The organism is Palleronia abyssalis (genome assembly GCF_900302445.1).
In the GTDB taxonomy this organism is placed as follows: domain Bacteria; phylum Pseudomonadota; class Alphaproteobacteria; order Rhodobacterales; family Rhodobacteraceae; genus Palleronia; species Palleronia abyssalis.
The window spans coordinates 1-55,690 of sequence record NZ_ONZF01000001.1; the positions used below are offsets into that span (position 1 = coordinate 1).

A 55,690-nucleotide genomic window follows, 5' to 3' on the forward strand; every position below is an offset into this window, starting at 1 on the left:
GCACGTCGACCTGCCGAAGCTTCGCGACGATCTCTTCCGGCTTGTGTCTCTTCTGGGGCATTCTTGCATCCTCCAACTGGCCCGTAAGCCATACTTCAGGGAGGACCACTTTTCAGGGGGCAGACCACTTGAGCGAGGCTCAAATCCTCTTTTGACACCACATCCGTGTCTCGGTGCGCCGTGATCCACATGTTCAGCGTCGACATCCCGACACCAAGGTCCGCAGCCACCTGCTTGCACGTAAGTCCGCTGGTCAAGGCGATCCGCACCGCATCCCGGCGGAATTCATCACTCCGTTTCAGTCCCATAGTTCATCTCCTTTGCTGCATAAAATGCTATCAAAGGAGCGGCATCAAACCGCGACAGCTCCAACTGAACACCTAACGGCAATGATGGTGTGCATTATTTGGTGAACAGGAGGATCAACCAATATCGAGCCAGTTCGTATGCACCCAACCTCTGCTGAGGTCAGATGGTATACTACACTGCCCTGACCCCCAATTCGGGATCATCCCATATACGATCCCGACCCAGGGCCATTGCTCTGCGAAAATCCTGACATTGTCTCCGTTGTATATCTCATCAAGCTTCTTGAATCCGGTGCCTGGACCGGATCTCACTGACAAGAACCCGTCTCCGTTGGGCTCGAGCCCCAACACCCGAGAATCTCCACATTGTCCGTGTAATTCGAAAGGAACATCAAGTGTTTGCGCGAATCCCGGCGTGGAAACGCTTAGAGCTAAAGACAGGAAGATGCTTATCCGTAGGGTTTTCATTCACTGTGCTCGGTCATTGTCCGGAGATGGACGAGAAACATCTGGTTCTGCGGGTTGTGATACGAACTACTTTCAACCTAAAATCATATATTTCCGCAACGTCAAGTTATATCGGCTTTCGAACTAAGTAGAGACAGCAGTCATCTCGGGATCACCCGAATGCTATACGTTGAACTCCAGCTATTTTCGGACCGCTGTTTGCGTCGCAGTAGACGAAGGCCTCTTGGTCGACGAAAGCTCGCCATCGTAGGATAACGAGTCAATTTTTGCTTCCCCATCAACGCCGAACGTAGGAACTGTCAATCGGCACCTAATGTTGACCCCCTTTCGGCGTCCAAAAATGACCCGCTTTCGCAGGTCGCACAGATAGCTGGCCCGATCCGTGCGTCCGTCCAGGACAGACGTTCGGCGACACTCGCTCACGGCAGAGCCGTGCCGGCGAGGTCTTCGAGATTGGTATCGCGCATTGCCATATAGAACGCACCGTCCTTGCCCTGGACACCGTGGCCTGCGAAGAAGAGAACGGCATGATCCGAGGCACCGAGCCCGTAGGCGAGGTCGTCGATGGCGGACAGGACATCGTCGGGTTCTGTCCGGCGACCGCCCACGAAGCGCGGCTTCTCGAAGGCGGGAACGGTCGCGGGCAGGTCTATGATGGCCCCGATCAGTCGGTCGACATCCGCCTTGGCGAAGTTGCCATCCGGAAGGATGGGTTGGGCATAGAGATCCACGCCCACCGCCAGCGCGCGGCGGACGCACCCGGGTGCAGCCGGGCCAAGATATGCCTCGACCGGCAGGCTGGCCAGTCCCTCCGCGCTCGCGGCAACGATCGAGGCGTGACGCGTCTTTGACAGCCACCGCACACGAACTTCTCCGCCTACCGGAGATGTCTCGAGCGCAGAGACATCTTTGGTTACCCATCCTATAGACGCAGAGCTTGCTGGCGCCACGCGACGGTTTGACCTCGGTAACCGCAACGGTTCCATCGTCCTCCAGAGAGAGCGCGCCGGAGATGTCCGGGGGAACGGCGAGCTCACCCGCCTCGGGGACGGCTTCACCGGACAGAACCTTCGTGGCCAGGCCGGGCATATAGAGAAGCGGCTCGAACCGATCGAGGCTGAACTGGCCGTCGAGACCAGGGAACCGCAGGTCGATCAGACCCGCTGCCTCGGCTGTCGTGCAAAAGCGGAAATCGTCAGTCCAGACCGCGATCTCGTCCTCCACGATCCGACCGTGCAGCACCCTCTCGCCATCCTCGATCCGGTGCACGTGGAAGCCGCCGTCCAAATTGATCTGGCCAATATGGCCGCACTCGGAAGTGAACAGAAGATCCTCCAGAAGACCACCAGACGGTAGATCCTCGCGCACCCAAAGAAATTCGCCACCATCGAAATCTCGAATAAATACAATACTGCCGGCTGGCACCCAATGCAGCAGAATGTCGCCCTCAAACCGAGGCAAGAACGGCGGATCATAAAACTGCATCAGGTAATTATTCGCAAATCTCCAATGACTATCCGCAACTGCGTCTTACGAGACTACGACCGATCTTTTACCGCGAAAGTCAACCATCGCGAGAATGCTGTAGCTGCGAAGAATCCCCATAGTCGCGCCTGCCGATGGATAGGTGACAATGGATTCATCAAGAGCCAATTGGCGCGATGGGTCAATGTGCAAACGGTCCCGACTGTATTTCGGTCGTTACCGTTGCACGAAGGGATCTGCTTCGCTAACCTGGTGTCATTCAACGGACAGGGGGTTACTGAATGCTGCGTTCTGTCGTGTTCGCTGCTCTGGGGCTCGCTTGCGCTGGGGTTGTCTATGCGGCTTCCTTGGGTTCGGCGATGGCTTGCGAGACAGTTCGCCTACCGAATGACGGATCTCCCACGGTGATAGAGCTGCCGATGACCATCGGGGAGCAGAATGCGTTGGGTTGCATCATCATGCCGGATTATGCCGGTGCTGATGTCGACATCAGGATCACCTCCCCCCAGATCAGATCTTCGAGGCTACAGACGATAGAGACGATGGAAGGACAGAGCACGCTTTCTCTCAAGAGCCTGTCTGTAACCCGGACCAACCGGATCTCCAACCTGAAGCGTCGAGACAAGATCGTCGTGCAAGGCGAACCGGGTGGACCGGTTGTCATGTCCGTCGTTCTGGCTCTTTCATCCAAGGACGTTCCGGAGGAGCCTCGCGTTCGACATCTCGACCCTTCCGGACGCCCTGATATCGAAGATCTCTGGATGGAGAGTGTCTCGCTTTCCGGAACGCCTTGCGCTGAGGCGCTGGCGACACCGGATTGCGTAGCGCGCTATATTGAGCAGCGCGACCTCGAATCCTCGGATCCCGCCTGGGATAGCATCGTCAACGAAGGTGAGAAGATCACGAAACGCGTGATGGAGACTCTGATTGCAAATATGCTGTCCGAGGGGGCGCCAGCGTTCAAGCTGGAAAAGTGCAGCAACCGCGCGCCCGCGATGCGTAAGGAAGGTTCAGGTGGAATCGTAGAATGCCTGTATTGTCCGGTAAATTCCCACTGCTACTCAAGCGACTTGAGAATTTTGACTGCGTATCAGGCGGTGACGAGGATATTTTCCTTACAAAGCCATGGGATCAGCAGTCTCTACTTTTGCAGTAAATCTCTCGCCGGCGACTGCGATCGCGCCATCGCCGAGCACAGAGAGCGCCGGGACTCCTATCTGGAGTTCGAGGGGCACACCAAGAAGGCATTCGTGGAAACGTTTCTGGAGGATGAGGGTGATCTGATCGACCGGGCGCATGCTCGGTACGAGGCATCGTTTTCCAGGATTCTCATTTCTTTAGAACTGGGTGGGGAGATGATGCAACCTTTGGTCGAAAAGCAGTTGAATGGAACTCTTTCCGACCAGGAACGCTTGGTTTGGGAAGACGAATTGTCGTATCGTCAGAATATCTCCAACACCAGCTACTGTAACACTTCGGTGCAACCCGATAGAATTCAGATGGTGTTCTCCTGCTATGCCTCCTACGAAGGTATTATCGAAAGAAACCAGGGCGGCTTTGATCTCCCGAACTGACAGGCAGTTCGTCTGGGACGCGCCGATGGAAAACGTTGCCAGGCTTTTCTGCGATCGCACGGCTCCGTTCCTATCTGCAAGTGCAGGAGAATAGAGACATGCAAAGGGCGTCGTTGCGCAATTCAGTCCTGAGGCGTGACTGCCCCTTCCCACACTGAACGTTAGGACACGCGGATGACCCGCTTATCCACCAGACAAAGCAACCCATCTTCCGGATTAAAAGGTGCGCCCGGAATGGGCGACACGTTCTGGCAGTAGCCCTGCTTTCCGCATTACCGCCGTCATTGCTTCGCTGAAGATAAAGTGCCCTGTCCGAATTATCCCGATGTTGAGATCGCGTAGTCGAGACTTGAAGTTTTCCGCCATCAAAGAGCCTATGCTTTGGCCCCGACGGAACGGGACAGATCTATCGCGACTTGGCGGAGAAATCCATTCAAGTGTTCTTTGGTGAGCATCCCCTCGGCCGGTGCTTGATCACGACGACCGCGCATCGGACAAACAGGCCGGACGCCTCCGTCACGATCGTCCAAAATCCCTCGCGGCTGATCCAGTCCTGAAGCAAGTTCGATATCTCGTGATCTGATCCCCGCAAACTGGACCGTTTGAAGCTGGAGTTTTCCGCTATGATTTCCCGGCTGGGAGAGGAGCGGAATCACATGAAGGCATCGAAGTTTTCGGACGCGCAGAAGGCGCGGCGACGAGGGCTCGAACGCGATTCTTAAAGTCGCCTGGAACGACGCGTCTGAGTGTGTCGAGATCGAACCGGCGACTTTTTTTGAACTCCATGTCGAATTCCACTGCCTTAGCGAAGTGAACCAGGACTTCGGTGCGCTTTGAGGCGCCCGGCTACAGCACTGTCTCCGTTGGGATGACGTCATCGCGGTCCGGAAGCTAACGCCACGTGGTGCCGAATATCCTGCGACCCTTCCCGTTCGCGGTGCTTGGTTGGTAAGAAACGCAGTCAACTGGGTGCGCCCCAAACCAGCATCCCGGACCCAAGGAAATGAATACCTGCCCGTTCGATTTAGACGTTTGGCCAGAGAACGCCTACGGCCCTCGCATAGACGCGGAGCTGTGCAAGGTAGGGGCGCGCGGCCTCCAGCGGGCTTTCGGGTGCGGGGGACTTGAAGTCGATCAAGGCGGCGCGGGTGCCGTCCGCGCTGCGTGCCAGAAGGTCCGCCGTACCGCGGATGCGGGGGCCGCCCGGAAGCGCCGCGTCGAAGGGCAGCTCTGGATGAAGTTCCGTCAAGCCCCGCTCGGCCAGTCGCTCGCGCAGGGTGGCGGCCTGCTGGGCAATGGCGGTGAGAGTTTCCTCGGAAAGTCCGGTCGCGGGGCCAACGCGATCGGCGTGGTCCGGACGTCGAAGCAGCACCCGCATGGCAAGGTGGAGTGCGGTGCCGCGCGCGCCGGCGTCATCGAAGGCGTCTCCGGCGAGACGCCCGCCAAGGCGATGGGTTTCGAGCGACCAGAGCGCCTCTTCGACGCCGCCATCTGAGGGACGCAGGAAAAGCGGCCCGCCGCGGGGTCCGGGATCTTCGCGCCGACCGGGGCGGGTGCGGGGTTCGGGCGGAGAGGCTTCGCGGGGCGCGTCGAAGGCCTCGGGCAAGATTTCGCCATGGGGAGTGATGCGCGCAGGATGGGAGGTCTTACCGACTGTAATGGCGTCTACGCCGAGCGTCAGTCCGCCTTCGTTCATCAGCAGGTTCGAGACGGTGTCGGCCTCTGGCTTGCAGAAATCGGGCCATTCGAGGACCAGCAGATCCCGAGCGCGGGTCAGGGCAACGTAGGCGAGGCAGCGTTCGGTCACGGCGGCAGGCTCGCGGCGGTCGGCGACGAAGTGGGTCTTGACCTCGGCGCTGGCGACGCTGGGGTGATAGCGGATCGTGGCGCGATCCAGCAGCGTCGCCGGCTCGTCCCAGCCGTCGAACTCGATGCGGAGGGTATTCGGGCGCTCCTCGACGGTCCAGTCGAGACCTGTCAAGCAGACTACCGGCCATTCGAGACCTTTGGCCGCGTGCCATGTCGCGATTTTCACTCCGTGCGCGGCAGAGCCATCGGGACCCGGACGGGCGTCGTCCCCAGCCTCGGCGCGAATTGCGAGCCAAGCGAGAAAGGAGCGGATGTCCCAGCCGAACACGCCCGAGGCGGCGCGGGTAAGGGGTCGGCCGCCTCGAAGGCGATGGCCTCGGCGTCAAGACGGGCGAGGTCGGCGTGGGCGCGAGCGGGGTCGTCCAGACCGGCGGCCCACTCGTCCAGTCCCGCGCCAGTCCGTAGCGCGGCGAGCATCCGGGAGGCGGTCCGGCCGGGGGTCTGCGTGTGGAGCGCGATCAGCGGGGCGAGGGTTTCGTGATCCGCCAGCACTTCATCGAGCGCGGCGGTCAGCATGTCCTCCAGCGGCAAGGCGGCGGGGCCGTGAGTCAGGTAGAGCGCAGCGGCGAAGCTGTCGGCGGGATCGGCGACTATCGCGAGGGCCGCACGGGCGACGGTGACGGCCTCGGATGTGAACCAGCCGTTCTCATCGAAGGCCACGGGAATGCCGAGCTGCCTCAGGCAATCGGCGTGGTCCTCGCCTTGTCGTGCGTGCGGCATAGGACGGCGACGTCGGAGGGGCGCAGGGGTCGGGTGGTGTCGGTGCGGCGATCCACGATCTCGCGGTTCTCGGCGAGAAGGGCATGGATGCGCTCGGCGACGTGGTGGCAGCCCTTGGCGAGCGGCTCACCCTTCCTCGTCGCCTTCTTGTTCGACACCCGCAGCACGTCGATGAAGACGCCCGTCCCGGCATCTCGATGCGCCGCAAGGGGGGCGTAATCTCCGAAGAGCCCTCCGCCCAGGTCGTTTATATAACCCATGATGCTGGGAACCGACCGGCGGTTAGTGTCCAGCGTGAGGGCCGTTTCGGGGCGCTTGGCGGCAAGAGCGGCCGCGAGGCGGGCGTCCGCCCCCTGAAAGCCCACGATCGCCTGCTTGGCGTCACCGACCAGCACCTTCGTCCTGGCTTCGGACAGCCTCAGACCGACACAATGGCCAGTTTCCCTTTCGGCCAACCGAGCGCTACTGCTTCCGCTACCTCTCGCAGGAGCAGCAGGAGATCGCCAACGCCGACGGCAACGTCGGCCTCTGACAAGACTGACCCCGGCCGATGAGAGCCCCGCCCGAAACGGCGGGGCTTTGTCGTTTGAAAGCGATCGAACCCGTAGCCACCGATTATAATTCTGCGCCGGGACGGCCTAGCCGGCGCATTCGGTGGGGCAAAAACACGGCATACTATGCCGACTTCAACCTTGGCCGGAAGAGCGGGAACTCCGCTGCGCCGGCTCTTAAAACCCAATAATATCAGCAATTTACTGGCGGAGAGACAGGGAGACTACGCCGAATTACCTAAGCGACTGATATTAAAAAGAAATATCGCCGAATGTTGTACAGCGGGCTACGTTGACCAAAATGGACAACACCATGAAGGGGGCGCAGACGCAAGCCGGGTCACTTGAATAGGATGAGTTTCATCTATGGCCGCTTTGCGTACAAAAAGTGAACCGACGCTCTCGACATTGCTGTGTGGACATGCGGAGGTGTCGGTATGAACGAGCCCAGTATGAACAAACCGACTAGTCCCGAACGAGCCATCGACGCAGATGAACGAGAGTTCGGCGCAGCCCTCAACAGCTTCCTGTCGCCGTCGCGGCCCTTGCAGTCTGAGGAGTTCTTGCGCGGCAGGGCTCACCAACTCAAGGGGATCGAGCGGGCCATGTACGCGTCTGGGCGTCATGTCCTGATCCATGGACTTCGCGGAGTGGGGAAGTCGTCACTGGCGCAGACCGCTGCCTACAAGCTCGCTAGGGGCACAGACCCGATTGTAGTTGCGTGTGATCGCACCAGTTCGTTCCAGACGATTATCCGGGAGATATTCGAAGAGGCCGTCGGGGCGTCACCGATGCTCGCAGAGAAAGTTAGGGGAGGGGGCTTCTCGCTCAATCTTCCATGGCTCGGCTTGAACGGGAAGGCGGAGGTAAAGGAACGTCCGGTCGAAACACCCCTGTCAGTGAACGACGCAGTTCGACTTCTGCAATTCTTGGCCGCGCAACTAGGGGAGGTGCCGGTTTTCGTTGTTGACGAGTTCGATCAACTGACCTCCGAGCAGGCTCAGATAGATTTCACGAACCTCGTGAAGCAGATTGCGGATAAGCACATATCTGCACACTTCATATTTTGCGGGATAGGCGAAAGCGTCGAGGCGATCATGGCGGCGCATGGAAGTGCGGACCGCTATTTTCATGCTGTCGAATTGACCCAGCTTCCTTGGGAAGCGCGTGATGAAATAATTACGCACTCCGCGACTAGCTTGGGTATTGAGATTGATCGGGACACAGCAATCCGTATCGCCATGATTAGCGATGGCTTTCCTCATTACATCCATTTCATTGCTGAAAAGCTATTCTGGCGGGTGTGGGAGGCGAAGAATGGAGGCCGGGTTACGCCCGACCTCTTCGGGTTGGCAATGGACGATGCTGCGTCAGCGATGGATATGAAGCTGCGGGGTCCATACGAGAAAGCAACGCAGAAGTACGGTGACGACTACGCAGCTATTTTGTGGGCATCCGCTGACGGGCATCAACTAAAGCGGAGGAGTGCTGACATCTTTGTTTCCTATCAGAGAATTATGGAAGGCTTAGGGCAGCAGCGCCTTGACAGGACTAAATTCAACACCCGGATCAATGCGCTTAAGACATCTGCCCACGCAAGCATCCTGACAGGGACGCGGTCAGGTTGGTACGAGTTCAGCGAGAAGATGATACGCGGGTATGTGAGGCTTATGGCTGAACGTCACGGGGTGGTGTTAAAATCCGATCATCCAGTCGCCAAGCATCCTCTCGCCGATTTCTAGCGTGGATCGCCAACATCAAACCGTATCATCCGTGGGCGGACGGTAGCGCCGCTAGACGAGGAGGATGCACATGCTGCCTACACTGATCGCAGCGACAGCTTACTCGATGCTTGTGCTGGTCACGAACGCCCAAGGGACATCGGTCATGCAGCCGCAAGGCAGCGTGGATAGCTTGAGCGCTTTGGCCAGAGAAGATTGTGAACAAGTTCGGGCAACCTTTGATCTTCAAGAGCAGGAATGGCAACAGGCCAACCCCAACAGCGGTGTTGCTCACTCGTTCTTCTGCCTGCCAACAGAACAAGTCAGGGCTTTGATTTCCGCCGTCCGCGAATAGGGCCGATGGCAGGTCCACGGAGAGGCTCTGAAAGCGCCGAGGAGGGGCGCCTGCGCTGGCCGCACCTTACACACCCGAAGTTGGCATAGAATGGCCTGTGCCACTGTCTGTGGCGCTCTGCGGGGGGGCGGGGTAGGTAGGCCACCGGGACAGCGCCATGAGATGGCCGAGCGAGGCGGGTCTTGCGCCAGCGTGGGCCTGTGCCACTCGACATCCACAATACAGGCGCAGAGGCTTTGCGACATCCTCACATGCCAGATTTTGTATACGTATCAGCGGGATACACTAAGGGCCCACCATTCCATACAGAAACCTGTATGGGGGAACCTCTCTAGGGCGACTACAGGCTGAAAATATCAGTGCGTATTGACCCGAATTTCCGTTCCTTGCGTCTCATTCTGTGGGGGGTAAGGGGGGAACATCTGGGATACGGCTGAAGCCCATACATATGTTGAAGTAACTCTTGTTGAGAACGTATGACCATCCTCCCTCCTGGTTCTCCCCGAAGGGGGAAACCTCCTCATACGCTAGAACCTATGAGAGAACATATGAACCAATCATATGTCAGCTCTTGTGTATCAGATGTTGGCTGAGGTCTGCCACCTGATGAGGAGACCCATTGAGATAGACGAGGAGGGCAGGGGGCATATGAGGCAGCCTGTGATATAGCGCCCGATCACCTAAACTCACTCAACAGACGGAGACCCGCAGCAATCCCTTGGGATCAGCTATGCCGGAGTCTGGTCAGCGTGAGCGCCCTTCTATGCCGATCCCCTGGCCTGATCCCGGATGTTCTTGGGTCAGATTTACGAGGCCCTTACCTTTAACGGACCGCTGGCGAAATCCCCCCATTGGCCCTCGCAGCGTGGTTGGGGCAGGGAAATCGGGCCCCCCATCTTCCTAGCCGGTCAGCTTCCTGCGACGCGGAGGGATCGTGCAGGAAACACGTACAGCGACCAACGAGCCGTATCAGTACCTCAGACCCGCAGGCAGACCGCAGTACCTCAACGGATGTGTGGGCAGGCTGCACTTGCAGCGAACGTTCAGTGTAAAAGTGGCACAGTGCAGGGAGCGAGATGGTCTGAGAGATCAGAATTGAGCCACGGCATTTCCGTTCGATGACAAGGCGAAGGTGCGCACAATCAACATGATGGGCCAACGTCTGCGTGGGCGCATGTTGTTGTGGGGCGGCATCCCGGAAAGTCGGAAGGCATCCATTCTTTTTTGTCTCAATAGAGCAAGGTCTTGTGGGACGCTGGCGGGTCTAGCTGGATGTGTCTCACATAAATCGTCTTGACCTTTGGGACGAGCAGTCTCAGTATATCTAAGATGTTAGTGATACGATCTCGGGAGACAGTGATGGACATTGGGTACGCAAGAACCTCGACGGTGGAGCAACGGGCCAGCATCAACGCTCAGCTCCGGGAGCTAGAGGCGCAGGGCTGTTCCAAGGTGTTCCATGAGCAGGTGTCGTCGGTGGACGTTGCCGCCCGTGAGCAGCTTGCACAGGCCCTCGATTTCATTCGGGAGGGGGACACCCTAGTCGTGACCAAGCTCGACCGTCTCGCGCGGTCTGTGGCGCACCTGATGACAATCCTAGATCAACTTACGGCCAAGGGCGCGGCGCTGCGTATCCTCGACCTCAACATGGATACCTCGACACCCACGGGTAAGATGATCCTCACCGTCCTGGGCGGGGTCGCTGAGTTCGAGCGCAACATCATGCTAGAGCGTCAGCGGGAGGGGATCGCCAAGGCGAAGGCTGACGGGCGATACACAGGGCGAAAGCCTACTGCCCGTGCCAAGGCTAATGACGTGCTGAGGATGAAGGCGGACGGGGTCAGCCCGACCAAGATAGCTGAGGAGCTGGGCATTGGGCGAGCATCCGTCTATCGCATCCTCAAGGCAGAGGCGTGAGAGCCCCACTGAGCGGCTTCATGGCTGCGTCGATCCATCGGGCAGGGGCGGTCTCTGTGGGGCGAGGCGTTAGAAGGCGGTCAGGTATCCTTCTTCGCCAAGTTGCGTCCAGATGCGCTCCTGTGTTTCAGTCAACTGGTTGCGGAGGAGACCATGGGCATAGTGCCAGCTTGCATCGCGCGGTTTCGCCCATCCGCCAATCTCGCGAATGTCCCCATCTGGAACACGGGCATGGCCTGCAACAGTTCGCCAAGTGTGACGCAGCGAATGTAGGGCAAGGCGGTCGTCCGTATGTGCGCCCAAGACCTCGCGACGGTAACGTGTGAACCACTGAGAAGCCGCATATACTTTGCCCACGGATTTTCGGATGGGCCAATCAGGGAAAAGCCGGTCTTGCCCAGCGCATTTCGTGATCCTGTCCGCTAGCATTTGTTGAGCGCCTTGCGGAATCGGGATAAAGCGGGCGGCGTTCTGGGTCTTTCCTTTCAAGATGGTGATGCCCGACGCATCCGGCTCGACAGCGTTCAAGGGAAAGCTCGCCAGTTCATCGGCTCGACAGCCAGTGACCAGCGCCAGTCGCAGTAGGTCGCCCTCACGACTACCAAGCGGCACTCCTTTAAGCAGGGTCTCGACTTCGAGCGCGGTGTAATGCTCGCGGGACTGTGCGCGGTCGCGGGATTTGCGGGGCACGGCACTGGTGAACGACCACGGATCACCGTAGCGGTCCCGGCTGATCTTCCTTTCGCGAGCCCATGACCAAAGCTGTCGCAACAGCGTGATATTCTTCTCGACGGTCTTGAAGGCCATGCCATGTGGCGAGCGGTTCGACGTGAGCGAAGGCAGATACTCGTTTCGGAAGGCTGCGGCGCGAGTAGAGGTGACATCTTCCAGGCAAGCTATTTCCTCAGTGTCCCCAAGGAAGTTCCGCAAGTGTCGGACCGCTGTCCGTAGATTGTTGACGGTCGTCTGCGAGAGCGGTTTGTAGCCTCGCCGGTTGTCGGGGGACCGCTCCTGCACATACTGTTCTAGTGCCTTGTCGAGCGGAAAGCCTTTGCCCAGCGCCACCTGATTGTATCGCCGTAGCTTGGAAACGGGGACGCCGCGTTGTGCCCCTCGCTGCACTCGTTCGTCCAAGGCCCACATCAGCCCGTCAGGATCATCCGTGGATGCGAGTTGCTGCCGGATGGCCTGAGCCTCTTCAACACCAAAGTTGGCCTCGTCGGTCTGTGCGAAAGTCAACTTCCTGATCTCGCCAAGGATCACGTCGCGTTGTCTTCTGGCGTCGGGGAGGCGGCGGGTGCTTAGGCCCTTGCGTATTTCCTTGCCGAAGGGCTTTCCCGTCCACGGGTTCGGCTTGCCCACGAGTTCTGTAGGCGTGACCATTCGGAAGACCCAGCCGGTTCCGGGGCCGCGTGGTTGAATGATATATTGCATGTCTTCAGCGCCGTTTGTGTGGTCCATCATGGACAACGTCTCGCTGGACAACATGGCATATTTCCGTGTGACATCAGTCACTTGGGAAGACTGGCGGAGAGACAGGGATTCGAACCCTGGGAGGGCTTGCACCCTCAACGGTTTTCGAGACCGCCCCGTTCGACCACTCCGGCACCTCTCCGCGGGGGTCAGGCGTGCCGTTTAGACACAGCGTCGGAGATGCGCAAGGGGGCTTTCGACGAAATCTGACGCTTGGATGCTCGCTAGGTCGACACTACATTCTGCGGATATCCCGGTTTCGGAGAATTGCGAATGCCTCGCTTTTTCACGGCCATGGTGGCTGCCGTATGTTTTGCCGCCCCGGCGCAGGCTCAACAGGAGGATGCTGCCGACTTGATCGAAGTCCTGCGGCTGCTGGACATCGTGGAAATTATGCGCGCGGAAGGGGCGGATGCGGCCGAGGAACTGGCCGAAGACCTGTTCCCTGGCGGCGGTCGGCTCGGCTGGGCGGCAGAGGTTGCACGAATCTATGATGTCACCCGGATGAAGGCCGAGGTCGAGGAATCGTTCCAAGAGACGATCCCGGTGGACGCCATTCCTGGGCTGATTTCGTTCTTCACCGATCAGGTCGGCCAGGATTTCGTGCGGCTTGAGATCGAGGCCCGCGAGGCGCTGGCCGATCCTGACGTCGAGGCCGCGGCCGAAGACGCTGCGCAGGACGCGCCTGAGGACCTACAAGCCAGGATCGATCGATTCATCGAGGTCAACGATTTGGTAGAGCAGAACGTTTCAGGCACGCTCAATTCGAACTACGCCTTCTTTCGCGGATTGGCTGATGGCGGCGGACCGCTGTCCAACCTGACGGAGGACCAGATTATCGCCGATGTCTACGCGTCCGAGCCGGAGGTCCGCGATAGTACGATCACTTGGCTGAACGCGTACCTGACACTGGCCTACACCCCTATGACGGATGACGATCTCGACTCCTATATCGCGCTCAGCGAAAGCGAGGCCGGGCAGGATCTGAACCGGGCGATCTTCGCGGCCTTCGACACGCTTTACAACGATCTGTCTTACGAGCTGGGGCGCAGTGCCGCGATGTTCATGCAAGGCCAGGATCTGTAGGGGCAATCCGCGCAGGGAATGCTTGACACCGGGCGCACTTGTACAGATACACCGCGCACCCGGGCGGGCTCCGCGCCGGGTATTGATGCAATGACGCCCGAACGGGCGCGCCGTCCGAGGCGGGCAAGGCCCGAAACACCCGAGACCGGGGGCCACAGGACGCGGTGACAGAAGGAAGACGCCATGTTTGCGGTCCTCAAGACCGGCGGCAAGCAGTATCGGGTTCAGCAGGGCGATGTCCTGCGGGTCGAGAAGCTGGCAGCCGATGCTGGTGAGAAAATCCAGTTCAACGACATCCTCATGGTCGGCTCGACCATCGGCACGCCCCGCGTCGACGGCGCCGGCGTCCAGGCCGAGGTGATCGAGCAGATCAAGGGTGACAAGGTCATCCACTTCGTCAAGCGCCGCCGGAAGCACGGTTCGAAGCGCACGAAGGGCCACCGCCAGCAGCTGACCCTGCTGCGTATCACCGACATCCTTGAATCCGGCGCGGCCTCGTCGGGCGTCAAGGAAGCGATCGGTGCGGGCATTGCCGGCTGGACCGGCGTGAAGTCCGACAAGGGCGATTACGTACAGAACCGTGCTGGCCAGGCCGAAATGAAGAAGCGCGTCGTCGAGGGTGAGGCGTCCGAGAAGGTCGCCGCCAAGACCGATGCGGCCGAGGGTGGTGCGACGGCGAAGCCGGGCAACCTGTTGACCGAACCGCGCGGCGAGGCTGACGACCTGACGCAGCTGAACGGTGTGGGTCCGGCGATGCAGAAGAAGATGAACGCCGCCGGCGTCTATCACTTCGACCAGATCGCCGCTTGGACCGAAGCCGAGATCGACTATATGGCGGACCAGCTCGGCGCGGGCACGAAGCTCGCCGGGTGGGCCGACGAAGCCAAGAGCAAGTAAGAGGAGCCCCGAAAGATGGCACATAAAAAGGCAGGCGGTTCCAGCCGCAACGGTCGCGACTCTGCTGGCCGCCGGCTTGGCGTCAAGAAGTTCGGCGGCGAAGCCGTGATCCCCGGCAACATCCTGATCCGCCAGCGCGGCACCAAGTGGTGGCCGGGTGAGGGCGTCGGTCTGGGCCGCGATCACACGATCTTCGCCACCGAAGAGGGCAAGGTCACGTTCCACAAGGGCCTTAAGGGCCGGACCTTCGTATCCGTCCTTCCCGAAGCGGAAGCTGCCGAGTAACGCCGGACGCCCGCGACCAAGAATGCAGGGGGGACCGGTCTAGAGCCGGTCCCCTTTTTGCCGTTGAAAGGCAGCCGATGGACCATGATCCCCGCCATCCGACCCGGGTGCGATCCGTCTCGCGCCGCGATATTGCCCTGATGCAAACGACCAGGCTGACCTTGCGTCCGCTGCGCCCGTCGGATGCCGATGCCATCGTTGCCGGTGTGGGCAACTACGACGTGTCGAAGTGGCTGGCCGTGGTTCCGTTCCCCTATACGCATGAGGATGCGCGGCAGTTCCTATCGTCCTCCGCGGCAGAACGCAGGCTGACCTGGGCGATTTGCGATGCCGACGCTTTTCAGGGGATCGTCAGTATCGCCGGGGAATTCGGGTATTGGCTGACCCGCGATGCATGGGGCCGCGGATACGCGACCGAGGCGGGGACGGCGGCGATTGATGCGGCCTTCGCGGACCCGACACGGACTGAATTGCGGGCCAGTTTCATGCTGGGAAACGACCGGTCGGAGCAGGTCCTTCGCAAGCTGGGGTTCCGCCAGACCGGCGTGTCCGAGCGAAGTTTTCGCGCGTACGGTCAGACCGCGCCGGCCGCCAATCTTGAAATCACGCGCGTGGACTGGCGCCGGAGTCGCGGCTTGAGCCCGCGTCGATGGTGGTCTATCGCGCAAGGGTCAGACATGTCGGAGCCGGCGCGATGAAATTCCTCGACCTCGCCAAGATCGAGATCCGTTCAGGCAGCGGGGGGGGCGGTTCGGTCTCGTTCCGGCGCGAGAAGTTCATGGAGTATGGCGGGCCGGACGGCGGTGACGGCGGCCGTGGCGGTGACGTCGTGGTCGAGGTCGTCGATGGGCTGAACACCCTGATCGACTTTCGGTATCAGCAGCACTTCTTCGCCAAGAACGGCCAGCACGGGATGGGCAGCCAGCGCACGGGCGCCAGCGGCGCGGACATCGTCCTGCGCGTTCCGGTCGGGACCGAGATCCTGGACGAGGATCAGGAAACCGTCATCGCCGACATGACTGAACTGGGGCAGCGGGTCGTTCTGGCCGAAGGCGGGAATGGCGGCTGGGGGAACCTGCGGTTCAAGTCCTCGACCAATCAGGCGCCGCGCCGGGCCAATCCCGGCCAGCCCGGCGTCGAACGCACGCTATGGCTGCGGCTGAAACTGATTGCCGATGCGGGGCTGCTGGGGCTGCCGAATGCCGGCAAGTCCACGTTCCTCGCCGCGACGTCGAACGCAAGACCGAAGATCGCGGATTACCCGTTCACCACGTTGCATCCCAATCTGGGCGTCGTAGCGGTCGACGGGGCCGAATTCCTGATCGCCGACATTCCCGGTCTGATCGAAGGCGCGCATGAAGGGCGCGGCATTGGGGACCGCTTTCTGGGCCATGTCGAACGTTCGGCCGTTCTGCTGCACCTTGTCGACGCCACTTCTGAAGATGTCGCGGCGGACTGGCGAACCATCATCACCGAGCTTGAGGCCTATGGCGGCGCGCTGGCCGACAAGCCGCGCGTGACGGTCCTGAACAAGATCGACGCCCTGGACGAGGAAGAGCGCGCGGACCGGAAAGAGGCGCTGACCGACGTCGCCGGACCGGTGCTGGAAATGTCCGGCGTCAGCGGCGAGGGCGTGACCGACGTCCTGAGGGCCCTGCGCGCCGAGATTTCCGAGGATCGCGTCCGTCGCGCCCCCGCGAAAGAGCAGGGGCAATGGCAGCCCTGAGCCCGTCCAAGGCCAAGCGCCTGGTGGTCAAGATCGGGTCGGCCCTTCTGGTCGACCGCCGGACGGGCGACCTGCGCGCAGATTGGCTTTTGGGCCTGGCCGAGGACGTAGCCCGCCTAAAGGCCGGGGGTACGGATGTCGTCCTGGTCTCATCCGGCTCGATCGCTCTCGGGCGAGGGCGGTTAGGGCTGGGGCAAGGTGTCCTGCCGCTCGAACAAGCGCAGGCCGCTGCGGCCGCCGGCCAAATCAGCCTGGCGCGCGCCTACGAGGAAGCCCTGTCGCCCCATGGGCTGACCGCCGCGCAGGTTCTGCTGACGCTTTCGGATACGGCTGATCGACGCCGGTATCTGAACGCACGCGCGACGATGGCCACGCTTTTGGCTCTGGGGGCGATCCCGATTGTCAACGAAAATGATACAGTCGCGACAGATGAAATCCGGTTCGGCGATAACGACCGGCTTGCGGCGCAGATTGCCGTGACGGTCGGGGCGGACCAGTTGGTGCTTCTGTCCGATGTGGACGGGCTTTACACGGCCAATCCCCAGATCGATCCGTCAGCCCGGCATTTACCGGTGATCGAGCAGGTCACGCCCGAGATCGAGGCCATGGGGGGCGATGCCGCCTCGTTCCTGTCGAAGGGCGGGATGCGCACCAAGGTCATGGCGGCTCGCACCGCGACGGGCGCGGGCTGCGCGCTGTGCATCGCTTCGGGAACGGAGCGCAACCCTCTGACGGCGCTGGATAATGGCGCACGGGCATCCTGGTTCTTGGCGCAGACCGACCCGAAGGCCGCGCGCAAGGCTTGGATCGCGGCGATGAAACCGCAAGGCCGGGTGACCTTGGATGCCGGGGCGGAACAGGCCCTCGGCGTTGGCAAATCGCTGCTACCTGCGGGAGTTACGCACGTTTCGGGGGCATTCGGGCGCGGCGACCCGGTGGCAATCGCGGCGACCGACGGTCGCCTTCTGGGTCAGGGACTGACGCGGTACACGGCCCAGGAAGCCGGCCGGATTGCGGGGAAGCGCACTGAAGACATCTCCGCGATCTTGGGGTATCCCGCCCGCTCTGTCCTGATCCATCGCGACGACATGGCATTGTGACGCTGGCATCGATATCGCCCGATGGTGTAGGCAGGACCGAGGACAGCGATGAGGGTCGCGATGAAGGACGAGATCGACATTCCCGCAATGATGGCTGACATGGGCCGTCGCGCCCGGGCTGCTGCTGCAATCCTTGCCACGGCGGATCCGGAACAGAAGGCCCAGGCCTTGCGATCTGCTGCCGATCATCTGATGGCGCGCGCCGGGGATGTCATAGCCGCGAACGACCGCGACATGGCCACGGCCGAGGAGAAAGGTTTGTCGGCGGCAATGCTCGATCGCCTGAAGCTGGATTCCGCGCGCATATCGGGCATCGCCGACTCATTGCGCGCCATTGCGGCACAGGATGACCCGGTCGGCGAACTCATCGACGCCTGGGATCAGCCGTCCGGCATCCATATCACAAGGGTGCGGACGCCCCTGGGCGTCATCGGTGTCATCTATGAAAGCCGTCCCAATGTCACGGCGGATGCAGGCGCCCTGTGTCTGAAATCCGGGAATGCGGTGATCCTGCGCGGCGGGTCAGAGAGCTTTCATTCCTCGGCGGCCATTCACGCCTGTCTGACCGAGGGCCTGCGAGACGCCGGTTTGCCCGAGGACGCCGTCCAACGCGTCCCCACGCGGGATAGGGCTGCGGTTTCGGAAATGCTGACGATGACCGAGTCCATCGACGTGATCGTGCCGCGTGGGGGTAAGGGGCTGGTCGGTCTGGTGCAGCGTGAAGCGCGTGTTCCGGTCTTCGCCCATCTCGAGGGGATCGTGCATATCTATATCGACGCGGGGGCCGACCCCGAGGTGGCCCTGCGCGTGGTGATCAACGCCAAGACCCGTCGGACCGGGATCTGCGGGGCCGCTGAATGCCTGCTGATCCACGATGACGTCGTCGACACGATTGGCCAGGGCGTGATCCGGGCCCTTCTCGACCGAGGGGTAGAGGTCCGCGCCGATGCCCGCCTGCAGTCGATCGAGGGCACGGTTCCGGCACAGGACGAGGATTGGGGCACAGAATACCTGGACAGCATCATCGCCGCACGAACAGTCCCCGATTTGGACGCCGCGGTGGATCATATTCGACGGTTCGGGTCGGACCATACCGATTGCATCGTCACGGCCGACCCCGCGGCCGCCGACCGGTTCGTCGCCACGGTCGACAGTGCGATCGTGACGGTGAATGCTTCGACCCAGTTCGCCGATGGCGGCGAGTTCGGGATGGGTGCCGAGATCGGTATCGCAACGGGACGACTGCACGCGCGGGGCCCGGTGGGTGCACGTCAATTGACGTCTTTCAAGTATGTGGTGCGGGGCGACGGGGCCGTACGTCGCTAGGTCAGGCGGTGATCTTGAGTCCATCTTCCGTGGTCTCGACATCGATCTTGCGATCGACATCATCCGCGGCGTGCCGGGCGAGCGCGAAATGCACGTCCGATGCCGCCGGGATCGGAGCGTCCCAGTCCGAGAGCTGCCGCAGTAGGTCCTGATCCGCGCGCAACCTGTCGCTGACGAGGTTCATGACAATGGCAGGGCCGGGCGTCACGACGACAGAACCGCCGAAGGGCATCAGCGTCTCGGCGCATAGAAGTAGAAGAAGGGAAAGGCGCGCTTCGCTCCGGTCCATGTCCGACGGCGTCAGCCATTCGATGGCGATCCGTCCCTGCGACATGCGATCCACAATTCCCTCGATCTCTCCCCATGCAGTACGTTGCCCGGCTTCGGCCGCACCGAAGGCAAGGCGGAACAGGCGGATGCGCGCATTCGCGGCCTCGACCGAGTCGTGGATCAACGCTAGCTCAGGCGTATCGGCCTGTCCGGTCATGCCGAGCAACTCGAGTCCGTTGTTGATGGCGCCGATCGGACTGATCAGGTCATGGCAGATACGAGAGCCCAGCAGGCCGTTGAATTCCGATGGAATCATGGTCATCCCCTTAAAATACAGGAATCGTCGCAGATGTCTGATATGAATGCTTTGCTAGAACCCGGCATGATCGTGCGCCATCCCGATCGGCCGGACTGGGGCGACGGACAGGTGCAGTCGAATATCGGCGGAACCATCACGGTGATGTTCCGTGAGGTTGGGAAAATTGTCATCGATGGTTCCCGCATCGAACTCATCCCGGTCTTTTGATTTCGGAAGCAATAGCGGCGCAAAAGTTAACAAAAGGTAAACGATGCTGCCGCGTGCACGTGTTGTCCTGATGGCGCAGTCGGACTAGACACCCCCTCAGGATCCAAGCCGGACAAAGATTTCGATGCCCGACCCGCAATTCGATCTTCGGTTCGCTGAAGGGCCTGACGATCTCGCCGATGCACAACGGCTCCGTTATCGCGTCTTCATCGATGAACTGGGGGGCTCCGGCCCGGATGTGGACCATGTGCAGGAACGTGAATCCGACGATTTCGACAGGGTTTGCCGCCACCTGATCCTGCGCGACATGGCTCGTCCGGAGGCGGATCGGGTCATCGGCGTCTATCGCCTGTTGGATGAGGATGGCGCCGCCGAGCTGGGACGGTTCTATTCCGAGGGGGAATACGATCTCAGGCCCCTCTACCGCTCGAAACGAAAGCTATTGGAGCTTGGCCGGTCGTGCTTGCACCGGGACTATCGCGGGGGGCCTGCGATGTATCACCTGTGGACGGGTCTGGCCGAGCATATCGATCGGGTCGGGGTCGAGGTGCTGTTCGGCGTCGCCTCGTTTCATGGCACCGATGTCAAGGCGCTCGCCGCGCCACTGTCGATCTTGCATCACCGCCACCTTGCCCCGGACAATCTGCGCGTTACCGCAAAGCCACCGGGCGCCGTCAGGATGGACCAGCTGGCCGAGGACGCGTATGATCGGCGCGAGGCCATGCGTGCGGTGCCAGCGTTGATCAAGGCGTATCTGCGTCTTGGCGGGACCGTGGGGGCAGGGGCCTGGATCGACACGGCCTTCAACACCACCGATGTCTGCATGGTTATGGATACGCGCAATCTGAGCGCGCGCGCCCGGGCCATCTATACCCGGGCGCGCGGATGACCTGGACGTCGGACATCCCCCCCCAAGTGCCGCGGATCGGGTTTGTCGGGTATGCGCTTGCCTTGGTTCGGGGCAGTTTGTTGGCACTGTGGCTGATCGGGATGCTGGGCCTGCATCTTCTGGTGCGTGGGGTCGAGCGTCCCGTCTTCGGGCTTCACCGGCCCTGGTCGCCGTGGATCACCGTCGCGGTCTGTCGGGGCGCCCTGCAGATCATGGGCCTTCGGCGTCATGCGTCCGGCCCCCGGATGAAGGGCGACGGGGCCATGGTCGCCAACCACGCAAGCTGGCTCGACATTTTTGTGCTGAATGCCGGAGAGCCGCTCTATTTCGTCTCGAAGTCCGAGGTGGCTGGATGGCCGGGGATCGGGCTGTTGGCGCGCGTGACTGGCACGGTCTTCATCCGGCGCGACCGTCGTGAGGCGACCGCGCAACAGCGTCTTTTGGAGGCTCGCCTTCGCGCACGTCACCGGCTGGTGTTCTTCCCCGAAGGCACGTCGACCGACGGGCGCCGCGTGCTACCCTTCAAGACGACCTTGTTCGGGGCGTTCTATTCGGACGAGTTGCGCGACAGGATGCAGGTTCAGCCCATCACGGTCATATACCATCCGCCCGCTGGAGCGGAGCCGCGGTTCTATGGCTGGTGGGGCGACATGGAGTTCGGGGCGAACCTTGTGAAGATTCTGGCCACGTGGCATCACGGCCGGGTCGAGGTGGTCTATCACGACCCCCTTGTCGTTCGGGACTTTCCGGACCGGAAATCCTTGGCCAAAGCCTGCGAAGGCGCGGTCAGGACCCGGCATGGCCAAGGGGTGTCAGTCGCCTGATTGCGACGGAATTTCACGCAAGATCGCGCGCAATCTCTCCAACGGGTCTGGGGCGATCCAGAGCTCTTCCCCGAGGGCGATGAAATCGGTCGATGCCGCCAGACGTACCGCCGCCGCCTCGTCCAACCCGCCCTCGGCCACCACGGGGACCTCGATCATCTCGGACCACCACTGAAACAGATCGTCCTGTGCCTGCGTATCCCCTAGGTCGGGGCCGCCGACAGGGCCGAATGCGACGTAATCCGCGCCCATCTCGCCCGCGGTGATGCCGTCATGCCGCGAGGCGCCGCAAAACGCGCCCACAATCGCATCGGACCCCAGATCCGCGCGGGCTTTCTTGACCTGGCGCGCGCCGTCCGAAAGATGCACGCCGTCCAGCCCGGCCCGTTCGGCCAATTTCCAGTGATCCGACACGACCAGCGCAACGTCCCGCGGTTCGGTGACTACGCGCAGCGCATCGCAGGCGCGGATCAGCGTATCCTCGTCGCGGGTCGCCAATTGAAGCCGGACGCAGGCAACAGCTTCGGCATCCAGGATGCGCGACAGGACAGAAGCGAACGCCGCGTCGATCTGGGGCGGCGAGATGAGGTACAGCTGGGGCAGCGCGTCGGTCATGGCAGTCTTTCTGTGTGTTCGCGCGGGTTCTAGCCGCTGCGACACGCTTTGACCATCACCGCGCGGGCGGCTACAGGGCTGACCATGACCAAAAGCCCAGCGATCATCCTTGTCCGCCCGCAAATGGGCGAAAATATCGGCGCCGCCGCCCGCGCCATGCTGAATTTCGGCCTGACCGACATGCGCGTGGTTGCGCCGCGCGATGGGTGGCCGAACCCGAAGGCCGTGGCGATGGCGTCCGGTGCGGGGCGCGTGCTGGATGAGGCCCGCGTGGCCGAAAGTGTCGCCGAAGCGGCCGATCAGTGCGACTTCCTGTTCGCCACGACGGCACGCGCACGAGACATGAAGAAGGACGCCTACAACCCTGAAGAAGCTATGAAAATGGCCAGGAAAATGGGCGGTCAGGGGCGCCGGGTCGGCATCCTGTTCGGTCCCGAACGCACGGGGCTGGAGAATGACGATGTCGCCCGGGCCCAAGCGGTCGTCACCGTTCCGGTAAACCCCGAGTTTCCATCGCTGAACCTTGCGCAATGCGTCCTTCTGATGGGCTACGAATGGAGCCGCGGGCTTGCCGATGCGGCACCCCCGCCCGAGACCGCGCCAGACCATGCCACGGTGATCGAGGTCGAACGTCTGGCGGACCACTGGGAAGAACGGCTGGAAACGTCGGGCTTCTTCTTCCCGCCCGAGAAGGCCCCGCATATGAAACGTCAGTTCCGAAATTTCTGGTCCCGGATGCCTGTGTCTCGTTCCGATGTGCAGCTTCTCCACGGCGCGCTGCGGCAACTGGTCCGGCGACCCGGCGGCTGACTTGGAATCCGTCCCGAGGGGGCATAACTTGCCGCCGAAGAACGCAAGGGGATCTTAGATGGCCGAAAAACGCTCCATTTTCGAGGAGGTCGGCTCGGACACGGCGGCGCGTGGTGCGACCAAAGGCGGGATGATCGACGCCCGGCCCAAAGGCGCGCGTAAGGCCGTCCGGGCGTGGTTGATCGTGCTGTTCGCCCTCGTGGTTGCGATGATTGCCGTTGGCGGGCTGACCCGTCTGACCGACAGCGGGTTGTCGATCACCGAATGGCGCCCCGTGACCGGCTCGATCCCGCCCATGGGCGCAGCCGATTGGCAGGCGGAGTTCGAGAAATACCAAGGGATTCCCGAATTCCAGATTCAGAACCGCGACATGACCATGGCCGAGTTCAAGGAGATCTACTGGTGGGAATGGGGCCACCGTCAATTGGGCCGGGTCATCGGGCTCGTCTGGGCCCTGGGCTTCGTCGGGTTCCTTGTGGCCCGAAAGATCCCGCCCGGCTGGACAGGCCGCCTTTTGGGACTGGGTGTGCTGGGTGGGCTTCAAGGTGCCATCGGGTGGTGGATGGTGTCTTCGGGCCTGGGGAACGACATGCTGGACGTCGCGTCCTATCGCCTTGCGACCCATCTGGGACTGGCCTTCGTGATCCTTGGCCTCATCACGTGGTTCGCCCTGCAACTTTCGCGCCCCGAGGCGGCTTTGATCCAGGCACGTCGCGGGCGCGAGCCGCAATTGATGACGCTGGGCGGATGGGCGATCGGGCTGACGTTCCTTCAGGTTCTTCTGGGCGCGCTGGTCGCGGGGATTGACGCCGGGCGCAACTATATTGACTGGCCGCTGATGGCGGGTGGCTTCCTGCCGCCCGATCCGCTGCAGATACAGCCCGTTTGGCGCAACTTCTTCGAGAATGACGGTCTGGTCCAGTTCATGCACCGGATGTCGGGATATGTGCTGTTCCTGTTCGGCATCTTCGTATTCATCCGCGCCCGCCGGTCGTCCTACCGCAAGACCCGTGCCGCCTATCACGGCGTGCTGGGAATTCTGGTCCTGCAGATGGTCCTGGGGATTGTCACCGTCATGTATTCCGCGCCGTGGCATCTGGCGATCCTGCACCAATTGGGGGCAGTCGCGCTTTGGGTGCTAGTCATCCGTGCGCGGCACCAGAACGCTTATCCCGCCCAGCAATCCGTGAGGTCCGCATGACCCCGTATGAAGCGCTGATGGACCACCAGCGCGAGACCGAAGTGTTGGGTCAGATCGCCGGTCGGCTAGGCTGGGACCAGGAAACGATGATGCCCCGCGGCGCGGCCGAACAGCGCGGCGAGGAGCTTGGCGTGCTCGAGGGTATGCTGCACGCCCGGCGCACCGATCCGCGGATCGGTGATTGGCTGGAGAAGGCAGATGCGTCCGATCCCGCCGGCGAAGCCAACCTGCGGCATATACGGCGCAGTTTCGAACGCGCTGCACGCGTCCCGGCCCGGCTGGCGCAGGCCCTGGCGCGCGAAACCTCGGTCGCGCAGGGCAAATGGGCGGAAGCGCGGGAAGCGGACGATTTCGCGGCCTTCGCGCCGATCCTGACCCGGATCGTGGAGTTGAAGAGGGAAGAGGCAGCGGCCTTGTCGGGGGGCGGCGATCCCTACGACGCGCTGCTGGACGACTACGAGCCGGGCGCGACTGGCGACACCCTGTCTGCCATGTTCGACGCCCTGCGCCCGCGCCTGATCGCGCTGCGCGACCGATGCCTGGGCGCGACGCGCCAGCCGGCCGCGCTGGATGGTACCTTCGACACCGAACGCCAGCTTCTGTTGTCCCGCAAGCTTGCGGTCGCGTTCGGGTACGATCTGGACCGGGGGCGGATCGACCGGGCGGTGCATCCGTTCAGTTCGGGCAGCGGGATGGACGTGCGCATCACGACCCGGACCGATCCGGCCGATCCGTTCAATTGCCTTTATTCCACGATCCACGAGGTCGGCCACGCCTGCTACGAGCAGAATATCGACCCGGCTTACCTGTTCACCCCGTTGGGGCAGGGCGTGTCGATGGGGGTCCACGAAAGCCAGTCCCGTCTGTACGAGAACCAGCTGGGCCGCTGTTCTGCTTTCACCGGCTGGCTTCACGGTCAGATGGCGGACCAGTTCGGCGACCTCGGCATGGATCGCGATGCGTTCTATGGAACCGTGAACCGCCTGCACAAGGGCTTCATCCGGACCGAGTCCGACGAGGTTCAGTACAACCTGCACGTCCTGCTGCGTTTCGATTTGGAACGCAGAATGATTTCGGGTGACCTTGCCCCGCGGGATCTTGAAGACGCGTGGAACGCGCGGTTCGAGGATGATTTCGGATACCTCCCGCCCAGCGCCTCGAAAGGATGCCTTCAGGACGTGCACTGGTCGGTGGGCCTGTTTGGCTACTTCCCGACCTACACGCTGGGCAATGTCTATGCTGGGTGCCTGAACGCCGCGATCCGGGACGCGATCCCCGATCTGGACGATCATCTAGCGCAGGGCGATCCGACACCTGCGACCAATTGGCTGCGGGACCATGTACAGGTTTACGGCGGGCTTTACCGCCCGCGTGAGGTGATCGCCCGGGCGACCGGATCCGAGCCGGACGAGGGGCCTTTGCTCGACTATCTCGAAGCGAAGTTCGGGGCGATCTACGCGGGCTGACGCAGGGAGACGTTTTCCCAGATCATCCGGCTTTCGGGCAGCGCCGGCAGGCGCGACATGGCCAGGTCCAGGTCCTGCTTTGGGCGGCGGTAGTCGATTCGCGTCAGCCAGTCGGTGAACGCGCGCATGATGGCGATCGTAACCCATTCCCCGGCGCAGCGGTGGCCCGCGTGATGATCTCCACCGCCCTGGGGGATCAGGTCGAACGGGTCGATCTTTCGGTCATCGAACCGGCGCGGGCGGAACATCATCGGATCGTCCCACAGGCGGGCATCATGGTTCGTGCCGTACAGGTCGAGAACGACGCGCGTATCGGGTGCGATGGTCTCTCCGCCGATATCCAGCTCCCTGCCGGTCTTCGCGGCGACGAGGGGAAAGAAAGGATAGTGTCGGCGCACCTCTTGCACGAAGGATTGGGGGCGGTCGTGCACGGCCTCCCACCCGTTTTCGTTGGTGGCAACGGCATGGGCGCAGAAGGTCAAATAGCACGAGACGGCAACGATGGGCCGCACCACGTTGACCAGTTCCACGGCGGCCACCTCCCGCGACAGGGGTGCGCCGTCGACCGTGCGGTAAGATGCGATCTCCTCCAGCGCGGATCCGCGCGGCGGCGTGATCGCGCCGGACCGGGCGCCGGATATCAGGTTTGCCGCCCATGTGTTTGCGCGCTTGCGGTTCGCCACGGCGGCCAGGAAGGTCGGGCGGATCGGGGCCGCGTGTTCGAACAGGGCCGACAGCATTCGGGTTCGACCCTCTACGTCATCTTCGGACAACGGAACGCCCGCGAAGTCGCAGGCAACGCGGGTCAGGATACGCTCCATCTCGTCCTGCACGCACAGCCGATCCGGGCTCTTTCGGGCCAGATCGTCCAGCGCCTTTGCCACCTGCGCTGCGATGCGGTCCGGCGCGCCCTTGTCCATGAAGGACATGAACATGGCCTTACGCTTTTCGTGTTCCGCCTCGTCCAGCGACTGGATACCGCTATCGCCGAACAGCGTCATTTTCAGGAAAGACGGCGCGGCACCGGCGCGGATCATTCCTTCGCCATAGAACACCCGCGCGCAGTCCGGTCCGGTCAGGAAAACCGTGTCCGCCAGCATGAGCTTGCCGTGGAAGGCATCCGCTTCGAGCTTGCCCGCGATCCGCGATACCGTGCGGTAGGGGTCGCGGGCGATGCGGAGCGTCAGATCGCCGTTGGTGGCGTAGGGAAGATGCATGGTATCGGAGTCCTGTTCTTTTACCCTCAATGCGGACCGGGGCCCTCAGGGTTCACAGCCCGACGAAGTGTCGGCCACGCTCCGCGTTCCTGCATGACCTGGCGCAATTCCCTTGGACAGTCCGTCATCAGGCCATCGACGCCAAGGTCTAGCAGGTCCGTCATCTCCTGCGGATCGTCCACCGTCCAGACGTGGACCTTCGTCCCGGTCGCATGGGCTGCACGAAGGAACCGCGTCGTTACCACCGGTATGCCCTTGAATTTGGTCGAGACCTGAACGCAGGGGACCTGCGCACCCCCGGCAGGCACCCGCCATCCGCGAAGCCAGACGCGGGCGGCGCCTCCCAGGGACGGGGACCAGCACAGGCGTTGTCCGAACCGGTCCAGAAGCTGCTTGGTGCGGTGGAACTTGAAGGATGCGGCCAGAACGCGGTCCAGCGAACCTTTGATCGCGTCGCCCATCGGCCTAACGACGTCGTCGGTCTTGGCGTCGATGTTCAGCCGCAGGTTCGGGTGATCCGCCAAAACCTGATCCAGCCGTGCAACGCGGCCCCCGCCGACCAGGTCCATGCGCGACAACTCGGCCCAGCTCAGCTCCCGGATACACCCGGGACGGCCCAGCAGCCGGTCCGTCGTATCGTCGTGGAACAGAACCGCGACCCCGTCCGAAGTCGCCTGCACGTCCGTCTCGACATAGTCGTAGCCCAGATCGACGGCGCATTGGATGGCCTCGGCGGCGTTCTCGCAGCAGCTCTCGGCCGCGCCGCGATGGGCAAAGGCGATGGGGTGGGGAACGTCGAGATACGGGTGCGTCACAAGGGACGGATCTTGAGGCGGGTAATGCGGTTGTCCACCCTTTGCATCACCTCGAACCTGAAGCCATGAAAGCTGAACACCTGTCCCTGGGTCGGGATCGTCTGCGCTTCGTGAATGACCAACCCGGCGACGGTGTTCGCTTCCTCGTCCGGAAGCTGCCATTCGGCCGCGCGATTCAGGTCGCGGATCGTCATGCCCCCATCCACGATCCAGTCGCCAGCTTCGGTGCGGCGATAGGGGGCTTCCGCGTCGAGGTCGAATTCGTCTGTGATCTCGCCCACGATCTCCTCGAGGATGTCCTCCAGCGTAATGAGGCCCTGCAGCGCGCCGTATTCGTCCACAACCAGCGCGAAATGCGTATGGCGGCGCAGGAATTCGCGCATCTGGTCGTCCAGGGTGGTGACCTCGGGGACGAAATAGGGGGGCATCACCACGTCGCCGATGTCGAAATCGGCCAGGTCCTCACCGCTCGCCGCGGCCGCCCGGCGGGCATATATCGCCCGCAACAGATCTTTCGCGTGGATCACGCCGATGATGTTCTCGTGCTTTTCGCGATAGACGGGCAGGCGGGTGTGCGGGCTTTCAAGGCACTGGCGCAGAAGCTCGGCCGTGGGATCGTCGGCGTTCAACATCTCGATCTTCGAGCGGTGGAGCATGATCTCCTCCACCGTCCGCTCGGCCAGGTCGAGCGCGCCGAGAATGCGGTCGCGGTCTTCCTTTTCGACGACGCCCTCGGAATGGCCCAGGTTCAGCGCACCCTCGATCTCTTCGCGGATGGCCAGGATCTGGCTGTCGGGATCGGTCTGCACGCCGAACAGGCGCAGGATCAATCGCACCAGCGCCCGCACCGCGCCGACAACGGGGGCGAACAGGCGAACGACGATGGCGATAGGTCCCGACACACGCGCCGCTGCCGTCTCGGCGTTGGTGATGGCGTAGGTCTTGGGCAGAACCTCGGCGAAGATCAGGACCAGAAGTGTCATGATGAGGGTCGCGAAAGCCACGCCGCTTTCCCCAAGCATCCGGGTGAACAGGGCCGTCGCCAGCGATGTGGCCAGAATGTTGACGAGGTTGTTGCCCAGCAGAACCGAGCCGATCAGACGCTCGCTGTCCTCGGTGATCTTGAGCGCGCGCTCGGCCGATTTGGAGCCGCGATCGGCCTGCGAACGCAGCTTGCCGCGCGATGCCGCCGTCAGCGCCGTCTCGGAGCCCGAGAAGAAGGCCGAGCACATCAGGAGGAAAAGGATCGCGCCCACCGAGGTCCAGAAGGCCGCGTCGAATATGCTAGAAGAGGGGTCCATGATCCAGCGTTATGGGGCGCAGGGCCGGGGCTGACAAGTCAGCCTTTTGCAAGCGGGTGATGTTGAAGAACCAGTTCCTGCAGGCGCTGGTCCAGGACGTGGGTGTAGATCTCTGTCGTTGCGACGTCGGCGTGGCCCAGAAGCGCCTGAATCGCCATCAGGTCGGCGCCTCCGGCCAGGAGGTGGGTGGCGAACGCGTGGCGCAGGGTATGGGGCGTGACCTTCGCGGGATCGAGGCCAGCTTCCAGCGCGATCTCCTTGATCAGTTGGAAGAACCGGTGGCGCGTCAGATGGCCGGCCTTCCCGCGCGAGGGGAACAGAAAGCGCGATGGTGCCTTCGCATCGTCGGTCCCGTCGCGGATCGTCAACCATGTCGTCAGGGCCGTCCGCGCCCCGTCGGTCAGAGGCACGACCCGTTCCTTGCCGCCCTTGCCGCGGATCAACAGCATACGCGGATCGCCGCGCGCGGCCGCCACGGGAAGGGAGACAAGCTCGGTCACCCGCATTCCGGTGGCATAGAGGATTTCCAGAAGGCAGGCGTTGCGCACCTTGTCCGCTTCGGCTCGTCCGGTTCGGCGGGCGGCGTCGATCAGGCGGTCGACCTCTTCCACTTCAAGTGTCTTGGGCAGTCGCTTCTCGCGCCCCGGACCCTTGATCCGCAGCGCAGGATTGTCCGTCCGCCAGCCTTCTTCATAGGCGAACCGGAACAGGCCCTTGATGGCGGACAGACGCCGTGCGCGGGTCGAGACGGCCAGCCCCTGATCGGTGCAGTGGAGCAGATAACCCTCGATATCCGAACGGTCGATATCGGGCAGATCGCGCCCGCCCATCCAGGTCCCGAAATCGCTGAGGTCGCGCATATACGCGAGGCGCGTGTTTTCAGCCGCACCGGCCTCGGCCGCGCGGGCATCGATGAAGCTGGAAATTTGTCGACCGAGTGTCATTGTGCCGCGTCCATCACGACGAGTTCGATCGCGGCGCGGAAGGCCGTGTCGCGCAGGCCCGTGGCCGACAAGATCGAAAGACCGTCGGTCAGCGCGTCAAGGTTGTTGCCGGCCCCGGCCTCGACCAGGCGCACGGCATGCAACAGCGCTTCGCCGGTCCGGTTCTGTTCGATCAGGGCTGATACGCTTTGGGGTATGTCTTCCGCCAATCCCGCCGCGATGGCCGCAAGTCGCGGATCGCGCTGGTCCTCGGGAAGGTCCCGCCGTTCGACAAGCGCAGCCAGTGACGGATCGGGGCTGTCGGCACTGTGGCCTGCCAGAAGCGCTAGGCGCGTTGCGATACGGCCCGCGCGCCCCTCCATTTTCAATTCAGCCACTTTCGCGCCGACCATTTTTGCCAGCGCGGGAAGAAGGTGAGCCTCGGACATCAGGTCCCAGGCGCGGGGCAGGGCGTCGGACAGCGCATCGGCATCGTTTGCCCGCAACGCACGCGCGACCTCGCGCGCGGCGGCAACCCTGTCCCACGGCAGCCCAGAGGCGGCGGGTTTACGTTCGTCGTAGATCGACCAAAGATCGCCAGGCGCCACGGCGCCGTACCGGGCCAATCGCTCGGCGGCCTCGATGCGGGCCATCCAGCCCGTGATCGGGCGCAGGTCGGCATGGGCGAATGGCAGTGGCAGGGAGGGGGTGCGCAACGGCTCGCCAATCGCCTCGTAGAGCAGGAAATCCAGTGGCGACGGGGTGGCCGGCGGCGGCAGCAACCCGGGCTGGCTGTGCGCGTCGAGGAAGCGAGTCAGGCGTTCTGTCTCGGCCAATGTGACGACACCAAGGGCGCGCGCCGTCTCCAGCGTCACGGCGGCCGCATGCCAATCCCCGGACCGGGCCAGGCAGAAGATGCGGGCGGGATAGGTGGGCGTGATTTCGGGCAGGTCGCGCATGCGCTGGCAGGCCTGCGTCTCGGACCCCGTCAGAATGGTCAGATCGAACCAGCGGCGGAAGATCTCGGGGTCCTGATACCCCGCCAGCGTCATCATCTCGCGCGCGGACCCGAACCGCCCCAAAGCCAGCAACGCGTCCAGACGGGCCAGATAGAACGCCTGGCCCATCGCGCTGTCGCGCGGTGGCGTGGCCCGCACCGTCAGAACGTCGTGGAGCAGTTTCTGCATCGACGGCAGACTGGGGGGCCGCATCTCTTGCACCTGCCGGATCAGCGTCGAAGCCTCGGACTCGGCCCACAAATCCCCGTGCAGGCCGCGATCCGCAGGATCCGTCAGGCCGATGAGGTCGGGGATCGGCCGATCCAGGGGGCGGACTACGATCCGACCCGGACGGGCCGAATCGGTTACGGCCGGTTGTTCGGCGATGGGCGGTGCCGGGGGTGGGACCGACACGGTGTCCGACAGCCAGTCGAGCGCGGCCAAAGGTTGCTGCGCCGCAACCGGGCCGGCGCAGCACACCAGCGCCAGGAAGCCGCAGCGCGCGCGCGATCGAACCTGCTTAATCATTGAGATTGACGGGTATCCTGACGTCTTCCTGTTCGGGATCGAGATTGCCCAGATACGCGAACCCGACCAGCCCGACGAATCCAAGAAACGCGAGAATGATCAGGAATTTCAAAAGTTTGAACATCGCTTGCCGTCTTGCCCCGCCACCTGTCCCCGCGTCTCCGGCGGGATGTAAGCGGTTTATAGCTGGTCTTTCGCGCAAGATCACGCCATTCAGGGCCCGTTTTCCCACGAGTGAGCGAGACCACGCTGAACCCATGCGCCGTCTGAAGAAAACAGTTTGCATGGTCGGGATGATGGGCGCGGGAAAGACCGCGATCGGCTCGGCCGTCGCGCGAAGTCTCGGGGTGCCGTTCCTCGACTCGGATGCCGAGATCGAGCGGGCCGCGAATGAAAGCATCGCGGGGATTTTCGAACGGTGGGGCGAGCCGTTCTTCCGTCAAAAGGAAAGCCAGGTCCTGACGCGTCTGCTGGATGGGCAGCCTTGTATCCTGTCGACGGGCGGCGGCGCTTACATGGCCGCCGGCAACCGCGCGACGATTACCGAACGCGGTGTCGCGCTGTGGATCAAGGCGGCCCCCGAGATTCTGTGGGCCCGGGTCCGGCACAAGGACACCCGTCCCCTTCTTAGAACCCCCGATCCGAAAGCCGCCCTGATGAAATTGATCGAACAGCGTGATCCGATCTACGCGATGGCGGATCTGACAGTTGAATCCGAGGCTGAGATGTCAGTCGAGAGGATGGCCCAGAAGACGATCGACGTCATCGCCACGCGGCCCGATGTCTTGGAGATGGCGTAATGGATAAGGTTCAGGTCGATCTTGGCGCACGTGCCTACGACGTCCTCATCGGTGCCGGGCTTTTGCAGCGCGCGGGCACGTTGATCGGACCGCTTCTGCATCGCCCCCGGGTGGCGATCGTCACCGACGAAACGGTTTCCCGGCATCATTTGCCCGCCTTGGAGGCGGCGCTGACAGAACAGGATATCGCACATTCGACCCTCAGACTTCCCGCCGGCGAGGCGACCAAGAACTGGGACGATCTTGGGCGAACGGTCGAATGGCTGCTGGCTGAACGCATCGAACGTCGGGATATCATCATTGCGCTGGGTGGCGGCGTGATCGGCGATCTGGCGGGATTCGCGGCCGCGATCCTGCGCCGGGGCGTGCGATTCGTGCAAATTCCGACATCGCTTCTGGCGCAGGTCGACAGTTCGGTCGGGGGCAAGACCGGCGTGAATGCTCGCGCGGGCAAGAACCTGATCGGCGCTTTCCACCAGCCCAGCCTCGTGCTGGCCGATATCGATTGCCTTGGCACGCTGACGCCCCGGGATTTCCTAGCCGGGTACGGCGAGGTGGTGAAATACGGATTGCTGGGCGATGCCGCGTTCTTCGCCTGGCTGGAGGAGAACGGACCGGCGCTGGCCGAGGGGGATCCGACGCTCCGGGCCGAGGCCGTGCGGCGTTCGGTCCAGATGAAGTCCGACATCGTGGTCAGGGACGAGACCGAACAGGGCGACCGCGCGCTTTTGAACCTTGGCCATACCTTCTGCCACGCGATCGAGGCGGCGACGGGGTATTCCGACCGGCTGCTCCACGGCGAAGGGGTCGCCATCGGATGCGCCCTGGCGTTCGAGCTGTCGGCGCGTCTGGGCCTGTGCGCGCAGGAGGATCCGAGCCGCGTTCGCGCCCATCTTGCGGCGATGGGGACACGGCGGGACCTACGGGACATCCCCGGCGATCTGCCTGATGCAGACGGGCTTCTGGACCTCATGGCGCAGGACAAGAAGGTGGTCGATGGACAGCTGCGCCTGATCCTGGCGCGCGGAATCGGGGATGCCTTCGTCACGGCGGACGCGCCCGCCGATGCGATCCGGTCCGTTCTTGCGGACGCGCTTGCCCAGCGGTGATGCACCACGTTACCTTCGACGACGGTCCTCTGGGCCCGACGCGGTTCGCAGCACCGACGCGCCTGATCGAGGCGTGGGAGCCGTCGCAGATTGACGACGCGTTGGCGGCGTTGGAGGAGGCGAGAGCCGACGGGCTCTGGCTGGCGGGCTATGCCAGTTACGAGCTGGGGTATGCCTTCTCGCGCAAGCTGTCGCCGTTGCTGCCCGAGGGGCGCGATCTGCCGCTTCTGGCGTTCGGCGTGTTCGACGGGCCCGAGCCTGCGCCGCAACACGATCCCGGTCCGGCCGGGCTGGACGACATCGCCCCGGTCTGGACCGCCGAGCGCTATGCTCAGGCGTTCGAGCGGGTGCAGAATTACATCGCCGCAGGTGACATCTATCAGGCGAACCTGACCTTTCCGCTGACCGCGTGGGCGACCGGGACGCCGGCCGACCTTTACGCCGCGCTGAAACGCCGTCAGCCTGTTAGCCATGGGGCGCTGGTCGAACTGGGCGGGGCTGCCATCCTGTGTCGCTCGCCCGAGTTGTTCTTCGATATCCAGCCGGATGGACGCATTCTGACGCGGCCCATGAAAGGCACCGCGCCCCGCGGCATGACGGCCGAAGAGGATGCGATCCTGAAATCCGACTTGGCCCAGAGCGAGAAGAACCGCGCCGAGAACCTGATGATCGTCGATCTTCTGCGCAACGACATCAGCCGTATCTGCCGCATCGGCTCTGTCCGGGTGCCGCGGCTGTTCCATGTGGAGACTTATGCGACGGTTCACCAGATGGTGTCGGACGTCGAGGGGATGCTTCTGCCGCGGATCGGTCTTGCCGAGATCTTCCGGGCGCTGTTCCCCTGCGGATCGATTACCGGGGCCCCGAAAATCCGGGCCATGCAGATCATTCGCGAGGTCGAGGAAAGCCCCCGCGGCGCCTATTGCGGCGCGGTTGGGTGGATCGCGCCCGATGGCGCGATGCGGATGGGGGTCGCAATCCGAACCGTCACCGTCTGGCCAGACGGAACGGCGCGCCTGAATGTCGGGGGCGGGGTCGTGCATGATTCGACCGGTGCCGGCGAATATGAGGAGGCATTGTGGAAAGCCCGTTTCGCGACCCTCCCCCCGGCCTGAAAATCATCGAGACCCTGCGCCTTGCCCCGGACGGCCCGGTGCGCGGGGACGCGCATCTGGCACGGCTGGCAAGGACCTGCGCGACCTTCGGTGTTCCGTTCGATGTCGGTCGTGCCGGGGATCGTCTGTCGCAGGCCTGTTGGGGGGGGGCAGATCTGCGCGCGCGGCTGACGGTGGGCCTGGATGGACAGGTCGACCTGGAAACCTCCCCGCTTGCCCCGGGGGCGTCGCGATGGCGCGTCCGACTGGCGACGGGGGTCGTCGCGGGCGATCCGTGGCGTCGCGTTAAGACGACGCATCGCAATATCTACGACGCGGCGCGTGCCGCGATGCCCGAGGGGACGGATGAGGTGGTGTTCCTCAACGACCGGGGGGAGGTTTGCGAAGGGGCTATCACCAACATCTTTCTTGCACGCGATGGCCGTCTGCTTACGCCCCCGGTGGAGTCGGGGGCGCTGCCGGGGATCCTGCGGAAGACACTTCTGGACGATGGACGGGCGGTCGAGCGCGCCCTTCGCCCGCCGGACCTGATGTCCGGCGAGGTGTTTGTCGGAAATTCGCTGCGTGGACTGATCGCGGCTGACCTGATCGACGGGTAATCCTCAGAACGGGATCTCGTCGTCCATATCCGAATAGCCGCCACCGCCACCGCGCTCATCTCCGCCGCCGCCGCTGCTACCGCCGCCGCCGCTGCTACCGCCGCCGTAACCACCGGATGAGCCACGGTCGTCATAGCCGCTGCCACCACCACCGCCGCCTTCACCGCGCCCGTCGAGCATCGTCAGCGTCGAGGTGTAGGGGCGCAGCACGACCTCGGTCGAATAGCGATCCTGGCCGCTTTGATCCTGCCATTTGCGGGTTTCGAGCTGGCCTTCGATATAAACCTTCGAGCCCTTTTTCAGGTATTGCTCGGCCACGCGCGCCAGCGGTTCGGAGAAGATCGCCACCGAGTGCCATTCAGTCCGCTCGCGCCGTTCGCCCGTGTTGCGGTCTTTCCAGTTCTCGGACGTCGCGATTCGCAGATTGCAAACCTTGCCCCCGTTCGAGAACGTCCGCGTTTCAGGGTCGCGGCCCAGGTTCCCGATCAGGATTACCTTGTTGACGGATCCGGCCATGGTTCGCTCCTTCTCGATTCGCGTGTCGGCGCAAGCTGACATAGGTCGGCGGGGAGTTTAACAGCCGATTGTGTCGGGGCTGGCAAAACGAAGGCGCCCCCGGTAGGCTTCCGCCGACGATCGGACAGGAGGGGGGACACCATGATCCGACTGACCGTTGCGGCGGCACTTGCATTCATGCCGGTCGCCAGTGGGGCTGAAACGCTGTTCGGCTCCAAGAGCGCATCGGGATTCGCCTCGAAGCTCAACGTGATCGACGGAAGGGCCGCGTCGCAATACGAGGGATCGACCCGCCTTCAGCCGATCATCAAGGAAGGGCCGGAACGAAAGACCACGGTCGTCTCTGCGCCCGTTGTCGCGCGGACGAGTTATCGCGGGACGTTCCTGACCCCCGCAAAGCAGGCGGCAAAGCGACACGGCATTCCAGAAGCGATCTTCGTGAACCTCGTTACGCGGGAATCAGGATGGAATCCGGGTGCGGTCAGCCACAAGGGCGCCATCGGTCTTGCGCAGCTGATGCCCGACACAGCGCGGCTTCTGAGGGTGGATCCGAACGACCCGATCCAGAACCTGGATGGTGGCGCGCGTTATCTTGCGCAGCAGTATCGGGCTTTCGGGGACTGGCGCTTGGCGCTTGCGGCCTACAATGCCGGCCCCGGTGCAGTGCAAAAGCACGGTGGCGTTCCGCCCTATGCCGAGACCGCGGCCTATGTGACCGCGATCCTGGGACAATAGGCGTCGTTCAGCTGAACTTCGCAGCCAAGGTTTCGATATCCGGATCGGATGCGCGCGGCACGATCCGGTAAACTGCGTTCACTGCACAGAAGAGCGCGAAGCACAGAAGGCCGATGCAGAGCGCGATCACCAGGATCTGTCCATAGGCCTGTCCAGAGAGCCAGGAAAACACTTCGCCCATCCCGCCGGCCTGATCCGGCGAATAGGTCCACGCCGCGTAGAGGATGAAGAAGCCGATCATGGCGACGACGAAGCCTTGCGCCGCGACCCCGATACGCAGAAGGACATCCCAGTTGCGCGTCACCTCGTTGCCGCGAAGGTGTTTGCGGTAAGCCCGCTCATATGCTTTCTTGCCGTAATACAGCCCTGCGCCAATGGTCAGGACGCCGGCTATTCCGAGAATCCAGCGTCCCGCCGGCCACGACAACACCGCTTCGGCGGCTTTCGAGAACGTGCTTTGTTCACCGCTGCCCGAGCTTCCGGTGAAGATCAGAAGCGCCGCACCGATGCCCAGCCCCAGGTGGATCGCTCCGGTGATGCACATGCCCAACCGTGCGACGATCCCTTCACCGTCCGATCCGTAGCATTCAAGATCCCACGCGGCGTCGATCAACCGCCAGGCCGCATAGCACACCATGCCCATAAAGATTACGAACAGCACCACCGTTCCCCATGTTGATGTCTCAAGCGTCTTGAACACCGAGGACGTGCCTTCGGCGCTACCGCCGGAAAACAGCGATTGCAGTGAAACGCCCGCCACAGCAAGATAAACGAGCGCTCGGCCGGCATAGCCCAAGCGCATTACGGGCACTGCCCAGTCGAAGTCTCCGTTGGACGCCATGATCCTGCCTTCCGTTAGGTTCGCAGGGGCAACACCGCAGCGGCTACACCGTTCCGTGAAGAGGCGTTATTCCCATTCGATCGTTCCCGGAGGCTTCGAGGTGATGTCATACGTCACGCGGTTGATGCCGCGAACGTTGTTGATGATCCTGGTCGCCGTCTCGCCCAGGAAATCATGCGTGAAAGGATAATAATCGGCGGTCATGCCGTCCACACTGCCCACCGCACGCAGGGCACAGGCATAGTCGTATGTCCGCCCGTCGCCCATCACGCCCACGGTCCGCACTGGCAACAAGGCGACGAAGGCCTGCCAGATATCGTCATAAAGGCCATGCTTGCGGATCTGGTCGATATAGATCGCATCGGCCTCGCGGAGGATATCAAGCTTTTCGCGCGTGATCGCACCGGGGCAGCGGATCGCAAGTCCGGGGCCGGGGAAGGGGTGGCGGCCGATGAACCGGTCAGGCAGGCCAAGCTCGCGCCCCAGGGCACGGACCTCGTCCTTGAAAAGCTCGCGTAGAGGTTCGACCAGCTTCATGCCCATCTTCTCAGGCAGGCCGCCGACGTTGTGGTGGCTCTTGATGGTAACACTTGGGCCGCCGGAGAACGAAACCGACTCGATCACGTCAGGGTACAGCGTCCCCTGTGCCAGGAAATCCGCGCCACCGATCTCCTTGGCGTACTTCTCGAACACGTCGATGAACAGCCCGCCAATGGTCTTGCGCTTGATCTCGGGGTCGCTGACCCCTTCGAGAGCGTTCAGGAACAGGTCCGCTTCGTCGGCATGGATCAACGGCAAGTTCATGTGGTCGCGGAACATGCCCACGACCTCCTCGGCCTCGTTCTTGCGCAGAAGGCCGTGGTCTACGAAGACGCAGGTGAGCTGATCGCCGATCGCCTCGTGGATCAGCACGGCCGCGACGCTGGAATCGACCCCACCCGACAGCGCACAGATCACCTTGCCGTCGCCGACCTGATCGCGGATCGCCCGCACGGCCTGCTCGCGGTAGGCCCCCATGGTCCAATCGCCCGTGAACCCCGCCAGCGCACAGAAGTTGGCAAAAAGGCCTGGGCCGTTCGGGGTGTGGTGCACCTCGGGGTGGAACTGCATGCCGAAGAATCGGCGGTCGGGGTCGGCCACCACGGCATAGGGCGCGCCGCTGGATGTTGCGAAAGGCACGAAGCCCGCCGCCAGGCGCGAGACGTGATCGCCGTGGCTCATCCAGACCTGCTCGCGCCCGGTGTGGAACCAGCCCTTCAGAAGCTCCAGCCGATTCTCGGTGGGTTCGATGAACGCGCGGCCGAACTCGGCCGATCCGGCCGTGCGCACGACCTCGCCGCCCAGCATGTGCATCATCACTTGCTGGCCGTAGCAGATGCCCAGAACCGGCACGCCCAGCTCGAAGACCTTCTGCGGGGGCTTGGGCGATCCCGCATCCGGCACGCTTGCCGGTCCGCCGGACAGGATCACGGCCCGCGGCGCGAATGCGTCAAGGAACGCGTCGTCCACGGCGTTGAAGGGATGTATCTCGCAATAGACGCTGAGTTCGCGCAGGCGGCGCGCGATCAGTTGCGTCACCTGGCTGCCGAAATCGATGATCAGCAGCTTCTGGTGCGGGGCCTGGTGGGCGGGGGCTATGGGCACGTCGGTCATATCTCGCGCGATAGCGCCGGGCGCGCACGCGCGCAAGCGCGAGGGCATGTCGGTTTTCGGCGCAAGGCGGCGTAAACGAGCGACGACAGGGGCGGTGAAGCGGATACGTGTGCGTGAAGTTCGACGCAGGGGGCACCATGAGCGATACGGCGACACGCAAGCGGAGCAGGGGCACGGGCGGCGGTGCCGCGCGCCGGGCCGAGCGGACGGCGGTCCGGATCGAGGCCGCCCGCTATATCGAGCGCAACATCCCGAACTTCGAGATCCTGAACGAGGAGGCGCTCGAGATCATCGAGGCCAACGCGGAGACGTTGCTGGAAGAGGTCGGCGTCGTCTTTTCGGAAAACCCCGCCGCGCTGGATCGCTGGCGCGAGGTGGGGGCCGACGTGCAGGGCGACCGGGTCCGGATGCCCAAGGGTTTAGCCCGCAAGCTTTGCCAGACAGCACCCGGCAGCTTCACCCAACATGCGCGCAATCCGGAACGTTCGGTCGAGATCGGCGGGCGCAACCTGATCTTGGCGCCAGTCTATGGCCCCCCTTTCGTGCGCGACCGCGAGGGCGGACGTCGGTATGCGACGATCGATGATTTCCGCAATTTTGTCCGCCTTGGTTACATGTCGAAATGGCTCCACCATTCCGGCGGAACGGTGTGCGAGCCGACGGATATTGCGGTCAACAAGCGCCATTTCGACATGTTGCTGGCGCACATGACCCTGTCGGACAAGCCCTTCATGGGGTCTGTCACCGAACCCAGCCGCGCGCAGGATTCGGTCGACATGTGCAAGATCCTGTTCGGCGACGCGTTCGCGACCGAGAACACGGTGATGACGTCTCTCATCAACGTGAACTCTCCGCTGACCTTCGATGCCACCATGATGGGCGCCTTGGAGGTCTACGCGGAAAACATGCAGGCCTGCATCGTGTCGCCGTTCATCGTCGGCGGGGCAATGGCCCCGGTCACTGTTGCCGGAACGCTGACGCAGGTGCTCGCCGAAGTCATGACCGGCGTCGCTTATTCACAGATGATTCGCCCGGGCGCGCCCGTGATCGGCGGGGCGTTCGTCACCTCGATCGACATGAATTCAGGTGCGCCGACGTTCGGAACACCCGAAGCGTCTTTGATTACCTACGGGGCCGGGCAACTGATGCGTCGGCTCGGCTTGCCCTACCGCTCGGCGGGATCGTTCACGGGGTCGAAACTGCCGGACGCGCAGGCCGCGTACGAGACGTCGAACTCGCTCAACATGGGATTGCTGTCTGGCGTGAACTTCATGCTTCATGCTTGCGGCTGGCTGGAAGGTGGCCTCGTCGCCTCGATGGAGAAATTCGTGATGGACGCCGACCAGCTCGGCGTGCTGCATACCATCGCGAAGGGCGTGGACATGAGCGAAGCCGGCCAAGCCATGGATGCCTTGCGTGAGGTCGGTCCCGGCGGCCATTTCCTAGGCTGCGCCCATACACAGGCGCATTTCAAGGACGCGTTCTGGCGATCGCAACTGTTCGACTACAAGCCGTTCGAGACTTGGTCCGAAGAGGGTGGGCGGGATACTGCGCGACTGGCGGAAATCAGGGTCGAGAAGCTGCTGAACGACTACCAGCAGCCTGGTCTGGACCCCGATATCGCCGGGCGGCTTGAAGACTATGTTGCCGGACGCAAGTCCGAAATGCCCGACGCCTTCAGCTGACCGCGTTTGCGGTCGCATTCAAAAGCTGCGCCTCGGCCATAAGCGCCGTAAGGCATTCGACATGGGCCGCGATCGAATAGGTCGCGCGCCCTTCTTTGCGTCCTGCCTCCAGTTCCGACTCGAGCCGTGCCAGGCCGCGAAGAGACGTGCGCCCGGGCAGCGGCACGGAACCGTCGAGCAAGCGCGGCAGGACAGCTTCCCTGCGATATGTCCCGAGACCGAACCGGGCCGCACTGACCAACAGGCGAGGGCGGCGGAGACCGGCAAGGGAGAAGTCGATAGCGCTCATGGCGTGTTTCCTTTTTCTGAACAACGCCATCCTTTTGCCACGTTTTACCGCCGCGTTGCCGCATTCACCCAAGCAACGTACGCATCCGCGACTCTCGGTTAACAGAATGTGGCTTTTCTTTGTCAGGCAGGTTGGTCGTTAACTAGACGTCAACAATAGATACCCATTGGTAATGCCGCGGATCACCGCGGCCTGTCCAGAATGGCGGCCGCCTGCGACAACAATGGGGAAGGCGCACGATGTCATACCTGTCGTCCGGGGCTGAACGCCCTGCCGATACAGTGCCGGAATACATCAGGTTTTACCTGGCTCACACCGTTGAGGGGCGCTCTATCCGCTCCCTCGCCAGGCATGCGGGATGTCATGCCTCGACGGTTCTGCGCCAGGTCCGGCGCTGCGAACAACGTCGCGACGACCCTCTCATTGATCTCGCATTGTCCAGATTAGGGAAACAGTGTGAGGGATCGAAACACCCCAGAGGTGCAGATATGGAAACGCCGCAGATGACCGCCTTGACGACCGCAAACGACTGGCCCGACACCACAGCAATCGACGACGAGGCGCGCAGGGTCCTGCGCCGTCTGGTCGAACCCGGGGCCTGCCTTGCCGTGGCCGAAGGAATGGAGAAGGCCGTGATCGTCCGCGAAGGCGAGGACGGAAACACAATCCGTACGGGCACCGTGGACAGCATCATCGCCGAGTCGATGGCCTTGCGCGACTGGATCGCGTGCACAGCGTCCGGCCGGGTATTGCGGTACAGGATCACGACGGCGGGGCGAACTGCGCTCAAGACCCTGCTGGCCGCGAGCGAGAACGAGAAGGCCCGCGCTTCGTCCGACGAGGATGCGGACGATCGCCGCGGTCGCCCGACCGTAGCGGAAAGCCCGTTGTCCATGCTGGCCCGGCGCCGGGACCGCGACGGTTCGCGGTTTCTGGCCCCCGATATGGTACGCGCCGGCGAACGGTTGAGAGAAGAGTTCGAGATCGCCTCGATGGGATCAGTGCCGGAAGGCGGGTGGGAGGCGCTTCTGACCGCTTCTGTCCCTTCCGACGGATCCTTGCGCGGGGCAGAGGGTGCGCAGGCCCGGCTGGCCGCGGCACTCGCAGATTTGGGTCCGGGTCTTGGTGATATCGTGCTGCGGGTATGCTGCCAGCTCGAAGGCCTTGAGTCCGTCGAGAAGCGGATGGGATGGGCTGCACGGTCGGGCAAGATCGTCCTGCGGATCGCCCTCGAACGGCTGGCGCGCCATTTCGAGCGGGAGAGCGTCGCGGGTGGTGGCCTTATCGGCTGAAAGCAGCTGCATGGGTTGGGTGGAACGGCGCATTTTCAGTCGCTTCCCGCCCGATCCGCGATAGGGGTGGAGGCTTGCAGGTTTTCTTGCTACCGGCAGGGCAAAGATGGATATGTTTGCCTGATGTTCACCCCTGAATCAGTACGCGCCAGACGAACCTTGCTACGCCAGTATGGCCTGTCCGATTCAGTGGATCTGAGTTCGCTGAACGATATTGTGACCCTGGCTGTTCGCATGTGCGAAGTGAAGACGGGAACCATTACCCTGTTCGGGGACGACCGCCAGAGATACGTCCTCAATATCGGAATGAAGATTTCCGAACTTCCGCTGGACGAGACGATCTGTGCCCATGTGCTGTCGGAAACCGGCGTGACGGTCATTCCCGACACCCAAGCGGACCAGCGGACGCGGGATTTGGCCGTGTGCAACGGGATCGAGGGGTTCCGCTTCTACGCCGCCGCGCCGCTTCGCGCCGGGAACGGGCGGGTGATCGGCACGCTTACCATGCTCGATCCCGAACCCCGCGATCTGAATGACGACCAAAGAATGCTGCTGGTTGTGATGGCCAAGCAAGTGATGGCGCAGCTGGACCTCCGGCGGGCCTTGCGGCGCGCCGATCTGATGCGCCGTGAAGTGGATCACCGGGTCAAGAACTCGCTCCAGTCGGTGGCCTCTCTGACGCGGTTGCAGGCCCGCCGTGTCACCAGCACGGAGGCCCGCGAAGCGCTGGAGATCGTATCGCGCCGGATCGACACGGTGGCCGCGCTGAACTCCGAGCTTTACCGCATCGGCAATGATCGGAAGGTCGGTCTTTCGGGGTTCCTGGCCTCGGTTATCGATCTCATTCGCTCTTCCGCGCCCGAGCGGGTGACGATCTCGCTCGAATGCGCTGATGTGAACATTTCGGCGCGCCATGCGGGCAGCCTTGCGATCATCGTGAACGAATTCACCACGAACAGCTTCAAGCATGCGTTCCCGGACGACCGCGCAGGTCATATCGAGATCAGTGGCCGTCAGACCACGCCGGGGACGTTCGTACTGACCTGTCGCGATGACGGCATCGGTTTTTCAGGGCAGGCCCCGGGCAATGGTTTGGGCTTCGCCATCATCGACAGTGCCGTCGAAAGCGTCGACGGAGAAATCGAGCGGGGCGGCGAAGCGCCAGGGCACGAGATCAAGGTCGAGTTCGGCATCTGATCCTCGCCGGACGCATGGCCGCATTCCGTGGACTTCGCGGCGCAGGGCGTTTATCTGCAGGTCAAAGCAGGAGGATCCCATGCCCCGCGATCTGAAGATGCCGGCCGAACGCCACCCCGAAAAAGCCCACCGCCCGGAGACGCCGCGGGTGAAGAAGCCCGACTGGATCCGGGTCAAGGCCCCATCGGGCGAAGGCTACAAGGCCACGCGCGAGATCATGCGCGAGCATAAACTGACGACGGTCTGCGAGGAAGCCGGCTGCCCGAACGTGGGCGAATGCTGGTCGCAGGGTCACGCCACGATGATGATCATGGGCGAGATCTGCACACGCGGCTGCACCTTCTGCAACGTGGCGACGGGGCGTCCCGACGCGCTGGACGTGTTCGAGCCGGGCCGCGTGGCCGATGCGGTAAAGAAGCTGGGGCTGAACCACGTCGTCATCACCAGCGTGGACCGCGATGACGTGGACGACGGGGGGGCTGCGCATATTGCACAGACCATTCGCGCCACCCGCAAACAATCACCTGGAACCACGATCGAGGTTCTGACGCCCGACTTCCTGCGTTGCGGCCCCGATGCGTTGGAGACCGTTGTCGAGGCACGCCCCGACGTGTTCAACCATAACCTTGAAACGGTCCCCGGCCTTTATCCAGAGGTGCGGCCCGGCGCACGGTATTTCCACTCGCTGCGTATCCTGCAGCGCGTAAAAGAGCTCGACCCGACGATGTTCACCAAGTCTGGAATCATGGTCGGGCTGGGCGAGGCCCGGCAGGCCGTGCACCAGGTGATGGACGACATGCGGGCCGCGGACGTCGACTTCATCACCATTGGCCAATATCTCCAGCCGACGTCGCGCCATCATGCGGTGGACCGCTATATCACCCCCGAGGAATTCGCGAGCTACGAGAAGACGGCGTGGGGCAAGGGGTTCCTGATGGTCTCAGCCACGCCACTGACCCGGTCCAGCTATCACGCAGGCGACGATTTCGCGCGGCTCAAGTCCGCCCGCGACGCGAAATTCGCCTGAGGTCTGCGAACCGGGCGTGGAATTATCCGTTGGGCGGCAAAGCCTGAAAGGATTGCCATGCCCGCCCCACGCGTGATCGCCTTCGACGTGATCGAGACGCTGTTCCCGCTCGATCCACTTCGTGCACGGCTTGCCCGGATCGGTCTGTCCAAAAGCGACCTCGAGCCATTCTTCGCGTCCTTGCTGCGAGACGCGTTCGCACTGGATACCTGTGGGGTGTACCGTCCGTTCAAAGAGGTCGCCTCTTCGACACTGACGCAAATGGGCGTACCGGAAGATCGGCACAACACACTGTTCGACGGCTTTTCGCAGCTCGACGCCCATGGGGACGTGCGCCCGACGTTCGAGCGTTTGCAGGGGGAAGGGGTCCCCATTCTATGCCTGACGAACGGGAACCCGGATGTGACGCGGACCCTGTTGGACCGCAATGCACTGGGTGATCTGGTGACGCGGACGATTTCGATCGACGAAATCGGCGTTTGGAAGCCGCGCGCGCAAGTTTACACCTACGCGGCAAACCAGATGCACGTCGCACCCGGCGAGATGGCGCTGGTCGCTTGCCATGCCTGGGATTGCCAGGGGGCAATGTCCGCGGGGCTTATTTCGGGGTACGTGAAACGCACACAGCCCTATGGGACCGCGATGACCGAGCCGCACGCCATGTCCGATACGCTTCCTGAAACGGTCGATCAGCTTCTGCGGTTATAGAGCGTATTTCTGCTTTCACGTTTCAGGTTTCACCGCTGGCTTTATCTGAGTTTCTTACCTGCATGACAGGTGGGTAGCATGGCAAACCGGTTGGGATGCGAGACCTGATCAACGCGCGGATGGTGCAAAGCCCGATCCGGAACCGAACGCCGTGGTCGTAGAACCGGCAGATTACCGCGGGATCGCCATTCACCGTTTCTCGGTCTGGCGGTTTTTCCTTCGCCCAGTCTTTTGCTGGACCACGAAAAAGAGGCGCAAGCTGTCGAGCAGAGCGGCCTGAGATCCGGCAGGCGCGCCACATCTGGATCACACGACGCCAATAGTTCTGCTCTACGCGCTGACGCGCCTTGGTTTCACGATGAGACGCCGCTCAAGGCGAACATGGCCAAGATCACCGAATGATCCCCAAAAGGCGCTACAGCTCGGATCTGAACCCCTCCTAGATGGCGTTCGCGAAGTTCAAGACGCCGATCCGGAGAGCCGTCGCCAGAACCTATGACGCTCTATGGCAAGCGGTCGGGCAAGTCCGCGCTCTCTTCACCGAGGAAGAGTGCTACCAGTTCTTCAAAGTCGCCGGATACGAAACCGATTAGACGCAACACGCTCTGGACATTCAATCCTGCGACCATCCCGGCGGGCGCTTGTCCAGAAACGCTGTGATCCCCTCATCGGTGTCGGCATCGAGCATGTTCTGAACCATGACCTTGCCCGTGTGCTCGTAGGCCGCGGCCAGAGGCATCTCCGCCTGGTCATAGAACGCACGCTTTCCGACGCGCACGGCCGAGCCCAGTTTGCCGGCCACAGTCTGCGCCAGCTCCATGGTCGCGTCCGCAAGGGCGTCGGCCGGAACCACGCGGTTGACCAGGCCCAGATCCAGCGCCTCCTCGGCCTCGATCAGGCGACCGGTGGTCAGCATCTCAAACACGCGTTTGCGGGGCATGACCCGCGACAGGGCGACCATCGGGGTCGAGCAGAACACCCCGATATTCACGCCGTTCACGCCGAACCGCGTCCCCACGGCCGCGACCGCCATGTCGCAGGACGCCACAAGCTGACATCCTGCGGCGGCCGCGACGCCGTGCACTTCGGCGATGACGGGCTGGGGGACGCGCTGGATCTGCTGCATCACGGCCGAGCATCGGACGAACAGGTCGTGCCACGCCGCGGCGCCGTGGTCTTCGTCCTGCCGTTTGGCCTGCATCTGCTTCAGATCGTGGCCGGCGCAGAACGCGCGACCTGCCCCGGCCAGAACGACCGCGCGGATCGCGGTATCATCTTCGAGGTCCGCGAAGGTATCGGCCAACGCAGTCAGCATCTCGTCCGACAGGGCGTTCAACCGTTCTGGCGCGTTCATCGTCAGTCTCGCGACCGCGCCCGTGTCTTCCCGTGTCAGCATGGCAAATCCTCCCTGCATCCGTTCTAGACCCCGACTTGGCGCATCGCCATAGTCGCCGAAAACGACAGGAGCCGCCATGCCCGCGATGGATATCCCCGCCCTTCAGGACTTTCTGGCCCAGGCCTTTCCCCAGGTCGCCCGGGATTTCACGGTCGAGAAGATCGAGGAAACCGCGATCCGCGTGCGCTTGAATGTCGGCGAGCAGCACCTCAGACCCGGGGGCACTGTGTCCGGCCCGTCGATCTTCGCGCTGGCCGATGTCAGTCTTTACCTGATGATCCTGTCGCGCCTGGGACCGGTGGCCTTGGCCGTGACGACGAACTGTTCTGTCGATTTCATGCGCAAGCCGAAGGCGTCGACGGACTTGATCGCCGAAACTAGGCTGCTGAAGCTGGGTCGCGTTCTGGCGGTGGGGGATGTCCTGATCCATTCGGACGGGGATACGGCCCCGGTCGCCCGCGCGTCGTTGACCTATTCCATTCCGCCCGCGCCCCGGGTCTGATCACCCGAAACTGCGCGTGGGCCGGTCGAAGACCCGCTTGCCCAGAAGCGACGCAGTCAGTTCGACCATCAGCCTGGCCGTTCGGCCACGTTCGTCCAGCGCGGGGTTCAGCTCGACCAGGTCCAGCGAGGTGACGAGGCCCGATTCCGACAGCATCTCCATCACCAGATGGGCTTCGCGAAAGGTCGCACCGGCGGGAACTGTGGTGCCGACCGCGGGGGCGATGGAGGGATCCAGGAAATCCACGTCCAGCGACACGTGCAAATCCACATCGCCCGCGGCTGCGACCTGCGCCAGAAAATCCCGCAAGGGCGGGGCGAACCCGGTTTCGTCAATGCCGCGCATGTCGTGCAGCCGAGCTTGGGTCGCGGCCAGGCGGTCCCGTTCGCCCGGGTCGACCGAGCGCAGGCCCATCATGCAGATATTGGCCAGATCGACAGGGTGGGGCAGATCGGGAAACCCGGCGAACCCGTCCTGACCAGTGAAATACGCGACCGGCGTTCCGTGCAGGTTTCCTGAGTCGGTCGTCAGGGGCGTGTGGAAATCGCTGTGCGCGTCCAGCCAGATGACGAAAAGATCGCGCCCCCGGTCCGCCGCCCGCGCCGCCATTCCCGCGACCGAGCCGAGCGCCAGCGCATGATCGCCGCCCAGGAAGATCGGCATCCCACCAATCTCGCGTCCCCGGCGCATCAGGGCATCGGTCCAGGCCGCGACGGCACCTGGGTGGACCAGATGATCGGGCCCCTCCATGGTCCAGTCTTGGCCGGGATCGACGTTGCCGAAATCGGTTACCCCGTGCCCCAGCCCGCGCAAGGTTTCCGCGATCCCGGCCACCCTGTAGGCATCGGGACCCATCAGGCAGCCCGCGCGCGTCTTGCCGCAATCCAGCGGCGCTCCGATCAGTGTAATATCCATGCGCCACAGGATGGCCCGGCGCCGGCCCGTGTCCAGAGCCTAGCGCGTCCGAACGGCCGCCCAGATCCAGATACCCGCCAGGACGGCCGAGGCGACGGCGTTCCACGAGGCCATCGACAGGCCGGCGAAGGCCCACGCGACCTCGTCACACATGACGACCTTGTCCACCGTCTCGGTCGACAGCATGTCCGCCCCGCTGAGGCCCGACAGACTGGCACCTCCAGAGCAGGAGCTTGGCCCTTCCCACCAGCCACGCTCCACGCCTGTGTGATAGATACCAAACGCTGCGCTCGTCGCCGCAGCCAGCCCGCCCAGCGCCGCGACCGGCCAACGCGCATATCCCAGCGCGACGACGCCCAGCGCGATGGCCACGCCATGGGGCCAGCGCTGCCAGATGCACAGCTTGCAGGGCGCGTATCCAAAGGCCTGAAAGGTGAAGGCCGCCATCAGAAGGGCCGCCGATCCCGCCGCGGCGAGGATCATGAGGGAACGGGACGTCATAGGTAATGTACCACCATGAATCCGCCGATGAAGACCACGCAAAACAGCGTGAAGACCAAACCCAGCCTTCGTTCGATGAAATCGCGGATGGGCGCGCCGAAGGCGCGCAACAGCGCCGCGACCAGGAAGAAGCGCAGACCACGCGCGGCGATCGACGCCACGATGAAGACCGGTAGCGATAGTGCGGTGGCCCCCGACAGGATGGTGATGACCTTGAACGGGAAGGGCGTGACGCCTGCGATCAGGACCGCCCAGGCCCCGTAGTCGTTGTAGCTCACGCGGAACTCGTCGAACCGGTCGGCCTTGCCGTAGAACTCCAGAACCGGGCGTCCCACCTGCTCGAACAGACCCGCGCCGATGGCGTAGCCCAGAAGGCCCCCCAGGACAGAGGACAAGGTCGCCACGCCAGCGATCAGCCAGGCGCGCCGCGGTGCCGCCAGGATCATCGGGATCATCAGAACGTCGGGTGGGATCGGAAAGACCGAGCTTTCCAGGAACGCGACGACCGCAAGCGCCCAAAGGGCGTTTGGATGGGCCGAAAGCGACAGGGTCCAGTCGTAGAGGCGTCTGAGCATGGTCGCGCATGGACCACGCGCCCGGGGTCCGGTCAAGCGCGAACGATGCGCTATATGCCGCCGAAAGCGAAAGGGACATCATATGCGATGGAAAGGACGGAGGGGGAGCCGCAACATCGAGGATCGCCGCCGCCGGCGCAGCGGCGGCGGTCGAGGCATGGTCGTCGGCGGGGCAGGGGGGCTGGGCCTTGTCGCCGTGGTGGTGATCGGGTGGTTTCTGGGCGTGGATCTGACGCCCCTTCTGAACGACGTGGCGCTGGAAAGCCCGCGCGAAACGACGATCACCGCAGCCGACGAGGAGCGCGCGCAGTTCGTCTCGGTGACGTTGGCCGATACCGAAGAGGTGTGGGCCGATCTCTTCGATACGCAGGTCGGAGAGCCCTACACGCCCGCAACCCTCGTCTTGTTCAAGGGAACGACATCCTCGCCCTGCGGCGGAGCCAGCGGTGCGACCGGGCCATTTTATTGCCCGGCGGACGAGAAGGCGTATCTGGATACCGATTTCTTCGTGACGCTGGATCAACGCCTTGGGGCGGGGGGTGATTTTGCGGCCGCCTATGTCGTGGCGCATGAAATTGCGCACCACGTCCAGAACCTGCTGGGCATCCTCGGGCAAGCCAACGCGGCGCGACGCAGCGCAAGCGAGGCCCAGTCGAACGCCATCTCGGTCCGGGTCGAACTTCAGGCCGATTGCTTCGCCGGGATCTGGGCTCATGAGGCTGACGACAGGTTCGGCAGCCTCGAGAAAGGCGACGTGGCCGAGGCTATGAACGCCGCCGCTCAGATCGGCGACGATACGCTGCAACGGGGCGCCGGACGGACCCCGCGGCCTGAAACATTCACCCATGGCACCGCCGAGCAACGTCAGAGCTGGTTCGCGACGGGCTATGCCAGCGGCCGGATCACGGACTGCGACACGTTCGGTGCACGACAACTCTGACCCGACGGTTTCCATTGACACCGCCGTACCTGCCGTTACCTCAGCCGGGCCATGTCAAACCCCAAGAAAATCACGCTCGGCGGTGCGCCGGAAGGCTTCGACGCCTGCCTCGTCCTCGATGAACTCGGTAAGGGCAGCGCCGTCCTGCATGTTGCGCGCGACGACAAGCGGCTGGCCGCGATGCAGGCAGCGCTTACGTTCTATGACCCGGGCTTGCCGGTTTTCACCTTCCCGGCCTGGGATTGCCTGCCTTACGACCGGGTCAGTCCGAATGCCGATATCTCGGCCCAACGCATGGCGACGCTTGCCGCGCTGACGCACGGGATGCCGAAGCGGTTCGTGCTACTGACCACCGTCAACGCGGCCACGCAGAAGCTGCCCCCGCGCGACACGCTGCGCGAGGCCAGCTTCGTCGCCATAGTGGGCAACCGCATGGACGAAGAGGCGCTGCGCGTCTTCCTCGTCCGCATGGGGTTCACCCAGGCCCCCACGGTGATGGAGCCCGGAGACTATGCGATCCGCGGCGGCATCATCGACGTCTGGCCCCCGGGCCACGAGGCGCCGGTGCGGCTGGACCTGTTCGGCGACACGCTGGACGGCGCACGTCGCTTCGATCCGATGAATCAGCGCACGACCGAGAAGCTGAGCGAGGTCGAGCTTGCCCCTGTGTCTGAGCTGATCCTGGACGAGGCGGCGATCACCCGGTTCCGACAGAATTACAGGATCGAGTTCGGCGCGGCCGGCACCGACGATCCCCTGTATGAGGCGGTCAGCGCCGGGAAGAAGCACGCCGGGGCCGAACATTGGTTGGGCTTCTTCCACGAAAAGCTGGAGACGCTGTTCGACTATCTGCCCGGGGTTACTGTCACGCTGGACGATCAGGTGACGCCGGCGCGTCTGGGGCGGTGGGACACGATCGCGGACCAGTACGACAATCGCCGCGATGCGATGACCAAGAAGGGCCGGGTCGATACGGTTTACAAACCCGCGCCGCCCGAGTCGCTTTACCTGAACGACAAGGCTTGGGAAGCGGCCGTCGCGGATCGCCGCCGCGTGCAGTTTCACCCCCTGGCGCAATCCACCGGGCCGAACGTGGCGGATGCGGGCGGCCGGATCGGACGCAATTTCTCGCCCGAGCGTCAGCAGGAGAATGTCAGCCTGTTCGGCGCGCTGGCCGACCATATCAAGACGAAGCGCCGCGATGGGCAGGTCATAGTCGCCAGCTATTCCGAGGGCGCGCGCGAACGCCTGACCGGCCTTCTGGAGGATGAGGGCGTCGACGGCCCGACCCCGATCCGCGATTTCCGCGCCGTGCCGGACGGCAAGGGCGGTCTTTTCCTTGCGGTCTGGGGCCTGGAACACGGGTTCGAGGGGCCGCACGAAAAACAGAAGCTGACCGTCATCTCGGAACAGGACGTTCTGGGCGACCGGCTGGTGCGCAAGGGACCGAAAAAGCGCCGGGCCGAAAACTTCCTGACCGAGGCGCAATCCCTCAGCCCCGGCGATCTGGTGGTCCATGTCGATCACGGCGTCGGCCGGTTCACCGGGCTGGAGGTCGTGACCGCTGCGGGCAGCCCGCATGAATGCGCGCTGCTTGAGTACCAGGGCGGCGATCGTCTGTATCTGCCGGTCGAGAACATCGAACTGCTCAGCCGGTATGGCCACGAGGAAGGCATCCTCGACAAGCTGGGCGGCGGGGCATGGCAGGCCAAGAAGGCCCGCATGAAGGAGCGGATCCGCGAGATCGCGGACCGCCTGATCCGGATCGCGGCCGAACGCCTGCTGCGCAAAGCCCCGATTCTAGAGCCGCCCGAGAACGCGTGGGAGGATTTCAGCGCGCGTTTTCCCTACGAAGAGACCGAGGATCAGCTGAAGGCCATCGAAGACGTGATGGAGGACCTCGAGAAGGGCGTGCCGATGGACCGACTGATTGTCGGCGACGTGGGCTTCGGCAAGACAGAGGTTGCCATGCGCGCGGCCTTCATCGCCGCGATGTCCGGCGTTCAGGTGGCTGTGATCGCGCCCACGACGCTGCTAGCGCGCCAGCACTACAAGTCCTTTGCCGACCGCTTCCGCGGTTTCCCGGTCGAGGTGCGCCAGCTGTCGCGGTTCGTTTCGGACAAGGATGCCAAGCTGGCCCGCCAGCGGATCACCGAAGGCACCTGCGACATCGTCATCGGCACGCACGCGCTTCTGTCCAAGGGCGTGAAGTTCAAGAACCTCGGGCTGCTGGTCATCGACGAGGAGCAGCATTTCGGCGTCTCCCACAAGGAGCGGCTGAAATCCCTGCGCTCTGATGTCCACGTCCTGACGCTGACCGCCACGCCGATCCCACGGACGTTGCAACTTTCGCTGACCGGCGTGCGGGACCTGTCGATCATCGGGACACCCCCCGTCGACCGCCTGGCGATCCGCACCTACGTCAGCGAGTTCGACGCGGTCACGGTGCGCGAGGCGCTACTGCGCGAGCATTACCGTGGCGGACAATCGTTCATCGTGGCTCCCCGGATCAAGGACCTGCCCGAGCTTGAGGAGTTCCTGAAGACCGAGGTGCCCGAGATCAGCTATATCACCGCCACCGGTCAGATGGCGGCGGGCGAACTGGATGACCGGATGAACGCCTATTATGACGGCAAGTACGACGTGCTGCTTGCCACCACCATCGTGGAATCGGGCCTGGATATTCCCACGGCCAACACGATGGTGGTCTGGCGGGCCGACATGTTCGGGCTTGCCCAGCTTTACCAGATCCGCGGACGAGTGGGCCGCGCCAAGACGCGCGCCTATGCCTATCTGACGACGAAACCGCGGGGCAAGCTGACGGCGACGGCCGAAAAGCGCCTTCGCGTTCTGGGCAGCCTCGACAGCCTCGGCGCGGGGTTCACGCTGGCCAGCCAGGACCTCGACATACGGGGGGCCGGCAACCTCGTGGGCGAAGAACAGTCGGGCCAGATCAAGGAAGTCGGGTACGAGTTGTACCAGTCCATGCTGGAAGAGACGATCGCCAAGCTGAAATCGGGTGAACTGGAAGGCGTGGTCGAGCTTGGCGACAGCGACTGGAGCCCGCAGATCAACATGGGCGTGCCGGTCCTGATCCCCGAGGACTACGTCCCCGATCTGGATGTCCGGCTGGGCCTCTATCGCCGCCTGTCCGACCTGACCACCAAGGTCGAACTGGAGGGCTTCGCCGCCGAGTTGATCGACCGCTTCGGCGAATTGCCGAAGGAGGTGAACACGCTTCTTCTGGTCGTGCGAATCAAGGCCGAGTGCAAGCGCGCCGGCATCGCCAAGCTGGACGCGGGCCCCAAGGGCGCGACGATCCAGTTCCACAACGACAAGTTCGCCTCGCCCGAGGGGCTGGTGAAGTTCATTCAGGCGCAGAACGACTTGGCCAAGGTAAAGGACAACAAGATCGTCGTCCCCCGCGACTGGCAGAAGGACAGCGAGAAGATCAAGGGAAGCTTCGCTATCGCGCAGGACTTGGCGCGGTATGCGAAGGACGCGAAATCGGGGCAGGGGGCCACGAAGCGCAAAAGCGGGTAGGGCGCGGCGAATCCCGTTGCATGGCGTTAACCTTTCGTTAACGTTTTCACATGCGTATCGCGATCCTCGCCCTGTCCGGGCTTCTGGCATCCCCCTTGGTGGCCGAACCCTTGCCACGTGTGTCCGAAACGCCGTTCGCGCCGTTTCTGACGGCGCAGGCCTTCACCTGCGGGCGCACCTGCGGACAGATGAGGTCGTGTGCCGAAGCGTGCCACGCCCTTCTGGTCTGCGGCGACCGGGCGCGGGACGGCGACAATGACGGCATCCCGTGCGAAAGTCTGTGCTCCGCCCCCTGCTAGGGCTATTCCCCGGTCAGGCCGCCGCGATATCGTCCAGAACGCGGCGCCACAATTCAGGTGGTTGCGCGCCCGGTACGGCATGACGTTCGCCGACGACGAAGGTCGGCACACCCGTCACCCCACGCTCGCGGGCATGGGCATCGCGGGCGGCGACATCGGCGCGGTCGGCTGTCATGCCCAGTAGACGCAGTACCATGTCGCGATCCATTTCGATCCGTTCGGCGATATTCGCCAAGACCTCGTGCTGCCCGATATCCTCGCCGCGCTGGAAATACGCGTCGAACAGAGCCGAGACGGCGGCGGTCTGCCGCCCTTCGATCCCGGCCCAGTGGATCAGCCGATGGGCGTCCAAGGTGTTCGGCGTTCGCTCGATCTTCTCCCACGCGATGTCGAGGCCTGCTGCCTCGGCCGCTTCGACCACCGGGGCATAGGCCTTGGCTGCCCCTTCACGGCCGCCGAACTTCGCTTCCATGTAGGTGCGCCGGTCGATCCCCTCACTCGGCATGTCGAAGTTCAACTGGAAGGGGTGCCATTCGATCTGGAACGGGTGATCGGGGCGTTCGGACAGCACGGTGTCGAGGTTTGCCTTGCCGATATAGCACCATGGGCAGATCGGGTCGGACAGGATATCCAGTTTCATCGTCACTCCTTCCTCGGGGCGCTGCCGCCGTCCCGCAGCAGACGTCGTTGCAGCTTGCCGTTCGGGTTGCGCGGCAGGGTGTCCCGCCGCTCCAGAATACGGGGGCGCTTGTAGCCCGCCAGATGCGATGCGAACGCAGCGGTCAGCTGGTCCTCCCGATCGCCGTCCGCGATATACGCCAGCGCGATCACGCGGACGTCCGGCTTGACCTCAAGCTCGAAGGCGGCTGCTTCTTTCACGCCTTCGACGCCAAGGGCGACGCCCTCGATCTCCAAGGGCGAGACTCGATAGCCCCCCGCGGTCATCACATCATCGTCCCGGCCCAGATAGGTGATCCATCCGTCGTCGTCCATCGAGGCGAGATCGCCCGTCTTGCGCCACTCCCCCGAAATCGCATCATCAGGTTCGTCGAGATAGCCCAACATCAGCCCCGGATCGCCACGGGCGACCGCAAGCGCCCCGACCTCGCCCCGGCCCACGGGGCCATCCGGGGCGAGGATCGCCACCCGCCGGCCCGGCTGCGCCCGGCCCAGACTGCCCGGCGGAGCAGGTGCGTGGGGTGCGCCGGAAATGAAAGTCGAGCATTCGCTCTGACCGTAGGCTTCGTGGATCTCGGTCCCCGTCGCGGTGCGCCAAGCCGCCCGAATGGTCTCGGGCAGTTTTTCGCCTGCCGATAGGCCGTGCCGCAGGGCCGGGAAGCGGCCGGTGCCCCGATCGAGAAGTCGCCTGTAAATGCCGGGAACAGCGGCCAAAATCGTAGCAGACTGGTCCGCGATCAGCGTAGCGAATTCGGTCGTAACCATGTCCGGGTTGGGAATGATCGCGGTTGCCCCGACAGACCAAGGATCCATGAGGCCGGTTCCCATTGTGTAGGTCCAGTTGAAGGTCCCGGCATGCAGGACGCGATCTGATTGCGTCATCGCGGCCCAGTGGGCGATCATGCTTTGCCGCGCCCAGACGGCGCGATGGGCGTGGATCACCCCGCGGGGAGAGGCCCCCGTTCCGCTGGTGAAGACGATGTATCCCGGCCGCTCGGGGTCGCCCATGTGGAAGGGGGCAGACGGGAGCGTCCGGAACCGTCGCAGGTCGGTGTCGTACAGGACGGGAATCTCGGGGGCGTCCGGCAAGGCGATCTTGTCTGACGCCACAACAAGGCGCGCGTTCAGGGCGCGAGTCATGGGCGTGATTTCCGAGGCTGTCAAAGCGGCCGAGGTCGGGACCGGAACCAGACCTGCGGCGAGGGCGCCCAGGTAGGCGATTGGTACGTCGACCGTGTTGCCCAGCCTCAGCGCAACCCGGTCCCCTGGTTTCAAGCCGAGGGAAAGAAGCCCGGACGCGGTTCCCTGAACGGCCCGCAAGAGGGAGCCGAAGGTCCAGATGTCGCCGTCGGGCTGCACGAGGGCGGGCTTTTCAGCCAAGCGGCCGGCATGACGCAAGACGTGTGCCGCCATGTTGAACGGGCGTGGCGGCGGCGGCAGGGGCTCGGTCAGGGAAACGGCACGCATCGCGTCAGGATAGGGCGTTGATCACCGACCCTACAAGGCGGAGTTGGTGCGGAAACGGATGGGT

At 63.3% G+C, this 55,690-nt stretch carries 55 protein-coding genes, 1 tRNA gene and 1 pseudogene; 32 read left to right on the forward strand and 25 right to left on the reverse strand.

All coding sequences use genetic code 11. The annotated features are described in order from the left end of the window. Positions 1-128 precede the first annotated feature (128 nt). Both PAA8504_RS00005 and PAA8504_RS00015 read right to left on the reverse strand, forming a co-directional pair. A pseudogene (locus PAA8504_RS00005) lies at positions 129-308 on the reverse strand (transposase); the annotation flags it as partial. Between the two features lie 887 nt (positions 309-1,195). After that, the gene (locus PAA8504_RS00015; protein ID WP_108892133.1) at positions 1,196-1,639 is read right to left on the reverse strand and encodes a hypothetical protein; all 444 of its coding nucleotides are present in this window, start codon (positions 1,637-1,639) and stop codon (positions 1,196-1,198) included. Positions 1,640-1,685: 46 nt separating this feature from the next. On the opposite strand from PAA8504_RS00015, the gene PAA8504_RS00020 reads away from it, so the two are divergent. Beyond that, positions 1,686-2,132 (forward strand): hypothetical protein, encoded by a 447-nt coding sequence (locus PAA8504_RS00020; protein WP_108892134.1) that lies wholly within the window; start codon positions 1,686-1,688, stop codon positions 2,130-2,132. Between the two features lie 410 nt (positions 2,133-2,542). Next, the gene (locus PAA8504_RS00025) at positions 2,543-3,835 is read left to right on the forward strand and encodes a hypothetical protein (protein WP_108892135.1); all 1,293 of its coding nucleotides are present in this window, start codon (positions 2,543-2,545) and stop codon (positions 3,833-3,835) included. Positions 3,836-4,859: 1,024 nt separating this feature from the next. On the opposite strand, the gene PAA8504_RS00030 is transcribed toward PAA8504_RS00025, so the two are convergent. From PAA8504_RS00030 to PAA8504_RS00040, 3 genes are read right to left on the reverse strand one after another with little or no spacing between them, the layout of a single operon-like run. Next, positions 4,860-5,816, reverse strand: coding sequence for a PD-(D/E)XK nuclease family protein (locus PAA8504_RS00030; RefSeq protein WP_245897469.1), 957 nt, complete (start codon positions 5,814-5,816; stop codon positions 4,860-4,862). A 50-nt stretch (positions 5,817-5,866) separates the two neighbouring features. Beyond that, positions 5,867-6,424 (reverse strand): hypothetical protein, encoded by a 558-nt coding sequence (locus tag PAA8504_RS00035; RefSeq protein WP_146190426.1) that lies wholly within the window; start codon positions 6,422-6,424, stop codon positions 5,867-5,869. Next, on the reverse strand, positions 6,382-6,879 hold the full coding sequence (locus PAA8504_RS00040; RefSeq protein WP_146190427.1) for a hypothetical protein: 498 nt from the start codon (positions 6,877-6,879) through the stop codon (positions 6,382-6,384). The genes PAA8504_RS00035 and PAA8504_RS00040 overlap by 43 nt, the downstream gene beginning before the upstream one ends. A 548-nt stretch (positions 6,880-7,427) precedes the next feature. Here PAA8504_RS00040 and PAA8504_RS00045 point away from each other — a divergent pair. The 3 genes from PAA8504_RS00045 (at position 7,428) to PAA8504_RS00055 (ending at position 10,968) form a co-directional block, all read left to right on the forward strand. Next, the gene (locus PAA8504_RS00045; protein WP_181375647.1) at positions 7,428-8,717 is read left to right on the forward strand and encodes an ATP-binding protein; all 1,290 of its coding nucleotides are present in this window, start codon (positions 7,428-7,430) and stop codon (positions 8,715-8,717) included. Positions 8,718-8,787: 70 nt separating this feature from the next. Then, entirely contained in the window at positions 8,788-9,051 is a 264-nt protein-coding gene (locus PAA8504_RS00050) for a hypothetical protein (RefSeq protein WP_108892140.1), read from the forward strand. A 1,359-nt stretch (positions 9,052-10,410) separates the two neighbouring features. After that, positions 10,411-10,968: a recombinase family protein gene (locus PAA8504_RS00055; RefSeq protein WP_108892141.1), complete on the forward strand. Its 558-nt coding sequence runs from the start codon at positions 10,411-10,413 to the stop codon at positions 10,966-10,968. 69 nt (positions 10,969-11,037) lie between these two features. Here the strand turns inward: PAA8504_RS00055 and PAA8504_RS00060 are convergent, their stop codons facing one another. Both PAA8504_RS00060 and PAA8504_RS00065 read right to left on the reverse strand, forming a co-directional pair. Further along, positions 11,038-12,456 (reverse strand): tyrosine-type recombinase/integrase, encoded by a 1,419-nt coding sequence (locus tag PAA8504_RS00060; protein WP_108892142.1) that lies wholly within the window; start codon positions 12,454-12,456, stop codon positions 11,038-11,040. Positions 12,457-12,493: 37 nt separating this feature from the next. After that, positions 12,494-12,583: transfer RNA gene (locus PAA8504_RS00065), tRNA-Ser, on the reverse strand. Between the two features lie 131 nt (positions 12,584-12,714). On the opposite strand from PAA8504_RS00065, the gene PAA8504_RS00070 reads away from it, so the two are divergent. The 7 genes from PAA8504_RS00070 to PAA8504_RS00100 all read left to right on the forward strand — a co-directional run bounded on the left by PAA8504_RS00070 (position 12,715) and on the right by PAA8504_RS00100 (position 18,861). Beyond that, positions 12,715-13,527: a DUF2059 domain-containing protein gene (locus PAA8504_RS00070; RefSeq protein WP_108892143.1), complete on the forward strand. Its 813-nt coding sequence runs from the start codon at positions 12,715-12,717 to the stop codon at positions 13,525-13,527. Between the two features lie 183 nt (positions 13,528-13,710). Next, on the forward strand, positions 13,711-14,424 hold the full coding sequence (rplU, locus tag PAA8504_RS00075) for a 50S ribosomal protein L21 (RefSeq protein WP_108892144.1): 714 nt from the start codon (positions 13,711-13,713) through the stop codon (positions 14,422-14,424). Between the two features lie 15 nt (positions 14,425-14,439). Next, positions 14,440-14,709 (forward strand): 50S ribosomal protein L27, encoded by a 270-nt coding sequence (rpmA, locus tag PAA8504_RS00080; RefSeq protein WP_108892145.1) that lies wholly within the window; start codon positions 14,440-14,442, stop codon positions 14,707-14,709. A gap of 77 nt (positions 14,710-14,786) precedes the next feature. Then, positions 14,787-15,407 (forward strand): GNAT family N-acetyltransferase, encoded by a 621-nt coding sequence (locus PAA8504_RS00085; RefSeq protein WP_108892146.1) that lies wholly within the window; start codon positions 14,787-14,789, stop codon positions 15,405-15,407. Further along, positions 15,404-16,435: a GTPase ObgE gene (obgE, locus tag PAA8504_RS00090; RefSeq protein ID WP_108892147.1), complete on the forward strand. Its 1,032-nt coding sequence runs from the start codon at positions 15,404-15,406 to the stop codon at positions 16,433-16,435. The genes PAA8504_RS00085 and obgE overlap by 4 nt, the downstream gene beginning before the upstream one ends. Beyond that, on the forward strand, positions 16,423-17,535 hold the full coding sequence (proB, locus tag PAA8504_RS00095; RefSeq protein ID WP_108892148.1) for a glutamate 5-kinase: 1,113 nt from the start codon (positions 16,423-16,425) through the stop codon (positions 17,533-17,535). Before obgE ends, proB begins: the two co-directional genes overlap by 13 nt. A gap of 60 nt (positions 17,536-17,595) precedes the next feature. Next, on the forward strand, positions 17,596-18,861 hold the full coding sequence (locus tag PAA8504_RS00100) for a glutamate-5-semialdehyde dehydrogenase (protein ID WP_108892770.1): 1,266 nt from the start codon (positions 17,596-17,598) through the stop codon (positions 18,859-18,861). A 1-nt stretch (position 18,862) separates the two neighbouring features. Here PAA8504_RS00100 and PAA8504_RS00105 read toward each other — a convergent pair whose 3' ends face one another. After that, entirely contained in the window at positions 18,863-19,447 is a 585-nt protein-coding gene (locus PAA8504_RS00105) for a histidine phosphotransferase family protein (protein ID WP_245897470.1), read from the reverse strand. Between the two features lie 33 nt (positions 19,448-19,480). Here PAA8504_RS00105 and PAA8504_RS00110 point away from each other — a divergent pair, with 33 nt between their 5' ends. From PAA8504_RS00110 to olsA, 3 genes are all read left to right on the forward strand, one after another. Then, a complete protein-coding gene (locus tag PAA8504_RS00110; RefSeq protein WP_108892150.1) occupies positions 19,481-19,657 on the forward strand; it encodes a DUF3553 domain-containing protein in 177 nt (58 codons plus the stop codon). Positions 19,658-19,775: 118 nt separating this feature from the next. Continuing rightward, entirely contained in the window at positions 19,776-20,546 is a 771-nt protein-coding gene (gene olsB, locus PAA8504_RS00115) for an L-ornithine N(alpha)-acyltransferase (protein WP_370739669.1), read from the forward strand. After that, positions 20,543-21,370 (forward strand): lyso-ornithine lipid O-acyltransferase, encoded by an 828-nt coding sequence (gene olsA / locus PAA8504_RS00120; protein WP_108892152.1) that lies wholly within the window; start codon positions 20,543-20,545, stop codon positions 21,368-21,370. Before olsB ends, olsA begins: the two co-directional genes overlap by 4 nt. On the opposite strand, the gene PAA8504_RS00125 is transcribed toward olsA, so the two are convergent. Beyond that, positions 21,359-21,985: a thiamine phosphate synthase gene (locus PAA8504_RS00125; RefSeq protein WP_108892153.1), complete on the reverse strand. Its 627-nt coding sequence runs from the start codon at positions 21,983-21,985 to the stop codon at positions 21,359-21,361. The genes olsA and PAA8504_RS00125 overlap by 12 nt on opposite strands. An 84-nt stretch (positions 21,986-22,069) precedes the next feature. On the opposite strand from PAA8504_RS00125, the gene PAA8504_RS00130 reads away from it, so the two are divergent. Genes PAA8504_RS00130 through PAA8504_RS00140 form a run of 3 tightly spaced genes read left to right on the forward strand, consistent with a single transcriptional unit; the run spans position 22,070 to position 25,462 of the window. Then, positions 22,070-22,795, forward strand: a complete 726-nt coding sequence (locus PAA8504_RS00130; protein ID WP_108892154.1) for an RNA methyltransferase — start codon at positions 22,070-22,072, stop codon at positions 22,793-22,795. 58 nt (positions 22,796-22,853) lie between these two features. After that, positions 22,854-23,996 carry a heme A synthase gene (ctaA, locus tag PAA8504_RS00135; protein ID WP_108892155.1) on the forward strand — a complete coding sequence of 381 codons (1,143 nt, stop codon included), beginning with the start codon at positions 22,854-22,856 and terminating at the stop codon, positions 23,994-23,996. After that, positions 23,993-25,462, forward strand: coding sequence for a carboxypeptidase M32 (locus tag PAA8504_RS00140; protein ID WP_108892156.1), 1,470 nt, complete (start codon positions 23,993-23,995; stop codon positions 25,460-25,462). Before ctaA ends, PAA8504_RS00140 begins: the two co-directional genes overlap by 4 nt. Here PAA8504_RS00140 and PAA8504_RS00145 read toward each other — a convergent pair. The 6 genes from PAA8504_RS00145 to PAA8504_RS22665 are packed head-to-tail and all read right to left on the reverse strand — an operon-like array spanning position 25,450 to position 31,368. Next, positions 25,450-26,679 (reverse strand): cytochrome P450, encoded by a 1,230-nt coding sequence (locus PAA8504_RS00145; RefSeq protein WP_108892157.1) that lies wholly within the window; start codon positions 26,677-26,679, stop codon positions 25,450-25,452. The genes PAA8504_RS00140 and PAA8504_RS00145 overlap by 13 nt on opposite strands. A gap of 26 nt (positions 26,680-26,705) precedes the next feature. Then, positions 26,706-27,494, reverse strand: coding sequence for a glycerophosphodiester phosphodiesterase family protein (locus PAA8504_RS00150; protein ID WP_108892158.1), 789 nt, complete (start codon positions 27,492-27,494; stop codon positions 26,706-26,708). After that, entirely contained in the window at positions 27,491-28,795 is a 1,305-nt protein-coding gene (locus PAA8504_RS00155; protein ID WP_108892159.1) for an HlyC/CorC family transporter, read from the reverse strand. The genes PAA8504_RS00150 and PAA8504_RS00155 overlap by 4 nt, the downstream gene beginning before the upstream one ends. A 38-nt stretch (positions 28,796-28,833) precedes the next feature. Next, positions 28,834-29,739 carry a site-specific tyrosine recombinase XerD gene (locus PAA8504_RS00160; protein WP_108892160.1) on the reverse strand — a complete coding sequence of 302 codons (906 nt, stop codon included), beginning with the start codon at positions 29,737-29,739 and terminating at the stop codon, positions 28,834-28,836. Beyond that, complete coding sequence (locus PAA8504_RS00165) at positions 29,736-31,244, reverse strand: hypothetical protein (protein ID WP_108892161.1); 1,509 nt, start codon at positions 31,242-31,244, stop codon at positions 29,736-29,738. Before PAA8504_RS00165 ends, PAA8504_RS00160 begins: the two co-directional genes overlap by 4 nt. Beyond that, positions 31,237-31,368, reverse strand: a complete 132-nt coding sequence (locus tag PAA8504_RS22665) for a hypothetical protein (RefSeq protein WP_281259927.1) — start codon at positions 31,366-31,368, stop codon at positions 31,237-31,239. Before PAA8504_RS22665 ends, PAA8504_RS00165 begins: the two co-directional genes overlap by 8 nt. 79 nt (positions 31,369-31,447) lie before the next feature. Here PAA8504_RS22665 and PAA8504_RS00170 point away from each other — a divergent pair, with 79 nt between their 5' ends. The 4 genes from PAA8504_RS00170 to PAA8504_RS00185 are packed head-to-tail and all read left to right on the forward strand — an operon-like array spanning position 31,448 to position 34,867. Next, complete coding sequence (locus PAA8504_RS00170) at positions 31,448-32,044, forward strand: shikimate kinase (RefSeq protein WP_370739670.1); 597 nt, start codon at positions 31,448-31,450, stop codon at positions 32,042-32,044. Further along, complete coding sequence (gene aroB / locus PAA8504_RS00175; protein WP_108892163.1) at positions 32,044-33,153, forward strand: 3-dehydroquinate synthase; 1,110 nt, start codon at positions 32,044-32,046, stop codon at positions 33,151-33,153. Before PAA8504_RS00170 ends, aroB begins: the two co-directional genes overlap by 1 nt. Next, positions 33,153-34,268, forward strand: coding sequence for an aminodeoxychorismate synthase component I (locus PAA8504_RS00180; protein WP_108892164.1), 1,116 nt, complete (start codon positions 33,153-33,155; stop codon positions 34,266-34,268). The genes aroB and PAA8504_RS00180 overlap by 1 nt, the downstream gene beginning before the upstream one ends. Further along, a complete protein-coding gene (locus PAA8504_RS00185) occupies positions 34,232-34,867 on the forward strand; it encodes an aminotransferase class IV (RefSeq protein ID WP_108892165.1) in 636 nt (211 codons plus the stop codon). The genes PAA8504_RS00180 and PAA8504_RS00185 overlap by 37 nt, the downstream gene beginning before the upstream one ends. A gap of 3 nt (positions 34,868-34,870) precedes the next feature. Here the strand turns inward: PAA8504_RS00185 and ssb are convergent, their stop codons facing one another. Next, positions 34,871-35,383: a single-stranded DNA-binding protein gene (ssb, locus tag PAA8504_RS00190; RefSeq protein WP_108892166.1), complete on the reverse strand. Its 513-nt coding sequence runs from the start codon at positions 35,381-35,383 to the stop codon at positions 34,871-34,873. 141 nt (positions 35,384-35,524) lie between these two features. Here ssb and PAA8504_RS00195 point away from each other — a divergent pair, with 141 nt between their 5' ends. Beyond that, positions 35,525-36,118, forward strand: a complete 594-nt coding sequence (locus PAA8504_RS00195) for a lytic transglycosylase domain-containing protein (protein ID WP_108892167.1) — start codon at positions 35,525-35,527, stop codon at positions 36,116-36,118. A 7-nt stretch (positions 36,119-36,125) separates the two neighbouring features. Here the strand turns inward: PAA8504_RS00195 and PAA8504_RS00200 are convergent, their stop codons facing one another. Beyond that, positions 36,126-36,959, reverse strand: a complete 834-nt coding sequence (locus PAA8504_RS00200) for a DUF1206 domain-containing protein (protein WP_108892168.1) — start codon at positions 36,957-36,959, stop codon at positions 36,126-36,128. A gap of 66 nt (positions 36,960-37,025) precedes the next feature. After that, on the reverse strand, positions 37,026-38,612 hold the full coding sequence (gene guaA / locus PAA8504_RS00205; protein ID WP_108892771.1) for a glutamine-hydrolyzing GMP synthase: 1,587 nt from the start codon (positions 38,610-38,612) through the stop codon (positions 37,026-37,028). Between the two features lie 137 nt (positions 38,613-38,749). Between guaA and PAA8504_RS00210 the strand changes: the two genes are divergently transcribed. Further along, the gene (locus PAA8504_RS00210; RefSeq protein ID WP_108892772.1) at positions 38,750-40,297 is read left to right on the forward strand and encodes a trimethylamine methyltransferase family protein; all 1,548 of its coding nucleotides are present in this window, start codon (positions 38,750-38,752) and stop codon (positions 40,295-40,297) included. Here PAA8504_RS00210 and PAA8504_RS00215 read toward each other — a convergent pair. Next, the gene (locus PAA8504_RS00215; RefSeq protein WP_108892169.1) at positions 40,290-40,586 is read right to left on the reverse strand and encodes a DUF6477 family protein; all 297 of its coding nucleotides are present in this window, start codon (positions 40,584-40,586) and stop codon (positions 40,290-40,292) included. The two genes, PAA8504_RS00210 and PAA8504_RS00215, sit on opposite strands and share 8 nt — an antisense overlap. 503 nt (positions 40,587-41,089) lie before the next feature. Between PAA8504_RS00215 and PAA8504_RS00220 the strand changes: the two genes are divergently transcribed. From PAA8504_RS00220 to PAA8504_RS00235, 4 genes are all read left to right on the forward strand, one after another. Beyond that, on the forward strand, positions 41,090-41,878 hold the full coding sequence (locus tag PAA8504_RS00220) for a DUF6456 domain-containing protein (RefSeq protein ID WP_306419508.1): 789 nt from the start codon (positions 41,090-41,092) through the stop codon (positions 41,876-41,878). 159 nt (positions 41,879-42,037) lie between these two features. Then, positions 42,038-43,075 (forward strand): histidine kinase dimerization/phosphoacceptor domain -containing protein, encoded by a 1,038-nt coding sequence (locus PAA8504_RS00225; RefSeq protein ID WP_181375648.1) that lies wholly within the window; start codon positions 42,038-42,040, stop codon positions 43,073-43,075. A 79-nt stretch (positions 43,076-43,154) separates the two neighbouring features. Continuing rightward, positions 43,155-44,102, forward strand: a complete 948-nt coding sequence (gene lipA, locus PAA8504_RS00230) for a lipoyl synthase (protein ID WP_108892172.1) — start codon at positions 43,155-43,157, stop codon at positions 44,100-44,102. 57 nt (positions 44,103-44,159) lie between these two features. Beyond that, positions 44,160-44,810: an HAD family hydrolase gene (locus tag PAA8504_RS00235; protein ID WP_108892173.1), complete on the forward strand. Its 651-nt coding sequence runs from the start codon at positions 44,160-44,162 to the stop codon at positions 44,808-44,810. Between the two features lie 613 nt (positions 44,811-45,423). Here the strand turns inward: PAA8504_RS00235 and PAA8504_RS00240 are convergent. Beyond that, the gene (locus PAA8504_RS00240) at positions 45,424-46,206 is read right to left on the reverse strand and encodes an enoyl-CoA hydratase (RefSeq protein WP_245897471.1); all 783 of its coding nucleotides are present in this window, start codon (positions 46,204-46,206) and stop codon (positions 45,424-45,426) included. A gap of 76 nt (positions 46,207-46,282) precedes the next feature. Between PAA8504_RS00240 and PAA8504_RS00245 the strand changes: the two genes are divergently transcribed. After that, a complete protein-coding gene (locus tag PAA8504_RS00245) occupies positions 46,283-46,708 on the forward strand; it encodes a PaaI family thioesterase (protein WP_245897472.1) in 426 nt (141 codons plus the stop codon). Here PAA8504_RS00245 and rocF read toward each other — a convergent pair whose 3' ends face one another. Genes rocF through PAA8504_RS00260 form a run of 3 tightly spaced genes read right to left on the reverse strand, consistent with a single transcriptional unit; the run spans position 46,709 to position 48,699 of the window. After that, positions 46,709-47,623 (reverse strand): arginase, encoded by a 915-nt coding sequence (gene rocF / locus PAA8504_RS00250; RefSeq protein ID WP_108892174.1) that lies wholly within the window; start codon positions 47,621-47,623, stop codon positions 46,709-46,711. A gap of 39 nt (positions 47,624-47,662) precedes the next feature. Then, entirely contained in the window at positions 47,663-48,124 is a 462-nt protein-coding gene (locus PAA8504_RS00255; RefSeq protein WP_108892175.1) for a disulfide bond formation protein B, read from the reverse strand. Next, entirely contained in the window at positions 48,121-48,699 is a 579-nt protein-coding gene (locus PAA8504_RS00260) for a YqaA family protein (protein ID WP_108892176.1), read from the reverse strand. The genes PAA8504_RS00255 and PAA8504_RS00260 overlap by 4 nt, the downstream gene beginning before the upstream one ends. An 82-nt stretch (positions 48,700-48,781) precedes the next feature. Between PAA8504_RS00260 and ypfJ the strand changes: the two genes are divergently transcribed. Genes ypfJ through PAA8504_RS00275 form a run of 3 tightly spaced genes read left to right on the forward strand, consistent with a single transcriptional unit; the run spans position 48,782 to position 53,481 of the window. Further along, positions 48,782-49,639, forward strand: a complete 858-nt coding sequence (gene ypfJ, locus PAA8504_RS00265) for a KPN_02809 family neutral zinc metallopeptidase (RefSeq protein ID WP_108892177.1) — start codon at positions 48,782-48,784, stop codon at positions 49,637-49,639. 51 nt (positions 49,640-49,690) lie between these two features. After that, positions 49,691-53,182, forward strand: a complete 3,492-nt coding sequence (gene mfd, locus PAA8504_RS00270; RefSeq protein WP_108892178.1) for a transcription-repair coupling factor — start codon at positions 49,691-49,693, stop codon at positions 53,180-53,182. 50 nt (positions 53,183-53,232) lie between these two features. Continuing rightward, positions 53,233-53,481, forward strand: a complete 249-nt coding sequence (locus PAA8504_RS00275; protein ID WP_108892179.1) for an excalibur calcium-binding domain-containing protein — start codon at positions 53,233-53,235, stop codon at positions 53,479-53,481. A gap of 13 nt (positions 53,482-53,494) precedes the next feature. Here PAA8504_RS00275 and PAA8504_RS00280 read toward each other — a convergent pair whose 3' ends face one another. Beyond that, positions 53,495-54,121 (reverse strand): DsbA family oxidoreductase, encoded by a 627-nt coding sequence (locus tag PAA8504_RS00280; RefSeq protein WP_108892180.1) that lies wholly within the window; start codon positions 54,119-54,121, stop codon positions 53,495-53,497. Positions 54,122-54,123: 2 nt separating this feature from the next. Then, on the reverse strand, positions 54,124-55,626 hold the full coding sequence (locus tag PAA8504_RS00285) for a class I adenylate-forming enzyme family protein (protein WP_108892181.1): 1,503 nt from the start codon (positions 55,624-55,626) through the stop codon (positions 54,124-54,126). Positions 55,627-55,690 lie beyond the last annotated feature (64 nt).

Excerpts from the sequence above, each read along its gene's own strand:
- PAA8504_RS00025 (WP_108892135.1), top strand. The coding sequence starts at position 2,543 with ATGCTGCGTTCTGTCGTGTTCGCTGCTCTGGGGCTCGCTTGCGCTGGG.
- PAA8504_RS00035 (WP_146190426.1), bottom strand. The coding sequence starts at position 6,424 with ATGCCGCACGCACGACAAGGCGAGGACCACGCCGATTGCCTGAGGCAG.
- PAA8504_RS00045 (WP_181375647.1), top strand. The coding sequence starts at position 7,428 with ATGAACAAACCGACTAGTCCCGAACGAGCCATCGACGCAGATGAACGA.
- PAA8504_RS00050 (WP_108892140.1), top strand. The coding sequence starts at position 8,788 with ATGCTGCCTACACTGATCGCAGCGACAGCTTACTCGATGCTTGTGCTG.
- PAA8504_RS00055 (WP_108892141.1), top strand. The coding sequence starts at position 10,411 with ATGGACATTGGGTACGCAAGAACCTCGACGGTGGAGCAACGGGCCAGC.
- PAA8504_RS00060 (WP_108892142.1), bottom strand. The coding sequence starts at position 12,456 with ATGTTGTCCAGCGAGACGTTGTCCATGATGGACCACACAAACGGCGCT.
- PAA8504_RS00070 (WP_108892143.1), top strand. The coding sequence starts at position 12,715 with ATGCCTCGCTTTTTCACGGCCATGGTGGCTGCCGTATGTTTTGCCGCC.
- rplU (WP_108892144.1), top strand. The coding sequence starts at position 13,711 with ATGTTTGCGGTCCTCAAGACCGGCGGCAAGCAGTATCGGGTTCAGCAG.
- rpmA (WP_108892145.1), top strand. The coding sequence starts at position 14,440 with ATGGCACATAAAAAGGCAGGCGGTTCCAGCCGCAACGGTCGCGACTCT.
- PAA8504_RS00085 (WP_108892146.1), top strand. The coding sequence starts at position 14,787 with ATGGACCATGATCCCCGCCATCCGACCCGGGTGCGATCCGTCTCGCGC.
- obgE (WP_108892147.1), top strand. The coding sequence starts at position 15,404 with ATGAAATTCCTCGACCTCGCCAAGATCGAGATCCGTTCAGGCAGCGGG.
- proB (WP_108892148.1), top strand. The coding sequence starts at position 16,423 with ATGGCAGCCCTGAGCCCGTCCAAGGCCAAGCGCCTGGTGGTCAAGATC.
- PAA8504_RS00100 (WP_108892770.1), top strand. The coding sequence starts at position 17,596 with ATGAAGGACGAGATCGACATTCCCGCAATGATGGCTGACATGGGCCGT.
- PAA8504_RS00105 (WP_245897470.1), bottom strand. The coding sequence starts at position 19,447 with ATGATTCCATCGGAATTCAACGGCCTGCTGGGCTCTCGTATCTGCCAT.
- PAA8504_RS00110 (WP_108892150.1), top strand. The coding sequence starts at position 19,481 with ATGTCTGATATGAATGCTTTGCTAGAACCCGGCATGATCGTGCGCCAT.
- olsA (WP_108892152.1), top strand. The coding sequence starts at position 20,543 with ATGACCTGGACGTCGGACATCCCCCCCCAAGTGCCGCGGATCGGGTTT.
- PAA8504_RS00125 (WP_108892153.1), bottom strand. The coding sequence starts at position 21,985 with ATGACCGACGCGCTGCCCCAGCTGTACCTCATCTCGCCGCCCCAGATC.
- PAA8504_RS00130 (WP_108892154.1), top strand. The coding sequence starts at position 22,070 with ATGACCAAAAGCCCAGCGATCATCCTTGTCCGCCCGCAAATGGGCGAA.
- ctaA (WP_108892155.1), top strand. The coding sequence starts at position 22,854 with ATGGCCGAAAAACGCTCCATTTTCGAGGAGGTCGGCTCGGACACGGCG.
- PAA8504_RS00140 (WP_108892156.1), top strand. The coding sequence starts at position 23,993 with ATGACCCCGTATGAAGCGCTGATGGACCACCAGCGCGAGACCGAAGTG.
- PAA8504_RS00145 (WP_108892157.1), bottom strand. The coding sequence starts at position 26,679 with ATGCATCTTCCCTACGCCACCAACGGCGATCTGACGCTCCGCATCGCC.
- PAA8504_RS00155 (WP_108892159.1), bottom strand. The coding sequence starts at position 28,795 with ATGGACCCCTCTTCTAGCATATTCGACGCGGCCTTCTGGACCTCGGTG.
- PAA8504_RS00160 (WP_108892160.1), bottom strand. The coding sequence starts at position 29,739 with ATGACACTCGGTCGACAAATTTCCAGCTTCATCGATGCCCGCGCGGCC.
- PAA8504_RS00165 (WP_108892161.1), bottom strand. The coding sequence starts at position 31,244 with ATGATTAAGCAGGTTCGATCGCGCGCGCGCTGCGGCTTCCTGGCGCTG.
- PAA8504_RS22665 (WP_281259927.1), bottom strand. The coding sequence starts at position 31,368 with ATGTTCAAACTTTTGAAATTCCTGATCATTCTCGCGTTTCTTGGATTC.
- aroB (WP_108892163.1), top strand. The coding sequence starts at position 32,044 with ATGGATAAGGTTCAGGTCGATCTTGGCGCACGTGCCTACGACGTCCTC.
- PAA8504_RS00180 (WP_108892164.1), top strand. The coding sequence starts at position 33,153 with ATGCACCACGTTACCTTCGACGACGGTCCTCTGGGCCCGACGCGGTTC.
- ssb (WP_108892166.1), bottom strand. The coding sequence starts at position 35,383 with ATGGCCGGATCCGTCAACAAGGTAATCCTGATCGGGAACCTGGGCCGC.
- PAA8504_RS00195 (WP_108892167.1), top strand. The coding sequence starts at position 35,525 with ATGATCCGACTGACCGTTGCGGCGGCACTTGCATTCATGCCGGTCGCC.
- PAA8504_RS00200 (WP_108892168.1), bottom strand. The coding sequence starts at position 36,959 with ATGGCGTCCAACGGAGACTTCGACTGGGCAGTGCCCGTAATGCGCTTG.
- guaA (WP_108892771.1), bottom strand. The coding sequence starts at position 38,612 with ATGACCGACGTGCCCATAGCCCCCGCCCACCAGGCCCCGCACCAGAAG.
- PAA8504_RS00210 (WP_108892772.1), top strand. The coding sequence starts at position 38,750 with ATGAGCGATACGGCGACACGCAAGCGGAGCAGGGGCACGGGCGGCGGT.
- PAA8504_RS00215 (WP_108892169.1), bottom strand. The coding sequence starts at position 40,586 with ATGAGCGCTATCGACTTCTCCCTTGCCGGTCTCCGCCGCCCTCGCCTG.
- PAA8504_RS00220 (WP_306419508.1), top strand. The coding sequence starts at position 41,090 with ATGACCGCCTTGACGACCGCAAACGACTGGCCCGACACCACAGCAATC.
- lipA (WP_108892172.1), top strand. The coding sequence starts at position 43,155 with ATGCCCCGCGATCTGAAGATGCCGGCCGAACGCCACCCCGAAAAAGCC.
- PAA8504_RS00235 (WP_108892173.1), top strand. The coding sequence starts at position 44,160 with ATGCCCGCCCCACGCGTGATCGCCTTCGACGTGATCGAGACGCTGTTC.
- PAA8504_RS00240 (WP_245897471.1), bottom strand. The coding sequence starts at position 46,206 with ATGCTGACACGGGAAGACACGGGCGCGGTCGCGAGACTGACGATGAAC.
- PAA8504_RS00245 (WP_245897472.1), top strand. The coding sequence starts at position 46,283 with ATGCCCGCGATGGATATCCCCGCCCTTCAGGACTTTCTGGCCCAGGCC.
- rocF (WP_108892174.1), bottom strand. The coding sequence starts at position 47,623 with ATGGATATTACACTGATCGGAGCGCCGCTGGATTGCGGCAAGACGCGC.
- PAA8504_RS00255 (WP_108892175.1), bottom strand. The coding sequence starts at position 48,124 with ATGACGTCCCGTTCCCTCATGATCCTCGCCGCGGCGGGATCGGCGGCC.
- PAA8504_RS00260 (WP_108892176.1), bottom strand. The coding sequence starts at position 48,699 with ATGCTCAGACGCCTCTACGACTGGACCCTGTCGCTTTCGGCCCATCCA.
- ypfJ (WP_108892177.1), top strand. The coding sequence starts at position 48,782 with ATGCGATGGAAAGGACGGAGGGGGAGCCGCAACATCGAGGATCGCCGC.
- mfd (WP_108892178.1), top strand. The coding sequence starts at position 49,691 with ATGTCAAACCCCAAGAAAATCACGCTCGGCGGTGCGCCGGAAGGCTTC.
- PAA8504_RS00275 (WP_108892179.1), top strand. The coding sequence starts at position 53,233 with ATGCGTATCGCGATCCTCGCCCTGTCCGGGCTTCTGGCATCCCCCTTG.
- PAA8504_RS00280 (WP_108892180.1), bottom strand. The coding sequence starts at position 54,121 with ATGAAACTGGATATCCTGTCCGACCCGATCTGCCCATGGTGCTATATC.
- PAA8504_RS00285 (WP_108892181.1), bottom strand. The coding sequence starts at position 55,626 with ATGCGTGCCGTTTCCCTGACCGAGCCCCTGCCGCCGCCGCCACGCCCG.